Here is a 43225-nt window from a genome sequence, read left to right on the forward strand (position 1 = left end):
TCATGACCCCCCTGCTCAATTCCCTGATGGTGCGCGCCGCCGACGCGCCCGTCATCAAGCCGGCCGTGGAGCTGGGAACTCCGCTGCTGCTGACAATCGCGGCGGCCGGCGTCGCCCTGCTGCTGGTGATGATCATCCGCTTCAAGATCCAGGCCTTCGTGGCCCTGCTGACCGTCAGCATCCTGGTGGCCGTGGCCGCGCAGATCCCGCTCAAGGACGTGTTCACCGTGGTGGCCGCCGGGGTGGGAGGCACCATGGGCAAGGTCGCCCTCCTGATTGCTCTCGGCGCGATCCTGGGGCGGATGATCGAGGTCTCCGGCGGCGTCCAGTCCCTCGCCGACCACTTCACCGCCAAACTCGGCGCCACCCGGGTGGCCGTGGCCCTCACCGCCGTCGGTTTCCTGGTCGCGATTCCGGTGTTCTTCGAGGTCGGCATCATTGTCCTGGTGCCGGTCGTCTACGCCTTCGCTAAAATCGCCAACGTCCACCCGGTGAAGTTCGGCCTGCCCATGGCCGGCATCATGCTGGCCATCCACGTGGCCGTCCCCCCGCACCCGGGGATTGTTGCCGGCGCCGGCGTGCTCGGCGCCGACATCGGACTGATCGCCCTGATCTCGCTCACCATCTGCGTGCCGCTGGGCTTCCTGTCCTACTGGGTCGCGTCCATCATGAACCGCAAGACCTACGAGCTGCTGCCGGCCGTCAAAACCCAGGTGGACGAGTTCGGCTCCGCCACCATGGTCCGCGTTGGCCACGAGGGCCCGGGCAGCAAAGCCATCGCCCCGCCCCGTCCGGGACTGATCATCTTCCTCATCGCCACCCCGATCGTGCTGATCCTCCTCGGCACCGTCGGCACCCTGGTGATCGACAAGAACGACTTCTGGTACGGCGTCGCGGCTTTCGTGGGCAACCCCGTCTTCGCCCTGCTGGTGGCCGTTGCGCTCTGCTTCTTCCTCCTGGCCGTCCGCCGGCAGTGGTCGCTGACGGAAACCGGCGAAATCTTCGAAGGCGCGCTGCCTCCGATCGCGTCCATCCTGATGGTTGTTGCAGCAGGCGGCGTGTTCGGCAGCGTCCTGCAGGTGAGCGGAATCGGCAAGGCTCTCTCCGAATCCCTCGACACGCTCGGCGTTCCGCTGCTGCTGCTTGGCTTCATCATCTCCCTCGCCCTCCGCGCAGCCCAGGGCTCGGCCACCGTCGCGATCGTCACCACGGCCGGCCTGCTCTCCTCCGCCGTCGCCGGCGGCGGATACACGCCGGCGCAGACCGCCGTGATCGTGATCGCCATCGGATTCGGCGCCCTCGGCCTCTCCCACGTGACCGACGCCGGTTTCTGGGTGGTTGTGCGCTACTACGGGCTGACCGTCGCCGACGGCCTCAGGACCTGGACCGTGCTCACCACCGTGCTGGGACTGGCAGGCTTCGCCCTGACATTCGTCGCCTGGATGCTGGTGGGGGGACTGAGCGCCTGATGCGTACCCAACTGGACACCCTGGTGACCGGCGCCCTGCAGCAAGGCTCTGCCGTTCCGGCGTTCACCTGTTACGACTTCACCACCGCGCTCGCCGTTGTGGGGGCGGCCGAGGAATCCGGCCGGGGCGCCATCCTGCTGGTCGCGCCGAAGACCGCGGCAACGCCCAACGGGCTGCGGCTGATCGCCGCCCTCCGCGGACTCGCCGACGCAGCCTCGGTGCCGATTGCGGTGCAGCTGGATCATGCCACCGACCCGCAGGTGATCGCCGACGTCGTCAGTGCCGGGGCCGACTCGGTGCTGGTCGACGGGTCCTCGCTGCCGTACGAGGACAACATCGCCCTGGTCCGGAACGTCCGCGCGGCCCTGGCGGCGCAGGGCCGGGCCGACGTCGTCATTGAAGCAGAACTCGGCGGACTCGCCGGCGACGAGGACCGGGCCTTCGCGACCGACGCCGCGGATAACGCAGGCGACGCCGCAGGCAATGTGGAGTCGGACGCCCCCGCCGGGCTCACCGACTCCGCCCAGGTGGAGGACTTCGTGGCCCGCACCGGGGCGCAGCTGCTCGCCGTGGCTGTGGGCAATGTCCATGGCAAGTACAAAGGCGAGCCCCGGCTGCGCTGGGACGTGCTGCAGGACATCGCCGTGCGGACCCGGATCCCGCTGGTCCTGCACGGCGCCTCCGGCATTCCGGCCGAGGAACTGGTCAAGGCAGCCGCGATGAACGTGGGCAAGGTCAACTTCAACACCGAGCTGCGCACCGGCGTCCTGGCGGTCCTTGAGGAACAGACCACCGCCCACCGGGCCGACGGCGAGAACCTCCAGGCACTGCTGGGCCTGTGGAATGCCTCGGCCAGGACCTTCGCGGCCACAGCCCTGGCCACACTCTCGCGCTGACACTGTGACTGCCAGAGCAGTATGGCCCGCATCCGGCGCGCATCCGGGCCATACTGCTCTGGCAGCCAGGGCGCCCCGGCCCGACAATGATGGCACCACAGCCTGCCTTCCCGAGGGGTGCCATGCTTGCGCAGCAGCGGCCAGCCGGCGACCCGGCGCCGACGCCGGACCGAGACCCGGTGATCGACCTTGTCCGCTTCTTTTGCCTGGCATTGGTGGTGGTCGCGCACACCATGATGGTGAGTCCCGTCCTGCACCCGGACGGCACCGTGACGTCCGAGAACACCTTGGGCGATCAGCACTGGTTTGAACCAGTGGTGTGGGTCTTCCAGATCATGCCGCTGTTCTTTGTGGCCGGTGGCATCACCGGGCTGCAGTCCTGGCGCCGCCTCCGCGCCAGGGGCGGCAACGCCTTCGATTTCATGCAGGCCCGGCTGCTGCGCCTGATCCGGCCGGCCGCCGTCCTGCTGGCGGTCATGTTCGTTGGCCTGTCGGCGGCCCGCCTCGCAGGGGTTGACCCTCAGGTCATCGAGCTGCTCACCAGCGGAGCCGGCATGCCGCTGTGGTTCCTGGCCGCCTACCTCGCCGCGCAACTCAACCTTCCCTGGCTGGCGGCCCTCCACACCCGCGCGCCATGGCTGACCTTCGCCGGCCTCACCGTCCTGGTGGTGACGGTCGATTGCCTGCGGGGAGTGCTGCCGCTGCTGGCATACCTGAACATGCTGTTCCTGTGGTGCGCCGTGCAGCAGCTCGGATTCATCGTGGCGGATGGCCCGCGGCTGCTGCCGGGCCGGCCGGCGCACCTGGGCATCATGGTTGCCAGCAACATGCTGCTGGGGTTGATAGTCCTGCTGGGGCTGTATTCCGGGAACATGCTGGTGAACCTCAATCCGCCCAATGTGACGCTGCTGCTCCTGGGCATCTCGCAGGGCGCCGCCCTCCAGCTCTTCCGGCCGGTGCTGTCCCGGATCGCGTCCGTGGCCGGGGTGCGCCGGATGATGGGCGTGGCCGGCCGGCGGTCCATGACTGTTTATCTGTGGCATCTGCCCCTGCTGGCGGCGATGTCCGGTGTGCTGTTGCTGACGGATTTCCCGCAGCCCCCCGGGGGTAGTGCGGCCTGGTGGTGGGGGCGGCCCCTGGTGCTGTTGGGCGTCATCGCCCTGCTGCTGCCGGTGGTGGCATTGTTTGGCAGGCTGGAGGAGCAGCCGACGGCGCCCGGCCCGTCGCCGAGCCGGCCGGCGGCCGCCGTGCTGCTGGCCGCCGTCGCCGTTTTTGTCCCGGCAGTCAACGCCGCGCTCACCGGGCTCACGCCCGGGCTCCTCGGCGGGGGCGCCGCCTGCTTCGCGCTGGCCGTCGTGCTCCTGGGCCGGATTCCGGTTCGGCTCACGACGCCACCTGACGGGCAGGGCGGATCGGAACCGCCATTGCCACGCCCGCCATTAAGTGCCAATGTCGAACCATGACGGAGAACTCGGCAACCACGGAAGACACCTTCACCCCGGACGTCTCCACCACCCGGAACGACGAGCTGCACCGTTACGAACTCCGTGTCGGCGACAAGCTGGCCGTCCAGGTGCGCTTCATCGACAGGCCGGGCCATATCGACTTTATCCACACGGATACCGCAGAGCAGTTTCAGGGCCAAGGGCTCGCCAAAGTGCTGGCGCACTTCGCCCTCGATGACGTGGTTGCCTCCGGCAAGCGGATCATCCCGAATTGCCCGTTCATGTACCGCTACCTGCGCAAACATGAGTCGTACCACCAGTATGTGGACTGGCCGGAGCGGGTCCCCGAGGGAGCCTGAGCGCCTGGCCCGGGGGCCGGAACGGCGTCATGGGCCTGCCCGCTTGTGGGCAGCGGACCAACCTCGTAAAGTTTGACCAGAGTTATGCAGTTGGCTCTTGGACAGGTGACTTTGGAGTACCCCATGAACCATAAACTGCGTGTGCTTGTCCGGGTGGACGTCGATCCCGCACAGGTCACCCTCGAAATTACCGGCTGCGTTACGCAGTCTGACGCAGCAGCCCTCCTGCACATCGTGCGCCGCGCCTGCCGCCTCGAACCGGGCGCCGCCGTGGTCATCGACCTCCACGGCGCCTCCCACCTGGACCCTGAGGTGCTGCTGGACCTCCGGCGTCTCGCTGATGCCGGACGCCTGCCCGCTCCCGATGCCGTGGGCTCCGCAGAGGCCGGGCCGCTTCGTTTCGCCCTCGACGAGCCGGCGGTGCTGCCAATCTGCCTTGTGCACGTCGGCGCCGACGCCGAAGTCCTCGCCGAACTCGACACCGACTACCGCCCGGCCCCGGTCGCCGTCGCCGGGAACGGAGACAGCGAAGCTGCCGGACTGCTCGACGTCGGGCCCGGCTCCGGATCCGACTCCGGGCTGGGGGAGGCCAACAGCCCGCTGGCCGCGGAAACCGGCGGCCCCAGCGACCTTGGCTCCATCGACGGGCTGGCGCTTTCGGAGTACTTCGAGGGAACGCTGGATCCTGTGGCCACGGTCCGGGCACTGTCCGACACGGCGCTGTGCCGGCTCGCGGACGCTCTCTACCGCCACCTCGACACCAGCAGCCCGTCTTTCGGGGCGCACACCTGGTACGAGCTTGCGGCCGAAGAGCTTCAGAACCGCCACCTGCTCGATGACGGTGACCCGGCAGGGGACGAACTGGCGCAAGACACGGCCCTGGCCTGAGCCGGGACGAGACTAGGCTGTCGCTATGAACCCTCAAACAGCCTCTACATCCGGCAGCACAGCCCTGGTCACGGGCGCGACGGCAGGCCTTGGCGCCGAGTTCGCCCGCCAGCTCGCCGAGCAGGGCCACCGCGTGGTGCTCGTGGCCCGCGATGCCGGCCGCCTCGCGGTCACCGCGGCGGAGCTGGAGAACAGCTACGGGACCGCGACGGAGACGATCGCCGCGGACCTGACCGACGACGGCGGGATTGCCGCCGTCGTCGCGCGCCTCAGTGACCCCGCGCGGCCGGTGGAGATCCTGGTCAACAACGCGGGAATCGGCCTATTGCGGCCCTTCGAGGACAACGACATTGCCGAGGAGAAGAAACACCTGAAGCTCCATGTCGAAACCGCCATGGAGCTCAGCCACGCCGCCCTGCAAGGCATGCTCGGGCGCCAGTCCGGCAGGATCATCAACGTCGCCAGCGTGGCGGCCTTCCTGCCCCGCGGCACGTATTCGGCAGCGAAGGCCTGGCTGCTGAGTTTCTCGCGCTCGGCCAACATGGCCTATGCGGCGCGCGGGGTGAAGGTCACCGCCGTGTGCCCCGGCTTCACCCACACCGAGTTCCACGACCGGATGGGGATGGACAAGACGGCGACGCCGCGCTGGATGTGGCTCGAGGCCCGGCAGGTGGTCAGCGAGGGACTGGCGGACAACGCCAAGGGCAAGGCCGTCTCGATCCCCAGCAAGCGCTACAAGGTCCTGACCTCGGTTTCGCGGGTGCTGCCCTCAAAGCTCGTCGCCGGGCCGGCGCGGCGCGCCAAGTAGCCGCCGGGTACGTCAGCGGACGGCCAGGCGCCGTCGGCGGATCAGTACGACGACGGCGATCCCGACGGCGGCGCCCACCAGTGTCTCGACGGCCCGTTCGGTCACCAGTACGCCGGGATCGGCCGGCGCGGCAAGCTGTCCGACCAGCAGGATCACCGGGGTGAAGGAGACCATGGCAAGGCCGTAGTGCCGGGTCATGAACAGCTCGGTGCTGAACTGCAACACGATCACGAGGCAGACCAGGACGGCGGCCTCCTGCCCGGGGAAGGCCAGCAGCGGTGACCCCGGCCACGGGAACAGGACCGCAGCGACCACCACGAGGCCGATCAGGTTGCCGACAATCCGGTGGATGCCGCGGTACACGCTGCTGGGCAGGTCCGCCCCGGCAAGCGGCACCGCCGCCGCGGCCATGGCCCAGTGCGGGTGGCCGCTGCCACTGAGGACCCCCAGGGTGCCGGCGCCGCCGACAGCGGTGACGTAGCGGGCGGCATGCAGCCACGCCGCCCGGCGCCCTGCCCCGCGCAGTATTATGACGTCCCGCCGCCTCCCGCGCTGCCAGGTGCGGCCGACAAACCAGCCGCCAAAGCCGACCAAGATGGAGAACGCGGCCGATCCCGCGGCGATGAGAAGGCCCGTGTGCCAGGGGGCGGCGGCGGGAACGGAGGCGCACGCGCCCAGGGCCAGGATCCCGAAGAAGGGACCGGCGGGTTTCAGGGCTGTCTTGTCCGTGAACAGCGAGCCCACGCCGGCGAACGCGGCCTCAATGATCACCAGGGCCCACGAATGAATGTGGTGGGCCGAGAGGAAGACGCCGACTCCTACGCCGGCAACCAGAAGGACAGCCGCCTGGCCTTGATGGCGGAGCCGGAGCTGGTGCGGCTCGGTGCGGCCGTACATGCCGGTCAGCGCGCCGAAAACGGCGTAGCCGGCCAGCTCGGGGCGACCGGCTGCCAGGAGCGCCAGGGACGGAACGGCCACGCTGATCGCCATCCGCCAAGCCGACACGTGGTCCTTGTTGGCCGGGGACAGGGTGTGCAGCGAACGGATGTGGTGCAGCAGGGACATCACAACCGCCTTTCCGGTTCCTGTGGTTTCAGTGGTTTCAGTGGTTCCCCGGATCCCGGGGGTTCGCGGGGGCCCCGGCGCCCGGGTGGTGCTGATAGCGGTTCGGACACGCCTAAGGCCTGCCCGGATGCGTCCCCCAACGGGTAAGCATCCGGAACAGGCCTCAAAGGGCGGGGCTGTCAGCTACGTAGCCTGGACTACTGCTGCCGGTCCGGTCGGACCGGCAGGCTTAGGCTGTGGCCGGGACTTTCTCGGCTTCCCCGCGCCCTGCGGTGGAATCGACGGCCGGTGCGACCATGGGCATGTCCATGTGCTCGAGGTCGATCAGCGGGTTCTCGTCCTGCGTCGCGACCAGCTCGCGGGCCTCAGCCTGGGTGTCCACGCTCGGCATGGAGCCGGGCAGCGGCATCTGGGCGGATTCCTTGAGGAAGTAGATCGCTACTGCGCCGATCGCCGAGGTGGCCATCAGGTAAAAGGCCGGCATCATGTCGTTGCCGGTTGCGCTGATCAGGGCGGCAACGATGAACGGCGTGGTGCCGCCGAAGATGGCCACCGAGAAGTTGTACGCGATGCCCATGGCGCCGTAACGGCTGGCCGTCGGGAACTGGGCCGGCAGGGCCGACGCCAGGTTGGCCACGTAGAACGTCACGGGGAAGGCAATCAGGGAAAGGCCGGCCAGCGTGGACCAGATTTCACCGATGCCGATCAGCAGGAAGGCAGGGGTGGCGAGGACGACGGTGCTGATGGCGCCGATCCACAGCACGGGGCGGCGGCCGATCCGGTCAGAAAGCTTGCCGGTCAGCGGGATGCAGAGGCTCATGATGACCAGCACGGGGATGGTCAGCAGCGTGCCGTGCAGCTCGTCGTAGCCCTTGGACTCCGTCAGGTACGTCGGCATGTAGGAGGTCAGTGCGTAGCCGGCGGTGTTTGCCGCCGCGACCAGGATCATCGCGACGATGAGGGAGCGCCAGTACGCCTTCACGATGCCCACCGGACCCTTGGAGGCTGTGATGTCCGAGGCGGTTGCGTCCTTGGCGAGGTTCTCCTGGGCATCCAGGGTTGCCTGGAACTGCGGGGATTCCTCGATCTTGCTCCGGAAGTACACGGCGATCAGGCCGAGCGGGCCGGCAAGGAGGAACGGGATGCGCCAGCCCCACTGCTCCATGGTGTCCTGGCCGAGGGTCAGCTGCAGCACCGAAACGAGGGCCGCGCCAAGGGCGAAACCGAGGTAGCTGCCCATATCCAGGAAGCTGGCGAAGAATCCGCGGCGCTTGTCAGGGGCGTACTCGCTCACAAAGGTCGTGGCGCCGGCGTATTCACCGCCGGTAGAGAAGCCCTGGATAACTTTGAACAGGACCAGCAGGACCGCAGCCCAGATGCCGATCTGTGCGTAGCCGGGCAGGAGCCCGACGGCGAAGGTGCTGGCGGCCATGATCATCAGGGTCGCGGCGAGGACCTTCTGGCGGCCGATCTTGTCGCCAAGCCAGCCGAACACGACTCCGCCGAGGGGGCGGGCGATGAAGGTGGCGGCGAATGTTCCGAGCAGGAACAGGGTCTGGACGGACTTGTCCGCCTCCGGCAGGAACACCGGTCCCATGGTGGTGATCAGGTAGCCGAACACGCCGACGTCGTACCACTCCATGGTGTTACCCACGATGGTGCCGCCGAGTGCCTTCTTGAGCATCGGCTGGTCGACAACGTTGACGTCGGACTCGCGGAGTCGACGGCGACGTAGCTTCGGTTTCTTCACACCCTTGGGTGCGCCTTGGTTGGTTCTGCTGGCGTCGATGACGCCTGCTGAAGAGTCGGTCATGCTTCGGTCTGTGGGCATTTGGGAAGCTCCTAGGGAGATCATTTGCTTGCGACTTGTAGCTGCCCCGCTCTGGGCAGGCTTTCAATTTTACGGGAATTCTCTGGAGTTTCCGAGTTGTGTGCCGTATGATCGCCCATTTCGAGTGCAAATTGAGGGCAATTCACTAATTTCTTTTGCCCGCTTTCACCGCGCGGATACTGGGAACCGGCCATCCCCGCGGCGCCGGGCCCAAAATTTTCCGCGCCAGCCCTCGATTGCTGGGGTTTCCGACGGGATTCGGGCCGCCGGAAAGTCAGACGGCGGGCGCTACAGACATCTCCCCGGGGCAGTCCTACGATTGATGGACACTTCATTTCACAGCGGTTAGTTACAGCGGAAAGGAAGATCAATGGCGGATCATCAGTTCGGAGAAGAAATCGAGCCCGAGGTCGCGAGCCATCTGGCGCAGTCCATGGCTGAAGCCCCGGGACCCGAGGCCCTGCACCACGCTCCCCCCGGGCCCGGCCAAGGACAGCAATGGCCGGACGGCAGCGGCAAGCAGCGGCACCCCAAGGACCGCGACAGCACCCGCGGGCGGCAGGGCCAGCAGGTGGCCGCCGGCGCCATGCACCGGCAAAGCCGTCCGCAGCTGCCCCACCACGACTAGCCCCATCACCGCTGGCCCCCACACGGCTAGGGGCCGGCGGCAGGGTCTGCGACGACGTCGGCTGGCGCCTTATCCAGGCGCCAGCCGCGCCACACCGGGTGCCGGAGCTTCCCGCTGCCGGTCCATTCTCCGAAGGTGACCTCGCCGACGAGTTTTGCGCTCACCCAGTTGGCGTCTGCCGCGTCAGCGTCCGGCACGTCCCGGAACGGGGAGGTCTTCCGTGGCAGGGCGTCGAGTTGTTGCCTGAGTTCCTTGAGTTCACGGGTGCTGAAGCCGCTGCCCACCCGGCCCACATACCGTAGTTTCGAGCCGTCCGGAATCCCCAGCAGCAGCGAGCCCACGGATTCCCGGCGGCCCCCTTTCCCGGGCCGCCAGCCGCCCACCACCACCTCCTGGGTCCGTTCAACCTTGAGCTTGAGCCAGGACCGGCTGCGCTGGCCGACGTAGCGCCCGTCCCTGCGCTTGGCCATGACCCCCTCAAGCCCGAGCTCGGCGGCGCTTTCCAGGATGTGCGCGACGTCGCCATCGATCACGCCGGAAAGCTCCACCGGGGCGGCGGAAGGGCGGAAGAACTGCTCCAGCCGGCGGCGCCGCTCACTCAGCGGCTGGCGCCGCAGGTCCTCGCCGGCGTCGAAGAGCAGATCGAACAGCATCAGCCGCACGGGCGTCGACTGCTGCGCCCGGGCGACGTCGGCGGCCCTGCTCAGTTTCATCCGGCCCTGCAGCAGCCCGAAGTCGGGCCGGCCGGAGCGGCCGACGGCGATGATCTCGCCGTCGGCGACGAAGCCCTGCTCCGGCCAGCAGGACCGGTCCGTCAGCTCGGGGTAGCTCACTGACATGTCGATGCCATTGCGGCTGATGAGCCGGACCGCCGTTGCGTCGCCGATCACCAGGGCCCGCACACCGTCCCACTTGAGCTCGATCTGCCAGTCCAGGTCCGGGAGGTCGGCCAGGGTCCCGGAGGTGGCCAGCATCGGGCTGAATCCGGAGGCGCCGGGGGCACGTTCGGTGCCGGCGGCGGTTTCCGCTCCGCCCTCGCGGTGGCCGCGGCCGTCCGCTGAGCCGTCCTCCCCGCCGTCGTCGGCTGCCTCGTCGGTGTCTTTCTCCGTGTTGTCCGCTGTGCCGGCCGGGCGCGGCGGGCCGGCACAGCTTTGCGGGGCCGCCGGGTCCATCAGGTGGATCAGCCACTGGTCATCGGCCCGGCCGGTGTGGATCAGGGCGAACCTGCGCGGTCCGCCGAGGCCGCCGCCCTCCGCGCCGGTCAGGGTGGCGATGACCTCCTTGCCCGCGATCCATTTTTCGCATTCGTAGTGTCCGTGGTCCCAGATGCTGACCGTCCCGGCGCCGTACTGGCCCTTGGGAATGTCACCCTCGAAGTCGGCGTAGTCCAGCGGGTGGTCCTCGGTCTGGACCGCGAGGTGGTTCTTGGTTTTGCTGGTCGGGACGCCCTTGGGCAGCGCCCAGGACACCAGCACGCCGTCGCGTTCCAGCCGGAAGTCGTAGTGGAGCCGGCTGGCGTGGTGCTCCTGGATGACGAACTTCTCCCGCCGTGTCCCGCCGTCGTCCCCGGCGTGGTGCCGGTCCGCGGTGAAGGGCTCGGGCGTGGCCGCCCTGTCCCGTTTGGTGCGGTACTTTTCCAGCCGCGGATCGTTGTCGCCGCCGTCGCCGGCCGGCTCGGGAGGGATTTCGGCCCGTCCGCTGAGCCGGTGGTCCGCCTGGCGGTCCGGCGCGTGCGCCGCCGGGGCTCCGGCGCCGTGCCGGCCGCCGGAAACCGGGGCGAACGGATCCTTGCCGGCTGCGACGCGCTTCATCACCTCCTGGAAATCCAGCTGGTGCAGGGACGCGGAACTGAGTTCCCGCCATGTGCGCGGGGCGGCCACCGTCGGCCGGAGCCGGCCGCGCAGCGAGTACGGCACGATGGTGGTCTTGGCGGCGTTGTTCTGGCTCCAGTCCACCAGTACTTTGCCCGTGCGCAGGGTCTTTTTCATGTCGCTGACGGCGAGATCCGGGTGGTCTGCCTCGAGCGAGCGGGCCAGTTCGCGGGCGAAGTCGGAAATCCGGTCCGAGCTCTGGGACCCGTCCAGGGCCGCGTAGAGATGGATGCCCTTGCTGCCGCTCGTCACCGGCACGGGGTCCAGGCCAACGTCCTGCAGGATGGTGCGGGCCAGCCTGGCCACCTCCACGCACTCCGCCAGTCCCGCGCCTTCGCCCGGGTCCAGGTCCAGCACCAGCCGGTCGGGCGGCATGGCGTTGCCGTGGGAGTCAACCCGCCACTGCGGCACGTGGATCTCCAGGGCCGCGATCTGGGCCAGCCAGGTGAGGGTGGCGGGATCATTGACCAGGGGGTATTGGATGGTCCGGTCCTTGTGCGTGATGGCGGCACGGGGCACCCAGCCGGGGGTTGAATGGTCCAGGTTCTTTTGGAAGAACATCTCCCCGGGGGCATCTGCGGTCCCGACGCCGTGGACCCAACGCTTGCGCGTGGCCGGCCGGTTGCGGGCGGCGGGGATCAGCACCGGCGCGACGGCGGCGTAGTAGGCCAGGACGTCGGCCTTGGTGGTGCCAGTCTCCGGGTACATGATTTTTTCCAGGTTGGTGAGCACCAGTTCGCGCCCGTCCACGCGGACGCGTTCCTTACCGTTGGGCAAAACCCTTCACCTCCGCGCAACTGTGATGTTCACTTGATCCATGAGAGCCATCTGGAAAGGCGCAATAGCGTTCGGGCTGGTCAACGTGCCGGTCAAGGTCTACAGCGCCACCGAGGACCACGACATCAGCCTCCACCAGGTCCACAACGCCGACGGCGGCCGGATCCGCTACCAGCGCCGTTGCGAGGTCTGCAGCAAGATCATCGACTACGAGGACATCGACAAGGCCTACGAGGACGACGGCCGCACGGTGGTCCTGACGCGCGACGAGCTCAAGTCCATCCCGGCGGAAAACAGCCACGAAATCGAAGTGGTCCAGTTCGTTCCGGTCGACCAGCTCGATCCGATGATGTTTGAAAAGAGCTACTACCTTGAACCCGACTCCAAGTCGCCCAAGGCCTACGTGCTGCTGCGGCGCGCCCTCGAGGACACGGACCGGGTGGCAATTGTGCAGTTCGCGCTGCGGGACAAGACCCGGCTTGGCGCGCTGAGGATTCGTGACGAGGTCCTGGTGCTGCAGTCGCTGCTGTGGGCCGACGAGGTCCGCGAGGCCAGCTTTCCCGCACTCGAGACTTCCATCCGGATCTCGGCGCAGGAACGCGAGATGTCCGCGGCCCTGGTTGACTCGATGGCCTCCGACTTTGAGCCGGACCAGTTCACGGACGATTACCAGGAGCAGTTGCGCCAGCTGATTGAGGCCAAGCTGGACAAGGGGGAGTCGCTGGACACGGAGGAGACCTTCGGCGCCCCCGCCGAGGCCGGCGAGGGCGAAGTTATCGACCTGATGGAAGCCCTCAAGCGCAGCATCGAGAAAAAGCGCGGCGGTGGGCCGGCGGAGACTCCTGCCGGGGACTCCGGTTCTGCTGCGAAGGCCGCCCCGAGGACCTCCGCCACGACGGCGGCAGCCAAGTCCACAGGCACTAAATCCACGGCCGCCAAGACGGCGGCAACCAGGACTGGTTCCAAGGCAGCGGCGGCTTCCAAGACTGAAGCGGCGCCCAAAGTGACGGCGTCGAAGACGGCGCGAAAGCGTGCCTGAGCCCGGATGCCGGCTGGCGCCGTCGTGCACGTTAATCAGGAGTTCCGCAGGGCGGAGATGAGCTCGCTCTTCTTCTTGGCCGAGTAACCTTTGAGGCCGATCTCTTTGGCGCGTGCCTTCAGCTGCGGCACCGTCCAGTCCTCGTAGTCTCCGGCCTTGCCGCCCTTGCGGCCGACCGAGGAACGGCCCCGCTTGGCGGCGGCGTTGGAGATCCTGGCGGCTTTTTGCTTGGAGGCGCCGTCCTCGAGCAACTTCTCGTAGAGCTCGGGGTCCTTGATGCTGGGGCTCTCTGAGCCTTGGGGCTCGCCTTTCTTCGTTGGCATGGCTGCGCGATCATCTCCTTCGGCCGGGAACCACATGGGCGGCGGCCCGCGGTCGGTGCCGCCGGGGATTCCAAACTAGCCGCGCCGCGGGGCCGTGACAAGCATTTGCTAAGGCCCCTTATAAAAGTTGCCCTGACGGTCCGCCGCCAGAGCAAAGCGGCAGGCAACGCGAAGGCCCGGCCGGCCCCTGATCGGGGGCGGCCGGGCCAACTGAAGCTGCCGGTGTTCCGGCGCGGGGCCGGAAGGCGGGGCTATTCGGCGTCGTGATCCGTCTCAAGGATCTGCACGAGGCGGTCAAGTGCGGCGTCGGCGCCTTCGCCTTCGGCACGCAACACCACAACTTCGCCGTGCGATGCGCCGAGGCTCATCAGCGACAGGATGCTGGCGGCGTCCATCGCCTCGTCCTCGGGCTCGCCCAGCCGGGCAATCGTGATCTCGAGGTTGTCGAACTCGCCTGCAGCCTCGGCGAAGATGGCGGCCGGACGGGCGTGCAGCCCGACCCGGCTGGCAATGGTGGCGTTACGTTCGGTCATTTCTGCTCCTTGAAGTCAGCTTGGGTGTTTGTCAGCTGTGAGTATCTGCTGGGAAAATCGTCCTGGTTCAGGCGGCTACGGGAACCGTTTCCACCGTATCAACCGGCTTCTTGACTGCCCAGCGCTTGAGCCCGATCACGGCGAAGGCGCCGACAACGGTACCGGCCGCAATGGCGATGCAGAACCACAGGAACGAATCGATCGCGAAGAAGACGAAGATTCCGCCGTGGGGGGCCTTCGAGCCCACGCCGGCCGCCATCGAGATGGCACCGGTCACGGCGCCGCCGAGCATGCTGGCGGGGATGACGCGGAGCGGGTCCGCGGCGGCGAACGGGATGGCGCCTTCGGTGATGAAGGAGGCCCCCAGCAGCCAGGCAGCCTTGCCGTTTTCCTGTTCCGCCAGGCTGAAGAGCCTCTTGTTCAGCACGGTCGCGGCCAGTGCCATGGCCAGCGGCGGGACCATGCCGGCGGCCATGACGGCCGCCATGATCTGCCACGGGGCCTGGTTGGTGATGGAGGCTGCGCCCAGGCCGGCGACTGCGAAGGAATAGGCAACCTTGTTGACGGGACCGCCGAGGTCGAAGCACATCATCAGGCCCAGGATGACGCCCAGGGCGATGGCGCTGGCACCGGTGAGGCCGGAGAGGAACTCGTTGAGCCCGACAGTGACCCGGGCGATGTAAGCGCCCAGGAACACGAACAACAGGCCCGACGCCGCGAGCGACGCCACGAGCGGGATAACGACCACCGGCATCAGTCCGCGCAGCCAGCGGGCCACATGGAGCTTGCCGATCGAATGGGCCACGTAGCCGGCGATCAGGCCGCCCACGATGCCGCCGAGGAACCCGGCACCCATGAAGACGGCAACGGCGCCGGAAACGAAGCCCGGGGCGATGCCGGGCCGGTCAGCAATGGCGTAGGCGATGTAGCCGGCCAGCGCGGGTACGAGGAAGCCCAGGGACAGGGCGCCGATCTTGAAGAGCACGGCCCCCAGGTAGGCGCCCAGCGGGCCCCAGGCCAGTTCCGGGTACGCGGTGGGCAAGTTCGTGAGGCTGTTCTCCGCCAGGATCTTGTCCGCGAAGGCGGTGATGTTGTAGCCACCCAGCAGGAAGCCGAGGGCGATCAGCAGACCGCCGCCAGCCACGAACGGGATCATGTAGCTGACACCGGTCAGGAGGGCCTTCTTGAGCTTCGTGCCGATGTGCTCACTCTTTTCCTCGGCGGCCATCTCGGCCTGCTCCTCGGCGCCGAAGTGGGGCACGCGGTGGGCGTGCGGGTTGTCCGCTGCGGCGAGAGCCTCGGCGACCATCTTGTCCGGTTCGTCGATGCCGCGCTTGACCGGCGCGTTGATCACCGGCATGCCGGCGAAGCGCTCCTTGCCGCGCACGTCCACGTCCACGGCGAAGATCACGGCATCGGCGGCGGCGATCACGGCGGGGTCGAGGGCCTTGGCGCCGGAGGATCCCTGGGTTTCGACCTGCAGGTCCACGCCGACCTCCTTGGCCGCGGCGACGAGCGAGTCGGCGGCCATGTAGGTGTGGGCGATGCCGGTGGGGCACGCGGTGACGGCGACGAGGCGCTTGGGCCCCTTGGCCTTCGCCGCGCCGGCACCTTCACCGGTTGCGGCCGCCGCGGCTGTGGCGCCGGCCGCGGATGCGGCGCCGGTCGCTTCGGCTGCGGTGTGGGCGGCCGGCTTGTCCGCCAGGGCGGCGTCGACGAGGTCGACAATTTCCGCCTGGGAGGTCGCGGCACGCAGGCTGGCCGTGAAGTCCTTTTTGATCAGCGACCGCGCCAGCTTCGAAAGCAGCTTCAAGTGGTCCTGGTCCGCGCCCTCGGGAGCGGCGATGAAGAAGATGATGTCTGCGGGCCCGTCCTTGGCGCCGAAGTCGACCGGCTGGGACAGCCGCGCCATCGCCAGGGTGGGTTCGGTGACCGCCGTCGAACGGCAGTGCGGGATCGCGATGCCGCCCGGGACGCCCGTGGCGGTCTTGGATTCCCGGGCGAAGGCGTCGGCGAAAAGCCCTTCGGCCTCGGTGGCGCGTCCGGTGGCTGCAACCCTGCCTGCCAGATGCCGGATCACGTCCTCGGGCGAGCTGCCCAGATTCTGGTCGAGCTCGACCAGTTCGGTAGTAATGAGCTGTGTCACTGTCAATCCTTCCGGAGGGCCGTGATGGTTACGGCATCAGGGGTGGTTTGGTTGACTGCCGGGACAGTGGAGCCAGGCAGGGAAGCGGCGGCGGCACCATGGGCCACCGCCTGACGGAGGCAATCGACCGGGGCGGCGCCCTGGCTGGATGCGAGCAGGTATCCGGCCAGCGAGGAATCGCCGGCGCCGACAGTGCTGACCGCGGTGACCGGCGGGTGCGTGGCCAGCCACGCGCCGTCGGCCGTCACAAGAACGGCACCCTTGGAGCCGAGGGTGGCCAGTACGGCACCCACTCCGGAGCGCACGACGGCGGAGGCGGCAGCTGCTGCAGCCTCCGGGTCCGCTTCGAGCTCCTCGGCGGACTTGTTCGTGGCGAAACCGGCTGCGGCAGCCAGTTCCACCAGTTCCTCGGCGTTGGGTTTCAAGAGGTCCGGTTTTCCCGAGGTGTCGCCGGAGACCGCTGCGGCGAGGGGTTCGCCGGATGAATCGACGGCAACCCGTGGTGCGGCCTCGCCGTCGAACAGGGACCGCAGCCGCCGGGTGACGGTTGCGTAGAAGTCGGCCGGGACCCCGGGTGGGAGCGAGCCGGCCAGGACTACCCAGGCGGCACCGCGGGCGTGGTCCAGCAGCAGGCTGATCAGGGCCTCCTGCTGCTCCTCGCTGAGCGCCGGTCCGGGTTCGTTGATCTTGGTGGTGACGCCGCCGGGCTCGGTGAGGGCCACGTTGCTGCGCAGCGGCTCGCCAATCGGCAGGGCCGCGAACGGAACGTCGGTCTCCCGCAGGCCGGTGAGGACGGGGTCGGCCTCGGCGCCGGGGAGAACGGCGACTGTCTTCAGCCCCGACGCGACGAGGGCGCGCGAGACGTTGACTCCCTTGCCGCCGGATTCCTGGCGGACGGAGATGGCCCGCTGAACTTCCCCGCGGAGGAGGGGGCCGGGCAGCGCCACGGTGCGGTCCAGGCTGGGGTTGGCGGTGAGGGTGACAATCACGCGACCACCACCTCCACTCCGGCTTCCGCAAGGGCGTCGGCGAGTTCCCGGCTGGGCTGCGAGTCTGTGATCACGGTGTCCAGATCTTTCAACGAGGCGAACTGGACCAGCGTTTCCGCGTCCAGCTTGGAGGAGTCAGCCAGCACCACAATGCGGCGCGCTGATTGGACGAAGGCAGCCTTGACAGCGGCTTCTTCAGGATCGGGTGTGCTCAGCCCGAAGGCTGCATGGATGCCGTTGGTGCCGATGAAGGCGATGTCCGGGCGGATCCGGCGGGCGGCTTCCACCGTGGACTGGCCGACGGCGGCCTGGGTCAGGCCGCGGACCTTGCCGCCGAGCAGGTGCAGGGCGATTCCGGGTCCGCCGGACAGCCGGGACGCGATGGGCAGGGAGTGGGTGATGACGACGAGTTCGGCGTCGGACCCAGATGCCGGAACGGTGCCCTGTGCGGCGGCTCCGGCGGCCCGGGCGGACAGGAGTTCGGCGAGGGCCTCCGTGGTGGAGCCGGCGTCGATCAGGATGCTGCCGGTGAGGCCCTGGGGAATGAGGGCCAGAGCGGCCTCGGCGATCCGGGTCTTTTCGGGCTGCCGCTGGACGGTCCGTTCCAGGATGCTTTCTTCCGTGGTGCTGAAGCGGTCCGGGGAGACCGCGCCGCCGTGCACCCGGCGGACGCTTCCGGAAGCTTCCAGGGCGGCGAGGTCCCGGCGGATGGTTTCGGTGGTGATGCTGAAGCGCTCGGCCAGGTCCGTGACACTGGCCCGCCCGCTGGCGTAGATGAGCCCCACGATCAGCTGCTGGCGTTCTTCGGCGAACACTTACCCTCCATTGCGTACTGCGTCTGACTTGGCTTTCGTTCTTGCCGTGCGTTGGGCTGGAAATGCGCCCCGGCCGCTTCGGTGACTCCCGTCACATGAAGTGGAATTGTTTGACTTTATCTTTGTTCTTGTTGGTTTGTCAATGAAAAACCACATGAACGCAGAAGGGTGGGCTTTCGCCGCGGGACATGCCCAGTGTTCGGGCCGGGCGCCGGGGGACATGTCCAGTGTTCGGGCCGGGGAGTGGGCACTTGGGGGATATGTCCAGGGGCCGCTGCGGGGGCTGGGCATGTGCCGCACTTGGGGTGGTTGCGGGCCGGGCGCCGGGGGACATGTCCAGTGTTCGGGCCGGGGAGTGGGCGCTTGGGGGATATGTCCAGGGGCCGCTGCGGGGGCTCTGCATGTGCTGCGGTTGGGGTGGTTGCGGGCCGGGCGCCGGGGGACATGTCCAGTGTGCGGACCGGGGAGTGGACCCGGATGGCGGAAGCCGGGCCCGACCTCGAGGTCCGGCCCGGCTTCCGGGTCGTTGGATTCCGCGCCGCTTAGTGGGTGCGGGGAAATCTCAGATGCCTGCGTCGCGGCTCTCATTGCGGGTGATGGTCTCGCCGGTGTTGGGGTCCACTACGGTGCGGCTTTCGCTTACCCGGCGCGTGCGGCCCCGTCCTTGGCCGGCGAGGACGAGAGAAGCGATGAGTCCAATCACGCCGACCGCCATCAGGATGTAGCCGATCATGGCCTGGTTCACATTGGGGATCAGCCCCGGGGCGACAGCCCAGGCGAGGATGGCGCCGATGGCGATGAGGAAGATTGCGGAACCGATTCTCATAACGTGCTCCTTGATGCCCGGGGGCGGACTGATGATGGTAAGCATGCTGTCCAGCGTCACGCTACAACCCCGCCCCGGCTGTTTCAATGAAGCGCCCTCCGCCCCGCGGGGAAATTTCCGCGCCGGTTTCGGCCCGCCGCGCCTTTTCCGGACGGATGCGCCACGGATCCGGGGGGCGGAGGTCCGCTTACGCCGCGGAAACCGCGGAGCGCGGCCCGTGCGTGGCGGGACGCGTGGCGGTGCTGGATAGGCTGAGCCAATGGAGACGGTGATCTGGTCGAAACCCGAACACGAACGCGGCGGCACCCCGCTGCTGGTGATGCTGCACGGCTACGGTACGGACGAATTCCGCATGTCCAAGCTGTTCGCTTCCCTGCCGCCCGAGTTCAGTTGCGCCGCCCTGCGTGGACCCAAGGACATTGGAGACCACTACGGCTGGTTCCTGCTGGACTATTTCCTCACCCACGACTTTGCCGACGTCATCGCCTCCACGAACGCGGTCTTCGCCTGGATCGAGTCGGTCAAAGCCCGGCACAGCAGCGTCAGCCTGTTCGGATTTTCGCAGGGGATGGCGATGGCCAGCACGCTCCTGCGGCTCCGGCCGGAACAATTCCGCGCAGCTGTGGGGCTCTCGGGTTTTGTCCTGGACAACGAACTGCTGGCGATGAGCGAATCGTTCACCGCCCGGCCGCCGTTCTTTTGGGGCCGGGACAAGGGCGACGTCGTCATCAACGACGCCGCTACCGAGCACACCGAGGCGTGGCTGAACCGGAATACCCAGCTCACGGCCAGGACCTATCCGGGCATGGGCCACACGATTTCGAAGGCCGAACTCGTGGACGTCGGTGCGTTCCTGCGGCACTACGTCCTGCGCTGACCGGGCGCTGACCAAGGCACTGCGTCCTGCGTGACCAAGGCGCTGACCAGGGCGCCGGCCGGGCCCTGCCAACCCCCGGCCATGCGGGCCTGCCAACCAGTCCCCAGTCCGCTGCCAAACTCCGGATCATCCACTTGCATGCCAAATATGTAAGCGCTTACAATCGACCTCGGCCATGAACACCGGGCCCACTACTTCGGGGGAAGAAAGGGCTGAGCCCGTGCCGCAGGCCAACACCCCGCGCGTGAGAATCCAGGACGTCCCCGCGCTTCCCGGACTCTCCATCTGCACCGTCTCATCCGGACCTCGTGCTCGACGCCGGCTCCGGCATCGAAGGCGGCCGGCTGGCCATGGTGGAGCCTGTGGAAAACCCCGGGATGCCGTCCGCGATCCTCGCTGGTTGCGACGGGACAGCCTGCTGTGCGCTCATGGCCATGCGGGAGCCCGGTTTGTCAGCGCCGGAAAACGTGTCCATCATAGGAATAGACGATCATCAGATGAGTTGGTTCCTGGGCCTGACCACAATTGCCCAGCCACTGGCCGACCAGGGCGCGTTCTCGGCCAACCTGCTGATTGAAAGACTTCATCGCTCAGGACTTGCCAATCCGCCGCCTGCCAGTCCGCCGTCGAACCATCTGCCGGACACCACATTGGTAGAGCGCGCCGGCACACGCCGACGCTGATCCGCACGGCGTCCGACGCCGGAACGGCCCCAAACGAGCAGCCCTGAACTGCCTGCCTTAGACCATCGCTTTGACCAAACCGTCTTGCCTGCCCGTCGTCTGAAAGGACCTCGACTCATGACTGTAGTTCCCGACACCTCCGGCCTCGCCGGTGCGCTCTCCGGTGCAACCGCCATCCTTTTTGACCTCGACGGCGTCCTGACCCCCACCGCCGTGGTGCACGAGCACGCCTGGAAGCAGCTCTTTGACGGCTTCCTGGCCTCGGTCCCCGGTGCTGAGCCGTACCGTGAGAGCGACTATTTCGATCACATCGACGGCAAGCCGCGGTTTGACGGCGTCCGGGACTTCCTGGCCTCCCGCGGGATTGTGCTGCCCGAGGGCCCGGTGAACGACGAGCCCGCGCATGACACGGTCCACGGACTCGGCAACCGCAAGAACAAGGTCTTCAACGACATCGTCGAGGCCGGCGGAGTCCAGCCGTACGAGGGCTCCGTCCGGCTGGTTGAGGCCGCGCTGGCCCGCGGGCTCAAGCTCGCCGTCGTCTCCTCTTCCCGCAACGCCCCTGCCGTGCTGAAGGCTGCCGGCCTGTCCGACTACTTCCCGGTGGTGGTCGACGGCGTCGTCGCCGTCGCCGAGGGACTGCCCGGCAAGCCCAGCCCGGCCACCTACGAATACGCCGCGCGGCTCTTGGGCCTGCCGAGCCAGGAGTGCGTCGTGGTGGAGGATGCCGTCTCCGGCGTCCAGGCCGGCAGCGCGGGAGACTTCCGCTCGGTGATCGGCGTCGACCGCGGCGCCGGCCGGCAGACCCTGCTCGACGCCGGGGCCACGGTCGTGGTCAACGACCTCGCCGAACTGCTCTAGCCCGGCCCGCTCACCCCACCACCCGGCCCACTGCCCACTCCCGCCGAAGGAACCCCCCAAACCATGGCTCTCATCACCTCGGACCGCGCCCGGTTCCCCAACGATCCCTGGCAGCTGGTCGAGACCGTTCACCTCCCCGGCAATGCCGGCACCCTGGAGACCCTGTTCAGCCTCGGCAACGGGCACCTGGGCATCCGCGGCGCGCACTGGGGTGCCGCGGACGCCGAACTTCCGGGCAGCTTCATCAACGGCTTCCACGAGACCTGGGACATCAAGCACGCGGAAAACGCGTACGGCTTCGCCCGCACCGGCCAGCGGATCCTCTACGTCCCGGACGCCAACAACTTCACCGTCATCATCGACGGCGAGCCGCTGAGCCTGGAGGAGTCCACCGTGCTGGACTACCGCCGCTCGGTGGATTTCGCCACGGGTATCTACGAGTGCCGGATCACCTGGCAGTGCCGTTCCGGTGCGACCGTGACCACCACCGAACGGCGCGCCGTCGGTTACGCAACCCGAGGGGCGCTGGGCATCAGCCTCGAATTGGCGGCTGACCGGGATATCTCCGCGGACGTCACGTCCTCGGTCATCAACCGCCAGGACCAGCCGGTGGAGGACCACTCCGCCCATGATCCGCGCCGCGCCGGCCGGCACGCCGGCCGTGTGCTGCTGCCCCTGCGTCTCGACGGCGGGGACGGCTCCCTGCGCCTGTCCTGGGAAGCCTCGGAATCCAAGCAGCGGCTCGGGATGGCCGTGGATCACTGGACCTCGGCCGGCGTGCAGCCGTTCGACACCCAGGTGGACCAGGACGACAGCAGCGTGCGCTACGTGCTCGCCGTCAGCGCGGACGCACCGTTCCTGCTGGAGAAGAGCGTCAGCTACGCCGTGGGCCAGGCCGCCGAGGACCTCGCCGACAGCGCCGAAGCCAGCCTCAAGCCGGTCAGCGAGATCTTCGCCGAGAGCGAGGACCACTACCGCGCCTACTGGAGCACGAGCGACATCGTCCTGGCGGGCCAGACCGAGCTCCAGCAGGGCGTGCGCTGGAACCTCTTCCAGCTCGCGCAGGCCACGGCCTGCGCCGATGTGGCCGGCATCCCGGCCAAGGGCGTGTCCGGCTCCGGCTACGACGGCCACTACTTCTGGGACCAGGAGGTGTACCTGCTGCCCTACCTGACCTACACCAACCCGGGCAACGCCCGCCAGGTCCTGGAATTCCGCCACGACCTCCTGCCCGAGGCGAAGATCCGCGCCAAGGAACTCAGCGTCGACGGCGCCCTCTTCCCCTGGCGCACCATCAACGGACTCGAGGCCAGCGCCTACTACGCGGCCGGCACAGCACAGTTCCACATCGCCGCCGCGATCGCCTTCGCGACAAACCGGTACATCTGGGCCAGCGGGGACACCGAGTTCCAGGCCACCCTGGGCTCCGATCTGCTGATCGAGACTGCACGGATGTGGGTCTCACTCGGCTTCTTCGGCAAGGACGGACTGTTCCACATCCACGGCGTCACGGGCCCCGACGAGTACACCGCCGTCGTCAACGACAACCTGTACACGAACGTCATGGCGCGCTTCAACCTGCGCGCCGCGGCGGCGCTGGACCACCCGGAGATCGACGACGCCGAACGCCAGCTCTGGGAGCAGGCAGCCAACCGCATGCAGCTGCCCTACGACGAGGACCTCCAGGTCCATTCCCAGGACAACGACTTCATGACGCTGGAACCGTGGGACTGGACCACGCCCCGGTCCAAGTACCCGCTCCTGCTGCACTTCCACCCGTTGGTGATCTACCGGCACCAGGTCCTTAAGCAGGCCGACACCGTGCTGGCCATGTTCCTGCAGTGGCAGGACTTCACCGCCGAGGAAAAGCGGCGCGCCTTCGATTTCTACGATCCCATCACCACGGGCGACTCCACGCTGTCCGCCTGCGTCCAGGGCATCATGGCGGCCGAGGTCGGCTACGGGAAGGCCGCGCTGGACCACTTCACCCACGCCCTGTTCATCGATCTCGACGACACCCACGGCAACACGATCGACGGCGTCCACATCGCGTCCACCGGCGGCGTGTGGAGCTCGCTGGTCAGCGGCTTCGCCGGGCTGCGGGACCAGGGCGCGGTGCCGTACTTCGATCCCCGGCTGCCTGCCGAATGGGACGGCCTCGAGTTCCACCTGAAGATCCAGGGCAGGCTCCTGCACATCGGGCTGGAACAGGATTCGATCAGCCTGACCGTCCGTGACGGCGCGCCGCTGGAGATCGACGTGCGCGGGGAACTGCTCACCGTCGATGGCGACCCGGTCCGGGTCCCGCTGGCACCCGTCACGGTTCCGGAGCCGACCGTCTTCCCCAGCGGCCTCCCGACGGCGTCGATCCCGGTGGTGCGCGCCGCAGTCTAAACCGGGCCGGGCTGTCCTGGTCCGGAGGATTCGGCAGGGGTCGGGGCGTCGGCGGGCTCCTCACCGCCGGCGAGGGGGTGGGCCAGTTCATCGGCCGGCATCCGCGCCACGACCATCGCGACGACGGCCATCGCCGGGCACACGGTCCCGGCGACGAGGAAGATCAGCCACACCGGCAGCACCTCGGCGGCCGGCCCGGCGAGTGCCATGGAGACCGGCATGAGGGCCAGGGATACAAAGAAGTCCAGGCTCGAGACGCGGCCCAGCAGATGCGGCGGCACCCGGCGCTGGAGCAAGGTTCCCCAGATCACCATGCCCACGCCGCCGGTGGCGCCGAAGATGAAGAGGGCGGCGGCCAGGGCCCAGAAACTGTCCATGATTCCGACGGCGGCGATCGGCAGGCTTCCCGCTCCCCAGGACACCATCATCACGGTGAGGTAGCGGCGCGGGAGGGGAAAAGAAGCCGTGGCCAGCGAGGCTGCGGCACCGCCCACGCCCATGATGGCGAGCAGGAAACCGAACATGCGCGCGTCCCCGCCGAGCTGGTCCCGGACCACGAAGGGGATCAGGACCTCGATGGGGCCGATCAGGAACAGCACCGAAATGCAGGCCCAGAGCAGGGTCCACAGCAGCCAGGGCGTCCGGACGGTGTAGCTGACGCCCTCGCGGAGATCGTGGCGCAAGGACGTCTTGGCCCGCGACTGGCCAGATTCGGTAGCCTCTCCGCTGACCGGGACCCCTGCCGCGGGCTGGCGGTGGAGGAGGTTCAGGATGCAGAAGGCCACCAGATGGCAGGCCGCCACTCCGGTGACGGCGTAGGCGGGGGACAGGGCCGCCACCAGGATGCCCGCAACGGCCGGTCCGGCGGCCTGCTGCAACAGCGGCCGCATGGTGCCTTCCAGGCCGTTGGCCGCCAGCAGGTCCTCGGGCGGCAGGATCCGCGGCAGGATGGCGGAGTAGGCCGGGAAGAAGAACGCAGCCCCGACGCCGAGCACGAAGGCCCCCAGCGCGAGATGCCACAGCTCGAGCAAGCCGGCCAGGGCCAGCCCGCTGACAGCGGCAACGACGGCGAGGTTGGCGCCCTCGACCGCGATGATCAGGAGCCGCTGGGGCAAACGGTCCGCGGCGATGCCGCCGGCCAGCAGAAACGTCACCAGCCCGACGCTGCCCGCCGCGGCCACGACCGAAAGCTCCAGCGGTCCGCCGCCCAGGTGGATCACCTCGTAGACCATCGCGACGGCCCACATCCCGGAACCGAAGATGGAGATGGCCAGCGCCGTGATCAGCACGCGGTACTCCCGGTGCGCGAAGGGGCGGAGGGCTCGCAGGGCGGGCATGGGCCCAGTCTAGTAGCCAGCCGCGCGGCCGGGCTGAGACCCCTCCGGGGCGCAGCGGCGACCCCGCCTGCCTGCCCGTGTGTAGTGTTAAGTGCACTTAGTTTTATGGTTCCGACGAGAGGCGATCATGGCCAAGCGCAGCAACCCGGCAATGAAGATTGCCCAGGAAACAGCCCACAGCGCGATGTTCGACGCCGCAGGCCAGCCCCGGCCCGGCCTGCACAAGGTGCTCCTGCGGGCGGTTGAAGTCCAGCGGCCGCTGGTGCTGGCCAATATCCGCAGGCTTCAGCGCAGGCATCCGCACGCCACCGCGGCGCAGCTCGCCGCCATCCTGGAGCGCGACTACCTGCTGGCCGTCACCGGCGGCGGTGCGCTGGTCGGCGGGGCTGCCGTGATTCCGGGCGTCGGAACTGCGGCCGCACTGGGTCTCTCGGCCGCCGCAGCAGTCGGATTCCTCGAAGCCACCGCACTGTATTCCACGGCTCTTGCTGAACTGCACGGGATCCGGATGGTGGACCCGGACAGAGCCAGCACCCTGGTCATGGCGGTCATGCTGGGCGAGGAAGGCACCCAGCTGCTGAGCTCGCTGAGCGGACAGGCCGCGGGCCGGGGCAAGGGGCCCACCCAGGCGTGGACCGCGGCCTTCACCCGCCGCGTCCCTCTCGCCGGCTTCGGTACAGTGCGGGCCAAGATGCAGACGATGTTCCTGCGCTCCCTGCTCAAGACCCAGGGCACAGCCTGGCTGGGCCGTGCCCTGCCCTTCGGTATCGGCGCCGTCGTAGGCGGCGTGGGCAACCGGGTGATGGGCCATGCGGTGGTCGCGAACGCCAAGGAAGCCTTCGGGCCCATCCCGGACACGATTCCGGGAGAACTGCAGGCCCTTGCGGAAACCACCGGCCCGGCCGCGCTCTACGAAACTTCCCTGGACGCGCAGCCGGACGGCGGCGCCCAGGGCGGCGGCGCTCCGAAGACTTCAACGAAGGACGGCGCCACGTTTTGGATCTGAACACTGACCTGGGGGAGTCCTTCGGGACCTGGACCAAGGGCGCCGACGCCGCGATGTTTCCGCTGGTCACGAGCGCCAGCGTGGCCTGTGGGATGCACGCCGGGGACCCTGTGACCATGCTGGACACCTGCCGGGCGGCGTACGAGCTCGACGTCAACGTCGGTGCCCACATCGGCTACCCAGACCTGGCCGGCTTTGGCCTGCGCTCGCTGGATATGACCTTTGACGATCTCTTCGGCCTGGTCCTCTACCAGCTCGGGGCGCTCGACGGCGTCGCCCATGCCGTGGGCGCCTCGGTGGATTACGTCAAGCTGCACGGGGCGCTCTACGACCGCACCGTGCACGACGGCGAGCAGGCCTCCGCCGTGATCGCCGCTATCCAGGCCTACGATCCCGGACTGCCCGTCCTCGGCTTCCCCGGCTCAGCCCTGCTGGAAATCGCCAAGGAAGCCGGGCACCCCGTCTTCTCCGAGGCCTTCGCCGACCGTGCCTACTTCCCCGACGGCACCCTCGTGCCGCGCACCGAGGTGGGGGCGGTGATGCTCGACGCCGGACAGGTTGCCGAGCGGGCGGTCAGGCTCGCCACAAAGGGCGAAATCGAGGCCGTCGACGGCACCGTGCTCCGAATTGAGCCGCAGTCGCTGTGCCTCCAGGGCGACACCCCCGGCTCCGTTGCCGCGGCGACCGCGATCCGTGCGGCGCTGGAGGCTGCCGGCGTCGAGCTGGAAAGCTTCGCCTGAACCGCTGGCCCTGACCCGCTGGCCCTGAACTGCGGGGCCGGCCGGGCAGCTCCCGGGCCGCCCGGACCCGGGGCTGCCACAGTGTCCTAAGGCCCTGTTCCGGCCAGAAGGGGCACCCTAGCTTGAAGGAATGACTGCCGGAGACGCGGCGGGGCTGGACGGGCGCGCCTCGGATGCAATGTTGAAGCTGGGCCGATTCTTTACGAAATGGGACCAGACCGACGACGGCAGGGCGGTGTTCCGCGAGGGTGGCCGCAAGGGCGACATCTTCTACCGGGACCGCTGGAGCCACGACAAGGTGGTCCGGTCCACGCACGGGGTGAACTGCACCGGCTCCTGCTCCTGGAAGGTGTACGTCAAGGACGGCATCATCACCTGGGAATCCCAGCAGACTGACTACCCCTCCGTGGGCCCGGACAGCCCGGAATACGAGCCGCGGGGCTGCCCGCGCGGCGCGGCCTTCTCCTGGTACACCTATTCGCCCACCCGGGTGCGTTTTCCGTATGCGCGGGGCGTCCTCGTCGAGATGTACCGCGAGGCCAAGGCCCGGCTGGGTGACCCGGTGCTGGCCTTTGCCGACGTCGTGGGCGACCCCGCGCGGCGCCGCCGCTACCAGCAGGCCCGCGGCAAGGGCGGCCTGGTGCGGGTCTCCTGGCAGGAGGCGATCGAAATCGCCGCCGCCGCGCACGTGAACACCATCAAGGCGTACGGCCCGGACCGCTGTGCCGGCTTCTCGCCCATCCCAGCGATGTCCATGGTCTCGCACGCCGTGGGGACCCGCTTCATCCAGCTGATCGGCGGGGTGATGACTTCCTTCTACGACTGGTACGCAGACCTCCCCGTGGCCAGCCCACAGGTGTTCGGGGACCAGACCGACGTCCCGGAATCGGGGGACTGGTGGGACGCCCGGTATCTGATGATGTGGGGATCCAACGTCCCCGTCACCCGCACCCCGGACGCGCACTGGATGGCCGAGGTGCGGTACCGCGGCACCAAGGTGGTCACGGTCAGCCCGGACTACGCGGACAACACGAAGTTCGCCGACGAATGGCTCCCCGCGCAGGCCGGAACCGACGCCGCGCTGGCCATGGCGATGGGGCACGTCATGCTCAAGGAATTCTTCGTCGACCGTGAGGTGCCGTTCTTCGCCGACTACGTCCGCCGGTACACCGACCTGCCGTTCCTGGTCGGTCTCGAACGGCGCGACGACGGCACGCTGACACCGGCCAAGTTCCTCACCGCCCGGGACCTCCCGGCCGAGTCGCTAACTGAGGACGCCGCGTTCCGCACCGTCCTGTTCGACAAGAAAACCGGGCTGCCGGCGGTCCCCAACGGCTCGATGGGCTTCCGCTACTCAGAGAGCGGCGAGGGCAAGTGGAACCTGGACCTCGGAGCGATCGAACCGGCGCTGTCCCTCCGGGAAGTGTCAACGGAAAGCGCCGAGATCCTGCTGCCGTGCTTCGAGGACGCCGGCGGGGACGGCAGCGTGCTCCGCCGCGGCGTGCCCGTCCTGGAGGTGGAAGGCCAGCTGGTCACCACCGTCTTCGACCTCATGCTGGCCCAGTACGGGGTCGGCCGCGACGGGCTCCCGGGGGACTGGGCCGCCGGCTACCAGGACGCAGCGACACCCTATACGCCGGCCTGGCAGGAGGAGATCACCTCCGTCCCGGCGCAGGCCTGCATCCGGGTGGCCCGCGAATTCGCCCGCAACGCCGAACAGTCCAAGGGCCGGTCCATGATCATCATGGGCGCCGGGATCTGCCAGTGGTTCCACGGCGACACCACCTACCGGGCGGTGCTGGCCCTGGTGATGCTGACCGGCTGCATGGGCCGCAACGGCGGCGGCTGGGCGCACTACGTCGGCCAGGAAAAGACCCGGCCGGTCACCGGCTGGCTGTCGCTGGCCAACGCGCTGGACTGGTCCCGGCCGCCGCGGACCATGATCGGCACCGGCTACTGGTACATGCACACGGACCAGTGGCGGCAGGACGGCTACTGCGCGGATGCGCTGAAGTCCCCGCTCTCCACCGGGGCCCTGGACGGCATGCACACCGCGGACGCCCTCGCCCAGTCCGCGCGGCTGGGCTGGATGCCGTTTTACCCGCAGTTCGACCGGAACCCGCTGGACCTCGCGGACGAAGCCGGGGCGGCCGTCGCCGCCGGCACCGCGACGGATGCCGCCGGCTACATCGCCGATGCCCTGAAGAGCCGCACCCTGAACCCGGCGATCGAGGACGTGGACGCCCCGGAAAACTGGCCGCGGACCCTCGTGCTGTGGCGCTCCAACCTGTTCGGTTCCTCGGCCAAGGGCAACGAGTACTTCCTGCGGAACCTGCTGGGAACCCACAACAATGTCCTGGGCCAGGACCATGCCGAGGGGCTCAAGCCCAAGGATGTGAAATGGCATGAGCAGGCGCCGGAAGGGAAGCTGGACCTGCTGGTTTCCGCGGACTTCCGGATGACCTCCACCACCCTGCTGTCCGACGTCGTGTTCCCGGCCGCCACCTGGTACGAAAAGCACGACCTGTCCTCCACCGACATGCACCCGTTCGTGCACGCCTTCACCCCCGCGATTGACCCGCCGTGGGAGACCAAGACGGACTTCGACACCTTCCACCTGCTGGCCCAGGAGTTCTCCCGGCAGGCCAAAACCCACCTCGGCGTCCGCCGGGACCTGGTGAGCGTGCCGCTGCAGCACGACACGCCCGGCCAGCTGGCCCAGCCCGGCGGGATTGTGCGGGACTGGCGGGACACGTCCGTCCCCGCGGTCCCGGGTCAGAACATGCCCATTTTTTCCGTCGTCGAACGGGACTACACCGCCATCGCGGACAAGCTCGCCGCCGTCGGGCCGCTGGCGGACAAACTGGGCTTCACGGTCAAGAACGTCACGTACAAACTTGCCGGGCCGTTGGACCGGCTCAGCCGTTCCAACGGGGTGATGCTTGGCGGTGCCGCGGACGGCCGTCCCGCGATCGACACGGACGCGAAGATGGCCGAGGCCATCCTGGCGTTCTCCGGCACCACCAACGGGGCGCTGGCCGTGCAGGGATTCAAGGACCTGGAAATCCGCACCGGGAGGAAACTGGCGGACCTGGCCGAGGGCTCCGAAGAAAAATTCATCACTTTCGCCCAGACCCAGGCCGGCCCGGTTCCGGTGATCACCTCGCCGGAATGGTCCGGCTCCGAGACCGGCGGCCGGCGCTATGCGCCCTTCACCATCAACGTCGAGCGGCTCAAGCCCTTCCACACGCTGACCGGCCGGATGCACTTCTTCCTGGACCACGACTGGATCCGGGACATTGGCGAGGCGCTGCCGATCTACCGGCCGCCGCTGGACATGCACCGGCTCTTCGGCGAGCCCAAACTCGGCCAGGACGGGAAACTGGAGGTGGTGGTCCGCTACCTGACCCCGCACTCCAAGTGGTCCATCCACTCCGAATACCAGGACAACCTGCTGATGCTCTCGCTCTCCCGAGGCGGCCCGACCGTCTGGATGAGCCCGGCCGACGCGGCGGCCATCGAGGTCAAGGACAACGACTGGGTGGAGTGCCTGAACATCAACGGCGTCCTGGTGGCCCGGGCCATCGTCAGCCACCGGATGCCGGCCGGCGTGGTCTATGTGCACCACGCGCAGGAACGCACCATTGACGTGCCCAAGTCCGAGGCCACCGGGCGGCGCGGCGGCATCCACAACTCCGTGACCCGGCTGCTGGTCAAGCCCTCTCACCTGATCGGCGGCTACGCCCAGCTCGCCTACGCGTTCAACTACCTTGGCCCCACCGGAAACCAGCGCGACATGGTGGCCACCGTCCGGCGTCGTTCCCAGGAGGTGCAGTACTGATGCGCGTCATGGCCCAAATGGGCATGGTCATGAACCTGGACAAATGCATCGGCTGCCACACCTGTTCCGTGACCTGCAAGCAGGCCTGGACCAACCGTGCCGGCACCGAATACGTCTGGTTCAACAACGTCGAAACCCGCCCCGGGCAGGGCTATCCGCGCCGCTACGAGGACCAGGAGAAGTGGCACGGCGGCTGGGCGCTGAACAAGCGCGGGAAGCTGGTGCTCAAGGCCGGCGGCCGGGTCAAGAAGCTCTTCGGGATCTTCGCCAGCCCGGTCCAGCCCGAGCTCAAGGACTACTACGAGCCATGGACCTACGACTACAAGACCCTCGTTGACGCGCCCCTGGGCGACGATTTCCCGGTTGCCCGGCCCAAGTCCCTGATCACCGGGGAGGACACCAAGATCACGTGGTCCGCGAACTGGGACGATGACCTCGGCGGCTCCGCCGAGAACGGCCACCTGGACCCGATCGTGGAGAAGGTCCGGCGGGAATCCGAGGACAAGATCAAGTTCGCGTACGAACAAACCTTCATGTTCTACCTGCCGCGGATCTGCGAGCACTGCCTGAACCCGTCCTGCATGGCTTCCTGCCCCTCCGGCGCGATCTACAAGCGGGTGGAGGACGGGATTGTGCTGGTGGACCAGGACAAATGCCGCGGCTGGCGCCAGTGCGTCACCGGCTGCCCCTACAAGAAGATCTACTTCAACCACAAGACCGGCAAAGCCGAGAAGTGCACCTTCTGCTACCCGCGGGTGGAGGTGGGGCTCCCGACAGTCTGCTCCGAGACCTGCGTGGGTCGGCTGCGGTACCTGGGGCTGTTCCTGTACGACGCCGACGCCGTCACCGCGGCGGCCGCCGTCACGGACCCCCGGGAACTCTACGACGCCCAGATGGACGTGCTGCTGGACCCGAACGACCCCGCCGTCCAGGCCGAGGCCCGGGCCCAGGGCATCCCCGAAGACTGGATCGACGCCGCCGGGCGCTCGCCGGTCTACGCCCTGGCCAAGGTCTACAAGGTGGCGCTGCCGCTGCACCCGGAATACCGGACCATGCCGATGGTCTGGTACGTGCCGCCGCTCTCACCCGTGGTGGACCTGCTGCGCGACCAGGGCCACGACGGCGAGGACACCGGCAACCTTTTCGGCGCCATCGACGCGCTGCGCATCCCGGTGGAATACCTCGCTGAACTCTTCACCGCCGGCGACGCGGACCGGGTCACCGCGGTGCTGAAGAAGCTCGCCGCCATGCGCTCCTTCATGCGCGGCATCAGCCTCGGCAACGACCCGGACGACGCCATCCCGGAGGCCGTGGGGATGGACAGCCAGAGCATGTACGAGATGTACCGACTGATGGCGATCGCGAAATACGAGGAGCGCTACGTCATCCCGAAGGCCCACGTGGAACAGGCCCACGACCTCGAGGAAATGGGCTGTTCGCTCGACTTCGAGGGCGGCCCCGGCATGCAGGATACCGCTCACTTCGGCGAAGCCAGCGGCCGGCCCGTCCCCGTGGCGGTGGAAACCTTCAACGCCCTCCGGGACCGGCAGACCTCCGGCTCCGCGCCCGGCGAAACCACACTGCGCGGCAGGGTGAACCTGCTGAACTGGGACGGCACCGGAGCGCCCTCCGGGCTTTTTCCGGAAAAGGCGTTGCTTCCGGAAAAACCGCCTCCGGAGAAACCGCCGCCGCCGAAACCGGCGGCCCCCGCGGAATCCCCTCCGGCGGGGGAGCAGCCATGACCCGCCGCCAGCAGGTCCTCTACCTCGCTGCGGCCTGGTGCCTGTCCTACCCTGACGAGGAACTGACCGGCCGGGTCCCGCTGATGCGGGCCGCTCTGGCAGAGTTCCCCGGCGCCACGGCGGACTTCGTTGCAGTCCTGGACCAGCTGGAGTCCACGCCGCCGATCCAGCTCCAGTCCCAGTACGTGCGCGAGTTCGACCTCGGAAAGCGCCACGCCCTGCACCTTTCCTACTGGACTGACGGGGACACCCGGCGCCGCGGCGAGGTTCTGGGCAACTTCAAGAAGACCTACCGGCAAAGCGACATCCTGGTGGACACCCACGGCGAACTGCCCGACTACCTCCCGATGGTCCTCGAATACGCCGCGCTGGTGGACCTGGCGGCCGGCCGCGAGCTGCTGACGCGCTTCCGGGCGAGCCTGGAGATGCTCCGCTTCGGGCTGCTCCGGGACCAGCTGCCGCACGCCCGGATCCTGCAGGCCGTCTGCGCCACGCTGCCCGGGAAATCCCCGGCGGACGAGCAGGCCGTCATGCGGATGGCCGGCTACGGCCCGCCCACCGAGGCCGTGGGCCTGGACCCGTACGATCCGCGCCTGCTGCCCGTGAAGGGGGCCTGAGCATGCTGGCATTCGAAGCGGAACCCGGATCCGCCGTCGGACTCTCCGCACTGGACATCGTGCTGTGGGGCGTTCTCCCGTACGTCATGGTGGTGGTTTTGGTCGGCGGGCTTCTCTGGCGCTACAAGTACGACCAGTTCGGCTGGACCACGAGGTCTTCCCAGCTCTATGAGTCCAGGCTGCTGAGGATTGCGTCCCCGTTGTTCCACTTTGGCCTGCTCGCCGTAATCGCCGGTCACTTCTTCGGCCTGGTCATTCCGATGGGCTGGACCCAGGCGGCCGGGATGAGCCAGGAGTTCTACCACTTCAACGCCCTGCTGGTCGGCGGAATCGCCGGGGTCGGAACGCTGGGCGGGATCCTCCTGCTGATCTACCGCCGCCGGACCACCGGGCCGGTCTTCATGGCCACCACCGGCAATGACAAGACCATGTACGTAGTGCTCACCGCGGCCATTGTGTTCGGGCTGTGGACCACCTTGGCGAGTGTCTTCGAGGGCGAGCACGGGCACAATTACCGCGAGACCGTGGCCCCGTGGTTCCGCTCGCTGTTCATCTTCCAGCCCGACATCGCGGCGATGGCCGCGGCGCCGTTCTCCTTCCACCTGCACACCCTGGTAGGCATGGCGCTGTTCGTGATCTGGCCGTTCACGCGCCTGGTCCATGCCTTCACGGCCCCGTTCCACTACCTCTTCCGCCCCTACATCGTCTACCGCTCCCGGGACCGGGAAACCGGTGGGGCCGGGGCCAAAGGCACAGCCGGCGCTGCCGGCGCCCGGAGCTCCACGGCCGGCGCGCGGCGGGGCTGGTCCGCCGTCGGAACCCGGGACCGGGACACCAGGAACCGGTGACCCGGTGCCATCGCTGAAGCTGAGTTGCTGAACTGCTTGTTGACCAAGGAAGGAGACCGCCGTGGCCGGAGCAATGTTCCCGCCCGTTGCCGCCCCTGCGGGCCGGGCGCTCAATCTGACGCTCGCCACCTCGACCTCCGTGGTGTGCTTCTGGGCCTGGAACTCCATCGCCACGCTGAGCGCGTTCTACACCCAGCACCTGCACCTCAATCCGGCCACCACCGGCGTGCTCGTGGCCATGCCCGTCTTCGTCGGCTCGCTGGGGCGGATCGTCGTCGGCGCCTTGACGGACAAGTACGGCGGCCGCGCCATGTTCACTTTTGTCCTGCTGGCCTCCATCGTCCCGATCCTGCTGGTGGCCGTCGGCGGTAGCCTCGACTCCTTCGCCGTAGTGCTGGCTGCCGGCGTGCTGCTGGGGGTCGCCGGAACCGTCTTCGCCGTCGGGATCCCCTTCGTCAGCGCTTGGTACGAGCCCGCCCGGCGGGGTTTCGCCACCGGCGTCTTCGGCGCGGGCATGGGCGGAACGGCCCTGGCCGCCTTCCTGAACCCCCGGCTTGTCGCCGCCATCGGCTACGTTCCCACCCACCTGCTGATCGCCGCGATTCTGGCGGTCATGGCCGCCATCATCTGGTTCCGAATGAAGGAGGCGCCGGGCTGGACCCGCAGCAACGCGCCCGTGATGCCCAAGCTGATCGACGCCGCGAAGACCCCGGTCACGTGGAAGCTGTGCTTCCTCTACGCAGTCCTCTTCGGTGGCTTCGTTTCCTTCGCCACGTATCTGCCCACGTACCTCCGGGATGTCTACAGCTTCGATCCCAGCGCCGCCGGCGCCCGCACCGCGGGGTTTGCGCTCGCCGCCGTGCTGGCGCGCCCGGTGGGCGGCGTACTCGCCGACAAGATCGGTCCCAAGCCCGTGGTGATCGCCGCCCTCGCCGGCGTCGCTGTCCTCGCCTGGGTGGTGAACCTGCAGCCCGACGGCGATGTCCCCGCCGGCCTGACGTTCGTCGCCATGGCGGCGGCGCTGGGCCTGGGCACGGGCGGGGTGTTCGCCTGGGTGGGGGTCCTCGCGCCGGAGGGCAAGGTCGGCAGCATCAGCGGGGTGGTCAGCGCGGCCGGCGGCCTGGGCGGCTACTTCCCGCCGCTGATCATGGGCGCCACCTATGACGCCGCGGCGCACAGCTACGCGATCGGGCTGCTGCTGCTAGTCGCCACAGCGCTCGCGGCGCTGGTCTTCACCATCTTCGCCATGCACGGCAGGACCAAGGCCAAGGTCGCGGCCGCCTAGCGCAGCCCAGGGACTAGCCGAACAGCAGGGTGGCCAGCGTAAAGATGGCCAGCCCGGCCAGGGCACCCACCACCGTGCCGTTGATCCGGATGAACTGCAGGTCCCTGCCGACCTGCAGCTCGATCTTCTGCGACGTCTCTTCGGCATCCCAGCGGGCCACGGTGTCCGTGATGACCCCCGCGATGTCCGAGCGGTAGGTCTTCACGAGGTAGCCGGCCGCGTCGCCGATCCAGGCGTTCACCTTGCCGGCGAGCTCGGGATCGACCAGCAGCCGGGTGCCGAAGTCATGCACGGCCGCCTTGAACTTGACGGTCAGTTCGCTGTGCGGGTCATCGACGGCGGTGAGCAGGGCCGTCTTGATGGTGTCCCAGGTGCGGGAGGCGAGCTCGCGGACCTCCGGGTCGCCGAGCACTTGGGCCTTGATGCCCTCGGCGCGGGCGATCATGACAGGATCATGCTGCAGGTCCTGCGCGAGTTCCTTGAGGTACTTGTCGATCGAGAGGCGGACCTGGTGCTGCGGGTCGGACTGCACGGCGCGGGTGAACTTGAGGATCTCCACGTACACCTTGTCGCCCACCAGCCCGTCCACGAACGAGGGCACCCACGTCGGGGACCGGTCGGTGACCAGCCTGTTGACCGTCTCCTGGTTGTCCCGCACCCAGTCCACGGTGCGGTCCACCATTAGGTCCACCAGCGCATGGTGGTGCCCGTCGTCGAAGATCCGCTCGGCGAGCCGGCCCACCGGCGGCCCCCACGGCGGGGTGAGCAGGTGCTTACGGACCATGGACTCGATCACGGCCTGGACGTCGTCGTCGTTGAGCACCTTGAACGCGCCGCGGATGACGGCGGCACCCTCCTTGGCGACCCGGTCCGGGCCGCCGGGGCTGGACAGCCAGGCGCCGGCCTTGCGCGCAATGTCTGCGGACGCCAGCTTCTCCTGGACCACCTGTTCGGAGAGGAAATTGGTTTCCACGAATTCGCCCAGCGAGGCGCCGATCTGGTCCTTGCGGCGCGGGATGATCGCGGTGTGCGGGATCTTGATGCCCATGGGGTACTTGAACAGGGCCGTGACGGCGAACCAGTCCGCGAGGGCACCGACCATGCCGCCCTCGGCCGCGGCGCGGACATATTCGAGCCCCGGATACTGCTTCTGCAGGGCGAACGCGACGATGAAAATCACCGCCATGACGATCAGCAGCGAGAGGGCCAGGAGCTTCATCCGGCGCAGCGCCGCGGCCTTCTCGCGGTCGCTGGAGGCAGCGGAACGCTGCCCGGGGGGACCGCCCGGCCGGGTGCCGCCTGGACGTCCCGCGGCACCGGTCAGGGAAGTTGCCTCAGTATTCACCTGCATGAGCCCAGCCTAGCCCGCCACAGAAACGGACGGTCCGCTAACGTGGCACCATGACCACTGATGAGCCTGCCGCCGCCGCCCGGCCTTTGGTCTATGCCCACCGCGGCTCCAGCGGAACCTTCGCCGAGCACACCCGGGCCGCGTACCTGCAGGCCATCGCCGACGGCGCCGACGGTGTGGAATGCGATGTCCACCTGACCCGGGACCAGCACGTGGTGCTCCTGCACGATGCCACCCTGGACCGCACCTCGGACGGCACGGGCCAGGTGGCCGACCGGACCCTGCAAGAACTCCAGGAACTGGACTTCTCCTCCTGGAAGGGAGCCCGGATCCCGGAGGCCTACGGCGCCAAGTCCGGGCAGTTCCTGACCCTGCCGGACCTGCTCGACATCCTGCGCGCGGCCGGCCGCGGGATCGGGCTGGCGATCGAGTTTAAACACCCGAGCCCGTACCAGCTCAGACTCGAGGACCGGGCCCTGGAGGTCCTGAGGGTCGAGGGCTGGGATCCGCGGACGTCGATGCTGGAGAACATCACGGTTTCCTTCATGAGCTTTAGCCCCGACTCCGTAAAACACCTCCTGGAGTCCGTGCCGGCCGCGGCCGTCTGCCAGCTCGTGGACGACGTCAATGTGGCGGACATCCGGGAGGAACTGGGCCTCGGTGCCCTGACCGGCGGGGCGCTGGCCAACGTGATGAAGGCCGCCCAGGCTGAGGGGGAACGGATCCTGGCGGCGGCCGAGGCGGGCATTGCCGGCCCCGGCATCGGGTACGTCCGCACGCACGCCCCGGCCGTTCAGCGCTGGCTCGCCTCGGGGCTGCGGTGCCGGGTGTGGACGGTCGACACCGAGGACGACGTCGAACGGTGCCGGAAACTCGGGATCCAGGAGATCACCACCAACTGGCCGGCCCAGGTCCTCTCCCAGCTCATGGCGGACAGCCGGCCCCCACGGTAGCCGCCTGGCCGCTCCACGGATCCTGGGCCGACATCTTCACATCCCCTGCGTCCCCGCGGATTACGGCCGGCGTGGCCGCTGTGGTTGAGTTGTTGCATGCCATTTCGCCGGCCCGTCCCGGACCTCCAGACGCTATCCGCGGCAGCGATGAGCGCGCTGCTGCTCACCAGTGCCGCCAAGCACTTCCGCGAGCCTGAATTTTTCCACCCGGTGGTACCCGACTTCCTGTGCCGGGACGACTCCGGCGAGCAGCCGAACGGGCCCCTGGCCGTCCTGTCCCGTGAGGAATGGGTGGCAGTGAGCGGGCTGCTGGAAGCCGCCGCCGCCGTCGGGCTCCTGGTCCCGGCCACCCGGAGGGCCGCCGCGGGCTGTGTCACGGCGCTGTTCGCAGCCTTCCTCGCCGGCCACGTGGACGCCCTGCGCAAAGCCTACGGGCCGGAGGGCTCGCCTCGCCGGCGACGCGTGCACACCCTGCGGCTCCCGCTCCAGGCGCCCCTCATCGCATGGGCCTGGACTTTGACACGGCGGAACCGGCGCCCGTGAAAATCCTGCAGTCACCGGCGGTGCGGATCGGTTTGTCGATCAGCATCGCCACCGGGCTCTACGGCGTCTCCTTCGGCGCGCTGTCCGTAACCTCAGGCCTGGATTTCTGGCAGACCATGGCGCTGAGCCTGCTGCTGTTCAGCGGCGGCTCGCAGTTCGCCTTCATCGGTGTGGTGGCCGGCGGCGGGTCCGGCGTCGCGGCGATGGGCGCCGCGACGCTGCTGGGCATGCGCAACGGCATCTACGGCATGCAGATCAATGCCCTCCTGCAGCCGCGGGGGTGGCGGAAGTTTGCCGCGGCCCAACTGACCATCGATGAGTCCACCGCCACCAGCACCGGGCAGACGGATCCCGACGAGCAGAAACGCGGCTTCTGGACCGCCGGAATCGGCGTCTTTGTTCTCTGGAACCTGTTCACCGCCCTCGGCGCATTGGCCGGCGGGGCACTCGGGGATCCCAAACAGTGGGGACTGGACGGCGCCGCCGTGGCGGCCTTCCTGGGCCTGCTCTGGCCGCGGCTGAAAGGTAGGGAACCTGTGGCCATCGCGGTGGTCTGCGCGCTGGCCACCGTGCTGGCCGTGCCGTTCGTGCCCCCGGGAGTGCCGATCCTCGTCGCCGCCGTGGTCGCGGCGGGGATCGGCTGGTTCAGCCACGGCCGCAGCGACGAGGGCCTGGAGCCGGACGTCGATCCGTACGCGGAGGACCACGTGCACCACCACCACGACCCTGCCCGCGATTCCCGCGGTGACCGCTCCGGAGACGACGCATGAACCTCTGGATGTGGCTGCTGCTCTCCTGCCTGCTCGCCTACGCCTGGAAGCTGCTCGGCTACCTGGTGCCGGCCAGCCTGCTCCGCAACCCGCGGACGTCCAGGATTGCCGGGACCATGACAATCGGGCTGCTGGCGTCCCTGACGGTGGTCAATGCCGTCGCCTCCGGCCAGTCGCTCGTCCTGGACGCCCGGCTTGGCGCCTTGGCGGCGGCGGCCATCGCTTTGTGGTTGCGCGCGCCGTTCCTGGTGGTGGTGATCGCCGGCGCGGCCGCGGCCGCCGGGCTCCGGCTGCTCGGCTGGGACTGACCCGTTCGTGGGACGCCTGACCGCGCTGGGCCGCGGACCGGCTGTGGGTGCGGCCGGAACGGTCTTTAGTCCCTACTTGGTGCCGGGATCGCATGGGAGCATTCGAACATGACTGAACACGACGGCGAGCTGCCGGCTGCCGACCGGGAGGCTGCCGATGAGCAGGCCGCGGAGCAGCAGGCCGCGGAGCAGCAGGCCGCGGAGCCGCGCAAGGATCAGCGCACCAAGGCGCACGAGCCGTATGTTTCCGGCGGGGCTGAGTCCACCCGGGAAATGCGCGAAATGTCCCGCCGCCGTCGGGAAGCCGAAGAGAAGCTTCAGCAACACCTTCTCGAAGCCAAGGAAAAGCCGGCCGAAGACTAGCGCGGGGCACCGGGCTGCCGGGGCACCTGCAGGAACCGGCGCTTATGGGTGCTAGCCGAGAACGGCGTCGAACGCGGTGCCCGTCAGCGGGGCCTGCGGCGGCAACGCCCGGTCCGGCCGCTCCGTCCGGATGGCGTCCTCAACCAGCGCCACGGGCCGGCGCCACGCGTCGGAGCCCGGCTCCATGGTGTCCACGACGCCGATCAGCATGGCCAGCAGGCGGATCATGTCCGTCATGGAAATATCGCTGCGCAGGGTGCCCTGCCCCTGGCCCCGGCCCAGCAGCACGGCGATGGATTCAATCAGGCCGCCCGTGATCCCGGTCAGCAGCCCGCGCCGGCCCGCGACAGCTCCCAGCAGGTTGGCTTCTTCGCTGGCGACATGCATCGTGGCATCGATGACCCGAAAGAGCCCTGCGGCGGCGTCAGGATCGGCCAGGGCCTCATCGATGGCCGGATCCACCTGCAGCCGGAGCTGCTGGTTCAGGGCAGCGAGCACCAGCTCTTCCTTGTCGGCGAAATTCCGGAAAAGGGTGGCGGGACCCACGCCGGCGGTGACGGCAATGGTCTGCAGCGGCACCTCGGGGCCGTGCTCGCGGAAGCACTGGCGGGCCGCGGCGATGATTTTGTCCACGTTGCGCGCGGCATCTGCGCGGAGCGGCCTGCGGTCTACTGCCCGGTTCATTTGCCTAGGGTAGCAACGCGAAGGGTGCGCGAACCTGTTACCGGCGGGTAGTGACTTATGTGACGGTGGCGGAGGTGCCCCCGGCCGCTGCCGGGCTGGAATCGCGTGAAAGACTAGTGCCGGACAGCCCGGAAGTTTTCGCCCCCGGTGTCCTGACTGAGTGAAGGGAACCACCACATGCTGGTCGCATTCTCCGTAGCACCCTCCGGTGACCCAGCCAACGGGCAAGCGCCCGGCGACGCGTCGGTCCACGACGCCGTCGCGGCGGCGGTGCGGATCGTCCGGGAGTCGGGCCTGCCCAACCGGACGAGTTCCATGTTCACCGAGATCGAGGGGGACTGGGACGAGGTCATGGACGTCGTCAAGCGGGCCACGGACGCGGTGGGCGCCTACGGTTCGCGCGTCTCGCTGGTCCTCAAGGCGGACATCCGGCCGGGCTACAGCGGCGAGCTGACCGGCAAGGTGGAACGGCTGGAAGACGCCATCGACGGGCAGGGCGCCGTCGGGGCCGGCCCGCAAATCCCAACCCGGCCGGGAAACTAGGCGTACTGAGCCGGACCGCACGCCGAAACGCGGGCGGGAACGGCGCGCCCGGAGGGGTACCGCCGGGCGCGGGCGGCTGGAACACTGGGGGCATGATCGAGCATCAATCCGCCCCCGGCTGGGTCGCCGTCGAGAACTTCCTCTCCGACGCGGTGGTCCGCCCGGACCGTTCACTCAAGCGCGCCGTCACCAGCGCGCTTGAGGCAGGCATGCCGCCCATCGAAGTGGCCCCCAACGCCGGCAAACTCCTGAAGCTGCTGGTCCAGCTCTCCGGTGCCCGCCGCGTCCTGGAGATCGGTACGCTGGCCGGCTTCAGCACCATCTGGATGGCCCAGGGACTGCCCGACGACGGCCGGCTGGTCACCTGCGAATACCTCCCCCGGCACGCCCGCGTCGCGCGCACCAACGTTGACGACGCCGGGCTGGGCCACAAGGTGGACATCCGGGTCGGCGCGGCGCTGGACACCCTGCCCGAGCTGGAAAGCGAAGCCGGGCCGCCCTTCGATTTCGTGTTCATCGATGCCGACAAGGAAAACAACCCACACTACCTGGACTGGGCCATCCGGCTTGGCCGGCCCGGCACCACCATCGTGGTGGACAACGTCGTGTGGGAGGGTGCAGTGCTGGACGCGTCGATGGACCCGGTCAACGCCCCCGGAATCATCAGCACCCTCCAGATGATGGGCGATGACCCGCGGCTGGACGGCACCGTGATCCAGACCGTGGGTTCGAAAGGCTGGGACGGCTTCGCCCTCGCGATCGTCCGCTAGGTGCAAGAGATTGTCCGCCGGGGCGAACGCGCCGGTGGCAGCCGACCCCGTGAAGCGCCCGGCCACCCCCAAGTGCTAAGTATGCTTAGATTACTTGTCGACGGCGCCAGCGATGGCGGCGCGGCCGCGGACGCGCAGGACTTCAGCCACGTGGCCGGGCCCAGCCCGATCCGCCCAGCCCGATCCGCCCAGCCCGATCCGCCCAGCCCGAAGGAACACAGGCAGCCGAAATGAACGGGATCCCCATCTCGCACCACCCCCTACCTGTCCGGATCAGCTCCGCGGCCGCAGAGCTGGAGACGATCAGCCCCCTGCTGTCCGAGGCGCAGGACGCCGTCGGCGATGTGCCGGCGCTGCTGGAGCTGGCCAAGGCGGCCGCGGCGGCGGCGCCCAAACCAGGGGACGGCCGGACCGCGTTCCTGTGGGAGATTCTGGCCTCCGTGACCGCCGTCGATGTCGCCGCCGGACGGGTGCTGGAACCACACCTGGATGCCGTGGCGATCCTGGCCCAGGCCGGCGACGAGGCGGCACGGCACGGCCGGGACTGCCCGGACCCGGACGATGCCGACTTCGAGGGGACCTGGGGTGTGTTCGCCGCCGAGGCGCCCGGCCTGCGGCTCGAAGCCAAGGAAGCCGCAGACGGCTGGATCCTGCAGGGATCCAAGCCCTGGTGCTCGCTCGCCGCCCAGCTGGACCATGCCGTGCTGACGGCCCATCTGGAGGCCGGCGGCCGGGCCGCCTTCGCCGTCGACCTCCACGCGAACGGGGTGGGCTTCGCGAATCCGGAGTGGACCAGCCGGGGGCTGCGCGAGATTCCCAGCGGCACAGTCCACTTCGAGGCCGTTTCCGCCGTGCCCCTCGGCGGCGCCGGCTGGTATTACCAGCGCCCGGGTTTCGCGTGGGGCGGCATGGGCGTGGCTGCCTGCTGGCTCGGCGGCGCCGTCGCCGTGGCGCGCAGCTTCGCCGACTCCCTGCGGCACTCCGCCGACGGCGGACGGGAACCGGACCAGATTGCACTGGCCCACCTCGGCGAGATTGACCGAACGCTGGCCGCCCTGACCGCCTACCTGGCCGGCACGGCCGCGAGGATCGACGCCGGCGAACTCTCGGACCGCGGTGCGTGGCAGGAAGCCCTGCGCGTGCGCGGCAGCGTGGCCGCCGCCGTCGAACGCGTCCAGGCGCTCGTGAGCCAAAATCTCGGTCCGGCCCCGCTCGCCTTTGACGAGCGCTACGGAAAACGGATGGCCGATCTCGCCCTGTACATCCGCCAGCACCACGCGATGCGCGACGACGCGCAGCTGGGCGCCCTGGCGCTGGCCGAAAGCAACCCATGGTGACCTTCACCCACAACGACGCCGGGACCACCGAGGCCGCCTGGGCCGGCAGCCGTGCCGCCGGGCTGCCGGACCTGCCGCTGGATGACGCGGCGCTCGCCGGCCGGGCCTTCGTCGTCCTGGCCGCGCACCCGGACGACGAATCGCTCGGGGCCGGCGGGCTGCTGGCGCGGCTGCACGCCGTCGGCGCCACGGTCCGCGTGCTGCTGTGCACGGCGGGGGAAGGATCCCACCCCGGCTCGCCAACGACGACGCCGGAACAGCTCGCGGCGGTCCGGCTGCAGGAGTTCGGCGACGCCCTGAAACGCCTTTCCGGAGCCGGGAACGGGGCCGGGGACGTGGCGTGGCAGTGCCTGGGCCTGCCCGACGGTCACCTCGCCGGGCACCGGGAAGAGATCCGGAAGGCTGTCCGGGACGCGGTCCGGGAGGCGGCGGCCGTATGCGGTCGCGCCGCCGACGAGGTGGTCCTCGTGGCGCCCTACCGCTCCGATGGCCACACCGACCACGACGTCCTCGGATCCGTTGCCGCCGGGCTCAGCGCCGCGGCGGGCCACGCCCTCCTCGAATACCCCATCTGGTACTGGCTGTGGGCGGCACCAGGCGCGCCGGACGCCGGCGGCGACCCGGCGGGGGCGGCCGGCCTGACCCTGTCTCTTATACACATCTG

The 43225-nt window shown here is 68.7% G+C and carries 39 protein-coding genes; 27 read left to right on the forward strand and 12 right to left on the reverse strand.

Features of this window, described 5'->3' with window-relative positions:
* The first annotated feature begins 2 nt into the window (after positions 1-2).
* From ARTB_RS07340 to ARTB_RS07365, 6 genes are all read left to right on the forward strand, one after another.
* Complete coding sequence (locus ARTB_RS07340; protein WP_223914661.1) at positions 3-1469, forward strand: GntP family transporter; 1467 nt, start codon at positions 3-5, stop codon at positions 1467-1469.
* Entirely contained in the window at positions 1469-2365 is an 897-nt protein-coding gene (locus tag ARTB_RS07345) for a class II fructose-bisphosphate aldolase (protein ID WP_243178344.1), read from the forward strand. The genes ARTB_RS07340 and ARTB_RS07345 overlap by 1 nt, the downstream gene beginning before the upstream one ends.
* Before the next feature lie 122 nt (positions 2366-2487).
* Complete coding sequence (locus ARTB_RS07350; RefSeq protein WP_243178345.1) at positions 2488-3828, forward strand: acyltransferase family protein; 1341 nt, start codon at positions 2488-2490, stop codon at positions 3826-3828.
* Positions 3825-4169 (forward strand): GNAT family N-acetyltransferase, encoded by a 345-nt coding sequence (locus ARTB_RS07355; protein ID WP_028276599.1) that lies wholly within the window; start codon positions 3825-3827, stop codon positions 4167-4169. Before ARTB_RS07350 ends, ARTB_RS07355 begins: the two co-directional genes overlap by 4 nt.
* A gap of 123 nt (positions 4170-4292) precedes the next feature.
* Positions 4293-5057 (forward strand): hypothetical protein, encoded by a 765-nt coding sequence (locus ARTB_RS07360; protein ID WP_243178346.1) that lies wholly within the window; start codon positions 4293-4295, stop codon positions 5055-5057.
* A gap of 25 nt (positions 5058-5082) precedes the next feature.
* On the forward strand, positions 5083-5865 hold the full coding sequence (locus ARTB_RS07365) for an SDR family NAD(P)-dependent oxidoreductase (RefSeq protein ID WP_243178347.1): 783 nt from the start codon (positions 5083-5085) through the stop codon (positions 5863-5865).
* A gap of 12 nt (positions 5866-5877) precedes the next feature.
* On the opposite strand, the gene ARTB_RS07370 is transcribed toward ARTB_RS07365, so the two are convergent.
* Entirely contained in the window at positions 5878-6930 is a 1053-nt protein-coding gene (locus ARTB_RS07370) for an FUSC family protein (RefSeq protein ID WP_243178348.1), read from the reverse strand.
* A gap of 229 nt (positions 6931-7159) precedes the next feature.
* Positions 7160-8761, reverse strand: coding sequence for an MFS transporter (locus ARTB_RS07375; RefSeq protein WP_243178349.1), 1602 nt, complete (start codon positions 8759-8761; stop codon positions 7160-7162).
* Positions 8762-9131: 370 nt separating this feature from the next.
* On the opposite strand from ARTB_RS07375, the gene ARTB_RS07380 reads away from it, so the two are divergent.
* Positions 9132-9389, forward strand: coding sequence for a hypothetical protein (locus ARTB_RS07380; RefSeq protein ID WP_243178350.1), 258 nt, complete (start codon positions 9132-9134; stop codon positions 9387-9389).
* Between the two features lie 26 nt (positions 9390-9415).
* Here ARTB_RS07380 and ARTB_RS07385 read toward each other — a convergent pair whose 3' ends face one another.
* Entirely contained in the window at positions 9416-11968 is a 2553-nt protein-coding gene (locus tag ARTB_RS07385; protein ID WP_439954101.1) for an ATP-dependent DNA ligase, read from the reverse strand.
* Positions 11969-12077: 109 nt separating this feature from the next.
* Between ARTB_RS07385 and ku the strand changes: the two genes are divergently transcribed.
* Positions 12078-13076, forward strand: a complete 999-nt coding sequence (gene ku, locus ARTB_RS07390; RefSeq protein ID WP_243178352.1) for a non-homologous end joining protein Ku — start codon at positions 12078-12080, stop codon at positions 13074-13076.
* Positions 13077-13111: 35 nt separating this feature from the next.
* On the opposite strand, the gene ARTB_RS07395 is transcribed toward ku, so the two are convergent.
* The 6 genes from ARTB_RS07395 to ARTB_RS07420 form a co-directional block, all read right to left on the reverse strand.
* Positions 13112-13399 (reverse strand): DUF7218 family protein, encoded by a 288-nt coding sequence (locus tag ARTB_RS07395; protein ID WP_043436005.1) that lies wholly within the window; start codon positions 13397-13399, stop codon positions 13112-13114.
* Positions 13400-13650: 251 nt separating this feature from the next.
* A complete protein-coding gene (locus ARTB_RS07400; RefSeq protein ID WP_018774864.1) occupies positions 13651-13932 on the reverse strand; it encodes an HPr family phosphocarrier protein in 282 nt (93 codons plus the stop codon).
* A gap of 67 nt (positions 13933-13999) precedes the next feature.
* Positions 14000-16078, reverse strand: coding sequence for a PTS fructose transporter subunit IIABC (locus ARTB_RS07405; RefSeq protein ID WP_243178353.1), 2079 nt, complete (start codon positions 16076-16078; stop codon positions 14000-14002).
* Positions 16079-16080: 2 nt separating this feature from the next.
* Positions 16081-17067, reverse strand: coding sequence for a 1-phosphofructokinase family hexose kinase (locus ARTB_RS07410; protein ID WP_028276591.1), 987 nt, complete (start codon positions 17065-17067; stop codon positions 16081-16083).
* Complete coding sequence (locus tag ARTB_RS07415; RefSeq protein ID WP_028276590.1) at positions 17064-17882, reverse strand: DeoR/GlpR family DNA-binding transcription regulator; 819 nt, start codon at positions 17880-17882, stop codon at positions 17064-17066. Before ARTB_RS07415 ends, ARTB_RS07410 begins: the two co-directional genes overlap by 4 nt.
* 562 nt (positions 17883-18444) lie before the next feature.
* Positions 18445-18708, reverse strand: a complete 264-nt coding sequence (locus ARTB_RS07420) for a DUF6458 family protein (protein ID WP_243178354.1) — start codon at positions 18706-18708, stop codon at positions 18445-18447.
* 259 nt (positions 18709-18967) lie between these two features.
* Here ARTB_RS07420 and ARTB_RS07425 point away from each other — a divergent pair, with 259 nt between their 5' ends.
* From ARTB_RS07425 to ARTB_RS07440, 4 genes are all read left to right on the forward strand, one after another.
* A complete protein-coding gene (locus tag ARTB_RS07425; RefSeq protein ID WP_243178355.1) occupies positions 18968-19585 on the forward strand; it encodes an alpha/beta hydrolase in 618 nt (205 codons plus the stop codon).
* Between the two features lie 308 nt (positions 19586-19893).
* Positions 19894-20268 (forward strand): substrate-binding domain-containing protein, encoded by a 375-nt coding sequence (locus ARTB_RS07430; protein WP_243178356.1) that lies wholly within the window; start codon positions 19894-19896, stop codon positions 20266-20268.
* Between the two features lie 117 nt (positions 20269-20385).
* On the forward strand, positions 20386-21129 hold the full coding sequence (locus tag ARTB_RS07435; protein WP_223914646.1) for an HAD family hydrolase: 744 nt from the start codon (positions 20386-20388) through the stop codon (positions 21127-21129).
* Positions 21130-21192: 63 nt separating this feature from the next.
* On the forward strand, positions 21193-23523 hold the full coding sequence (locus ARTB_RS07440; RefSeq protein ID WP_243178357.1) for a glycoside hydrolase family 65 protein: 2331 nt from the start codon (positions 21193-21195) through the stop codon (positions 23521-23523).
* Here ARTB_RS07440 and ARTB_RS07445 read toward each other — a convergent pair.
* Positions 23520-24860 carry an MFS transporter gene (locus tag ARTB_RS07445; RefSeq protein ID WP_243178358.1) on the reverse strand — a complete coding sequence of 447 codons (1341 nt, stop codon included), beginning with the start codon at positions 24858-24860 and terminating at the stop codon, positions 23520-23522. The two genes, ARTB_RS07440 and ARTB_RS07445, sit on opposite strands and share 4 nt — an antisense overlap.
* Positions 24861-24987: 127 nt before the next feature.
* Here ARTB_RS07445 and ARTB_RS07450 point away from each other — a divergent pair, with 127 nt between their 5' ends.
* From ARTB_RS07450 to ARTB_RS07480, 7 genes are all read left to right on the forward strand, one after another.
* Positions 24988-25866 carry a hypothetical protein gene (locus ARTB_RS07450; RefSeq protein WP_243178359.1) on the forward strand — a complete coding sequence of 293 codons (879 nt, stop codon included), beginning with the start codon at positions 24988-24990 and terminating at the stop codon, positions 25864-25866.
* Entirely contained in the window at positions 25857-26606 is a 750-nt protein-coding gene (locus tag ARTB_RS07455; RefSeq protein WP_243178360.1) for a LamB/YcsF family protein, read from the forward strand. Before ARTB_RS07450 ends, ARTB_RS07455 begins: the two co-directional genes overlap by 10 nt.
* 130 nt (positions 26607-26736) lie before the next feature.
* Positions 26737-30447, forward strand: a complete 3711-nt coding sequence (locus ARTB_RS07460; RefSeq protein WP_243178361.1) for a nitrate reductase subunit alpha — start codon at positions 26737-26739, stop codon at positions 30445-30447.
* Positions 30447-32189 carry a nitrate reductase subunit beta gene (gene narH, locus ARTB_RS07465; RefSeq protein WP_243178362.1) on the forward strand — a complete coding sequence of 581 codons (1743 nt, stop codon included), beginning with the start codon at positions 30447-30449 and terminating at the stop codon, positions 32187-32189. Before ARTB_RS07460 ends, narH begins: the two co-directional genes overlap by 1 nt.
* Positions 32186-32806 (forward strand): nitrate reductase molybdenum cofactor assembly chaperone, encoded by a 621-nt coding sequence (narJ, locus tag ARTB_RS07470; protein WP_243178363.1) that lies wholly within the window; start codon positions 32186-32188, stop codon positions 32804-32806. The genes narH and narJ overlap by 4 nt, the downstream gene beginning before the upstream one ends.
* 2 nt (positions 32807-32808) lie before the next feature.
* A complete protein-coding gene (narI, locus tag ARTB_RS07475) occupies positions 32809-33654 on the forward strand; it encodes a respiratory nitrate reductase subunit gamma (protein WP_243178364.1) in 846 nt (281 codons plus the stop codon).
* Positions 33655-33727: 73 nt separating this feature from the next.
* On the forward strand, positions 33728-34939 hold the full coding sequence (locus ARTB_RS07480) for an MFS transporter (protein WP_243178427.1): 1212 nt from the start codon (positions 33728-33730) through the stop codon (positions 34937-34939).
* 13 nt (positions 34940-34952) lie between these two features.
* Here the strand turns inward: ARTB_RS07480 and ARTB_RS07485 are convergent, their stop codons facing one another.
* On the reverse strand, positions 34953-36290 hold the full coding sequence (locus tag ARTB_RS07485; RefSeq protein WP_439954094.1) for a DUF445 domain-containing protein: 1338 nt from the start codon (positions 36288-36290) through the stop codon (positions 34953-34955).
* A gap of 50 nt (positions 36291-36340) precedes the next feature.
* On the opposite strand from ARTB_RS07485, the gene ARTB_RS07490 reads away from it, so the two are divergent.
* From ARTB_RS07490 to ARTB_RS07510, 5 genes are all read left to right on the forward strand, one after another.
* The gene (locus tag ARTB_RS07490; protein ID WP_243178365.1) at positions 36341-37243 is read left to right on the forward strand and encodes a glycerophosphodiester phosphodiesterase; all 903 of its coding nucleotides are present in this window, start codon (positions 36341-36343) and stop codon (positions 37241-37243) included.
* 96 nt (positions 37244-37339) lie between these two features.
* A complete protein-coding gene (locus ARTB_RS07495) occupies positions 37340-37786 on the forward strand; it encodes a DoxX family protein (protein WP_028275275.1) in 447 nt (148 codons plus the stop codon).
* Entirely contained in the window at positions 37747-38556 is an 810-nt protein-coding gene (locus ARTB_RS07500) for an AzlC family ABC transporter permease (RefSeq protein ID WP_243178366.1), read from the forward strand. The genes ARTB_RS07495 and ARTB_RS07500 overlap by 40 nt, the downstream gene beginning before the upstream one ends.
* Entirely contained in the window at positions 38553-38864 is a 312-nt protein-coding gene (locus ARTB_RS07505; protein WP_028275273.1) for an AzlD domain-containing protein, read from the forward strand. The genes ARTB_RS07500 and ARTB_RS07505 overlap by 4 nt, the downstream gene beginning before the upstream one ends.
* A 108-nt stretch (positions 38865-38972) precedes the next feature.
* A complete protein-coding gene (locus ARTB_RS07510) occupies positions 38973-39227 on the forward strand; it encodes a hypothetical protein (RefSeq protein ID WP_243178367.1) in 255 nt (84 codons plus the stop codon).
* Between the two features lie 51 nt (positions 39228-39278).
* Here ARTB_RS07510 and ARTB_RS07515 read toward each other — a convergent pair whose 3' ends face one another.
* Positions 39279-39911, reverse strand: a complete 633-nt coding sequence (locus tag ARTB_RS07515; protein ID WP_028275272.1) for a TetR/AcrR family transcriptional regulator — start codon at positions 39909-39911, stop codon at positions 39279-39281.
* A 177-nt stretch (positions 39912-40088) separates the two neighbouring features.
* On the opposite strand from ARTB_RS07515, the gene ARTB_RS07520 reads away from it, so the two are divergent.
* The 3 genes from ARTB_RS07520 to ARTB_RS07530 all read left to right on the forward strand — a co-directional run bounded on the left by ARTB_RS07520 (position 40089) and on the right by ARTB_RS07530 (position 42561).
* Positions 40089-40454: a thiamine-binding protein gene (locus ARTB_RS07520; RefSeq protein WP_243178368.1), complete on the forward strand. Its 366-nt coding sequence runs from the start codon at positions 40089-40091 to the stop codon at positions 40452-40454.
* Between the two features lie 92 nt (positions 40455-40546).
* Positions 40547-41224, forward strand: a complete 678-nt coding sequence (locus tag ARTB_RS07525; RefSeq protein ID WP_243178369.1) for an O-methyltransferase — start codon at positions 40547-40549, stop codon at positions 41222-41224.
* A 230-nt stretch (positions 41225-41454) separates the two neighbouring features.
* Positions 41455-42561 carry an acyl-CoA dehydrogenase family protein gene (locus ARTB_RS07530; protein ID WP_243178370.1) on the forward strand — a complete coding sequence of 369 codons (1107 nt, stop codon included), beginning with the start codon at positions 41455-41457 and terminating at the stop codon, positions 42559-42561.
* Positions 42562-43225 lie beyond the last annotated feature (664 nt).

The organism is Arthrobacter humicola, assembly GCF_022803015.1.
GTDB lineage: Bacteria > Actinomycetota > Actinomycetes > Actinomycetales > Micrococcaceae > Arthrobacter > Arthrobacter humicola_A.

What these genes read in the sequence shown, in the direction of transcription:
- ARTB_RS07460 (WP_243178361.1), top strand. Translation starts at nt 26,737, where the DNA reads ATGACTGCCGGAGACGCGGCGGGGCTGGACGGGCGCGCCTCGGATGCA.
- ARTB_RS07340 (WP_223914661.1), top strand. Translation starts at nt 3, where the DNA reads ATGACCCCCCTGCTCAATTCCCTGATGGTGCGCGCCGCCGACGCGCCC.
- ARTB_RS07505 (WP_028275273.1), top strand. Translation starts at nt 38,553, where the DNA reads ATGAACCTCTGGATGTGGCTGCTGCTCTCCTGCCTGCTCGCCTACGCC.
- ARTB_RS07530 (WP_243178370.1), top strand. Translation starts at nt 41,455, where the DNA reads ATGAACGGGATCCCCATCTCGCACCACCCCCTACCTGTCCGGATCAGC.
- ARTB_RS07520 (WP_243178368.1), top strand. Translation starts at nt 40,089, where the DNA reads ATGCTGGTCGCATTCTCCGTAGCACCCTCCGGTGACCCAGCCAACGGG.
- narI (WP_243178364.1), top strand. Translation starts at nt 32,809, where the DNA reads ATGCTGGCATTCGAAGCGGAACCCGGATCCGCCGTCGGACTCTCCGCA.
- ARTB_RS07375 (WP_243178349.1), bottom strand. Translation starts at nt 8,761, where the DNA reads ATGCCCACAGACCGAAGCATGACCGACTCTTCAGCAGGCGTCATCGAC.
- ARTB_RS07345 (WP_243178344.1), top strand. Translation starts at nt 1,469, where the DNA reads ATGCGTACCCAACTGGACACCCTGGTGACCGGCGCCCTGCAGCAAGGC.
- ARTB_RS07490 (WP_243178365.1), top strand. Translation starts at nt 36,341, where the DNA reads ATGACCACTGATGAGCCTGCCGCCGCCGCCCGGCCTTTGGTCTATGCC.
- ARTB_RS07515 (WP_028275272.1), bottom strand. Translation starts at nt 39,911, where the DNA reads ATGAACCGGGCAGTAGACCGCAGGCCGCTCCGCGCAGATGCCGCGCGC.
- ARTB_RS07385 (WP_439954101.1), bottom strand. Translation starts at nt 11,968, where the DNA reads ATGTACCCGGAGACTGGCACCACCAAGGCCGACGTCCTGGCCTACTAC.
- ARTB_RS07350 (WP_243178345.1), top strand. Translation starts at nt 2,488, where the DNA reads ATGCTTGCGCAGCAGCGGCCAGCCGGCGACCCGGCGCCGACGCCGGAC.
- ARTB_RS07370 (WP_243178348.1), bottom strand. Translation starts at nt 6,930, where the DNA reads ATGTCCCTGCTGCACCACATCCGTTCGCTGCACACCCTGTCCCCGGCC.
- ARTB_RS07400 (WP_018774864.1), bottom strand. Translation starts at nt 13,932, where the DNA reads ATGACCGAACGTAACGCCACCATTGCCAGCCGGGTCGGGCTGCACGCC.
- ARTB_RS07485 (WP_439954094.1), bottom strand. Translation starts at nt 36,290, where the DNA reads ATGCAGGTGAATACTGAGGCAACTTCCCTGACCGGTGCCGCGGGACGT.
- ARTB_RS07525 (WP_243178369.1), top strand. Translation starts at nt 40,547, where the DNA reads ATGATCGAGCATCAATCCGCCCCCGGCTGGGTCGCCGTCGAGAACTTC.
- ARTB_RS07480 (WP_243178427.1), top strand. Translation starts at nt 33,728, where the DNA reads ATGTTCCCGCCCGTTGCCGCCCCTGCGGGCCGGGCGCTCAATCTGACG.
- ARTB_RS07365 (WP_243178347.1), top strand. Translation starts at nt 5,083, where the DNA reads ATGAACCCTCAAACAGCCTCTACATCCGGCAGCACAGCCCTGGTCACG.
- ARTB_RS07450 (WP_243178359.1), top strand. Translation starts at nt 24,988, where the DNA reads ATGGCCAAGCGCAGCAACCCGGCAATGAAGATTGCCCAGGAAACAGCC.
- ARTB_RS07355 (WP_028276599.1), top strand. Translation starts at nt 3,825, where the DNA reads ATGACGGAGAACTCGGCAACCACGGAAGACACCTTCACCCCGGACGTC.
- ARTB_RS07360 (WP_243178346.1), top strand. Translation starts at nt 4,293, where the DNA reads ATGAACCATAAACTGCGTGTGCTTGTCCGGGTGGACGTCGATCCCGCA.
- ARTB_RS07435 (WP_223914646.1), top strand. Translation starts at nt 20,386, where the DNA reads ATGACTGTAGTTCCCGACACCTCCGGCCTCGCCGGTGCGCTCTCCGGT.
- ARTB_RS07395 (WP_043436005.1), bottom strand. Translation starts at nt 13,399, where the DNA reads ATGCCAACGAAGAAAGGCGAGCCCCAAGGCTCAGAGAGCCCCAGCATC.
- ARTB_RS07380 (WP_243178350.1), top strand. Translation starts at nt 9,132, where the DNA reads ATGGCGGATCATCAGTTCGGAGAAGAAATCGAGCCCGAGGTCGCGAGC.
- ARTB_RS07440 (WP_243178357.1), top strand. Translation starts at nt 21,193, where the DNA reads ATGGCTCTCATCACCTCGGACCGCGCCCGGTTCCCCAACGATCCCTGG.
- ARTB_RS07445 (WP_243178358.1), bottom strand. Translation starts at nt 24,860, where the DNA reads ATGCCCGCCCTGCGAGCCCTCCGCCCCTTCGCGCACCGGGAGTACCGC.
- narH (WP_243178362.1), top strand. Translation starts at nt 30,447, where the DNA reads ATGCGCGTCATGGCCCAAATGGGCATGGTCATGAACCTGGACAAATGC.
- ARTB_RS07425 (WP_243178355.1), top strand. Translation starts at nt 18,968, where the DNA reads ATGGAGACGGTGATCTGGTCGAAACCCGAACACGAACGCGGCGGCACC.
- ARTB_RS07495 (WP_028275275.1), top strand. Translation starts at nt 37,340, where the DNA reads ATGCCATTTCGCCGGCCCGTCCCGGACCTCCAGACGCTATCCGCGGCA.
- ARTB_RS07500 (WP_243178366.1), top strand. Translation starts at nt 37,747, where the DNA reads ATGGGCCTGGACTTTGACACGGCGGAACCGGCGCCCGTGAAAATCCTG.
- ku (WP_243178352.1), top strand. Translation starts at nt 12,078, where the DNA reads ATGAGAGCCATCTGGAAAGGCGCAATAGCGTTCGGGCTGGTCAACGTG.
- ARTB_RS07510 (WP_243178367.1), top strand. Translation starts at nt 38,973, where the DNA reads ATGACTGAACACGACGGCGAGCTGCCGGCTGCCGACCGGGAGGCTGCC.
- narJ (WP_243178363.1), top strand. Translation starts at nt 32,186, where the DNA reads ATGACCCGCCGCCAGCAGGTCCTCTACCTCGCTGCGGCCTGGTGCCTG.
- ARTB_RS07420 (WP_243178354.1), bottom strand. Translation starts at nt 18,708, where the DNA reads ATGAGAATCGGTTCCGCAATCTTCCTCATCGCCATCGGCGCCATCCTC.